Raw genomic sequence first — 42,089 nt, 5'->3', positions numbered from 1 at the left:
GTCTCGATCGATGCGCCCATCATCCATGACCTCCGAATCATGGTCGCCCATGGATTCAGAACTCGTCGAAAGACGCAACTGTAATGCTAGGAGCCGTCGGCGAGAGACTGCGCCTTGTCGATCATGTCCTGGCCGCCTTCGACCTCGGACGCGAACTTCTCATAGAGCGGCTTGGAGGCGTCGATGAAGGCCTGGCGGTCGGCCTCGTTGACCTCCATGCCGCCGTCCTTCAGCTTCTGGAGAAGTTCACCGTCGGCACTGGCGCCCTGTTCACGCGCCCATGTGGCGACCTCCTGGGCGGTCTCGGCGAGGACGGTTTGAATTTCGGGATCGAGCTTTTCGAACGTCGCGATCCCGACCGTCGGGTAGGCCGGCGAATAGACGTGCCCGGACATCGACAGAAATTTCTGCACCTCGTCGAGCTTGCCCGCGGCGATGTTGGTCAGCGGGTTCTCCTGACCGTCGATGACGCCGGTCTGCAGCGCGACGAAGACTTCGGAGAACGACATCGGCGTCGGGTTGGCGCCATAGGCCTGGAACATCGCCACCCGCCAGGACGAGTTCGGCGTGCGGATCTTCAATCCTTCCAGATCGGCCGGCGTGTTGATCGGTCGCTCGTTGTTGGTGATCTGGCGGAAGCCGTTTTCCCAGATCGCCAGCGGGCGATAGCCTTGTGCCTCGGCGGCTGGCACCAGCACGTCCTTGAACAAGGTCTCGTCGATCCGCGCCAGGTGGTCGCGATCCTTGACCATGAAGGGCAGGTCGAAAATCGCGTACTCCGGCGCGATCTCCGGCATCGTCGAGGATGGCAGCGTCAGGTGCATGGTGCCGAGCTTGATCTTCTGCAGCATGTCCTTGTCCTTGCCGAGCTGCGAGGAGTCGAACACCTTGACCACGGCCTTGTCGCCGAGCTTTTCGTTGGCGCGCTTGGCGAATTCGCTGGCGGTCCGCTCCTGCAGCGAGCCGTTCGCGGCGCTGATGCCGAAAATGATCTCTTCCTGGGCCTCAGCGGCGGCACCGGCGGTCAAAAGGACTGCGCCCGCGAGAAGCGCCTTCAAAGTTGTGTGCATCATTTTCTTCCTCCCATCTGCGTTGAAAAATCTGTCGTTGGTCTGGTCGTCTGGTGTGCGGCCTTTTTCGGCCGTTCTTCGGCGTGGATTTGGGCCGTGCGCTTCAGGCGGCGGCCGAGGATTCGAGGCCTTGGCGAAAAAGCGTGGCCAAGCTCTGGTCCGGAGGCGGTGTATTCCCGTCCGCCTCATTCTTGCGGGCCGCGAGCATCAACCCGAGTTCGATGGCTTTTCGGCCGGCGCCGGCATTGGCGATGCCCTGGCCGGCGATGTCGTAGGCGGTTCCATGCGCCGGCGTGACGATCGAGAACGGGTAGCCGGCGATCAGCGTCACGCCCCGATCGAAGCCGATGAGCTTCATCGCGATCTGCCCCTGGTCGTGATACATCGTCAGTACCGCGTCGAACTCACCCTTCAGGGCCCGCACGAAGACGGTGTCGGAGGGGATTGGTCCCGTCACGGCCATCTGGTGGGACAGAGCCCGTTCGACGGCCGGCAGGATGATCGCGTCGTCCTCGGTGCCGAAATTGCCGCCGTCGCCGGCATGGGGATTGAGCGCCGCGACGCCGATCCGTGGTCGCGCGAATCCCGCCCCTTGCATGGTCTCGACGGTCAGGCGCAGGCTCTCGAAGACGCGCTCTTCGCTGAGCGCGCCGGCAACCTCGGATAGCGGGATATGCGAGGTGCAGCGGGCGTTCCAGACTTCGTCGAGAACGTTGAACTCGCTGCCATTGCGGGTTGCGTGAATGGTGCGGTTCACGAAGCCGATCTCGTCGACGTAATCGGATTCGGCCTGCCGCATGGCGTGCTTGTTGAACGGCGTGAAGAACACTGCGTCGGCATGGCCGCCATTGGCCGCTAGCAGGGCACAGCGGAAATTGGCCAGCGCTGAGCGACCGCCATCAGCGCTGGCGGTGCCGAGTTCGATGGTGGCGGGATCGCAGTTGCCAAGATCGACGAAACATGAGTGCTCGGGCCGCCGCGGACCCAACGCATCGAGCGAAACGGTCGGCAGATCAATGGCGACGTCGGCGTGTTTCGCTCCCATGTCCAGAACGCGGCGATCGCCGATGACCAGCATGACCGCCTGGGAAGCGATGTCGGCGGCGAGCAGCCGGGCAGCGAGTTCCGGGCTGATGCCCGCGGGGTCACCGATCGCAAAGGCGATCACCAGATCGTTCCGCATTCGGCCTCCCGCCGGTTCTGGATATTGCATTTTGCATACAATATTTCTTTTGACGTGCGCAAGCGGTTTTTTTGCTATGAAGGCGCGTTGCCTCTTGCTGGAGCCCGCCGTGACTGAACTGCCGGTCGAAGACGATATCGCCTATCCGGACGCACCCGTGATCCAGAGGCAGACGCTGCACGAGCAGGTCGCGGGCCGAATCCGTGACCTCATCATCGAGGGGCATCTGAAACCGGGCGCTCGGATCAACGAGGCCGCGCTTGTCGATTCGCTCGGCGTTTCCCGCACGCCGCTCCGCGAGGCGCTCCGCACGCTCGCCGGCGAAGGTCTGATCGACATTCGGCCGGCGCGGGGCAGCATCGTGCGGCGGCTGACGCCCGAGGACGTGTTCTCGATGCTGGAGGTGTTGGCGGAACTGGAAAAGCTTGCCGGCCAGCTGGCATGCAAGCGCGCCAGCGACGAGGACCTTGCCGAACTCCTCGCGATTCACGACGCGATGATGGGCTATTACGCCAAACGCGACCGGCTGACTTACTATAAGGCCAATCAGGAGATACACGCGCGGATCGCGCGGCTGTCGCGCAACAACATGCTGATCGACGTACAGGCAAACATCCAGGCGCGACTGAAGCGCATCCGCTTCCTCGGCAATCAGGGACCCGAGGCCTGGGCGAACGCCGTGGCCGAGCACGAGGAGATGGCCGAGGCGCTCCGTGTTCGGGATGGCGCGCGCCTCGGCGAAGTCCTCGCCAAGCATCTGATGAACACTTGGGACCGGGTCAAGGACGTCGTCTGAACGGCGCGCCCGCCGCAATTGAAGCGGGCGCGCAACGGTGGACGGCAGCCGGCTACTCGGCGGCTTCCTGATAGTCCTCGACCGGTGGGCAGGAACAGACGAGGTGGCGGTCGCCATAGACGTTGTCGACGCGGTTGACCGGCGCCCAGTATTTGTCGACCCGGAACGCCCCCGGCGGATAACACGCCTGTTCACGGGTGTAGGGCCGGTCCCATTCGCCGACGAGATCCTCCACCGTATGCGGCGCGTTCTTCAGTGGATTGTTCTGCGGATCGATGCGGCCTTCCTCGATGTCGCGCGCCTCCTCGCGGATCGCCAGCATGGCGTCGCAGAAGCGGTCGAGCTCGGCCTTGGTTTCTGATTCCGTCGGCTCGATCATCAAGGTTCCGGCCACCGGCCAGCTCATCGTCGGGGCGTGGAAGCCGCAGTCGATCAGCCGCTTGGCCACATCGTCGACGCTGACGCCGGCGGACTCCTGCAGGATGCGTGTGTCGACGATACATTCATGCGCCACCCGGCCGTTCTTGGCCTTGTAGAGCACCGGATAGGCGTCCTCGAGCCGCTTGGCGACGTAGTTGGCGCTGAGGATCGCAACCTTGGTCGCCTGGGTGAGGCCCGCGCCGCCCATCATCAGGCAGTAGCTCCACGAGATCGGCAGGATCGAGGGCGAGCCGAACGGTGCGGCGGAGACCGGCCCCTCGCTTCCGCCCGTCGTTGGATGGCCCGGCAGATACGGCGCCAGATGCGCCTTGACCCCGATTGGCCCCATACCCGGACCGCCGCCGCCATGGGGGATGCAGAAGGTCTTGTGAAGGTTCAGATGGCTGACATCGGCGCCGAAGTCGCCCGGCCGCGCGAGGCCGACGAGGGCGTTCATGTTGGCCCCGTCGAGATAGACTTGGCCGCCATGCTCGTGGACGATGGCGCAGAGTTCGGCGACGCTTTCCTCGAACACCCCGTGCGTCGAGGGATAGGTGATCATGCAGGCGGCGAGATTGGCCGCATGGGCCTCGGCCTTGGCGCGGAAATCGTCGACATCGATGTCGCCGTTCTCGTCCGACTTCACCACCACCACCTTCATTCCCGCCATCTGCGCCGAAGCCGGGTTGGTGCCGTGCGCCGAGGTCGGAATCAGGCAGATGTCGCGGTGATCATCGCCATTCGCCTGGTGGTAGGCGCGGATGGTAAGGAGACCCGCATATTCGCCCTGCGCGCCGGAGTTCGGCTGCATGGAAACGGCGTCGTAGCCGGTGATCTGGCACAGCTTGTCAGACAGATCTTCGATCAATGCCTTGTAGCCGAGCGCCTGATCCTGCGGCACGAAGGGATGCAGTTCGGCATATTCCGGCCAGGTGATCGGCAGCATCTCGGCCGTGGCGTTCAGCTTCATGGTGCAGGAGCCGAGCGGGATCATCGACCGATCTAGGGCGAGATCGCGGTCCGACAGCCGGCGGATGTAACGGGTCATCTCGCTTTCGGCGCGGTTCATGTGGAAGACCGGATGGGTCAGGTAATCCGTGCTGCGCCGCAGCGGTTCCGGCAGCCGGTTATCGCGGTCGAAATCGTCGACCGTGAATTCCCCGCCGAAGGCCCGCCAGACGGCTTCGATCACGGTCGGGCGCGTCCGCTCGTCGATGCTGATGCCGATCCGGTCGGTGCCGACCTTGCGCAGATTGACCCCCTCGGCGAGCGCGGATTTCAGGATCGCGCCCTGCAGCCGCCCGACCTCGATCGTCATGGTGTCGAAAAACGCCTCCGGCTCGACCGTATAGCCGAGTTTTTCCAGCCCCTTGGCCAGCAGCACCGCGCGCTGGTGCACCCGCTGGGCGATGGCCTTGAGGCCCTCCGGCCCGTGGAACACCGCGTACATCGCCGCCATCACGGCGAGCAGCACCTGCGCGGTGCAGATGTTCGACGTCGCCTTTTCGCGGCGAATGTGCTGCTCGCGGGTCTGCAGTGCCAGACGGTAGGCGCGGTTGCCGCGCGTATCCACCGAAACGCCGACGAGCCGGCCGGGCATCGCGCGCTTGTGCGCGTCCTTCACCGCCATATAGGCGGCGTGCGGGCCGCCATAGCCCATCGGCACGCCAAAGCGTTGGGTCGAGCCGACGGCGATGTCGGCGTTCATCTCGCCGGGCGTCTTCAAGAGCGCCAACGATAACAGGTCGGCGGCCATCACCGCGATGGCATTCTCGCCATGCAGCGCCGCGATCACTTCGGTGAAGTCGCGCACATGGCCGTAGGTGCCGGGATATTGGAAGATCGCGCCGAACACCGTATCCGGCTTCAGATCCTGGAAGGGATCGCCGATTTCGACCGTCCAGCCGAGCGGCTCGGCCCGGGTGCGGATCACCGCGATCGTCTGGGCGTGGCAGTTCTCGTCGACGAAGAAGACGGTGCGTTTCGATTTCGACAGCCGGTGCGCCATCGCCATCGCCTCGGCCGCCGCGGTCGCTTCATCGAGGAGCGAGGCGTTGGCGACGTCGAGCCCGGTGAGGTCCGACACCATGGTCTGGAAGTTCAGCAGTGCTTCCAGCCGGCCCTGGCTGATCTCCGGCTGATAAGGCGTATAGGCCGTGTACCAGGCGGGATTTTCCAGGATGTTGCGCTGGATGACCGGCGGCGTGATGGTGCCGTAATAACCTTGGCCCAGCAGTGAAACGAGGTTCTGATTGCGATTGGCGGTCTCGCGCAGCGCGTCCAGCGCCTGGCGCTCGGTCATGGCCGGACCCCATTCGAGCGGCTTTTCCTGCCGGATCGCGGCGGGGACCGTCGCGTCGATAAACGCGTCGAGACTGTCGGCGCCGAGCAGCGCCAGCATCGCCTCCATCTCGGTCGGGGAGGGGCCGATGTGACGCCGGTTGGCGAAATCGTAGGGCTCGTAGTCGGTGAAGTCGAAGCTCATGCGTGACGCCTTATCCGACCAACGCCTTGTAGGCGTCCTCATCCATCAGGGCATCGGCCGCCGACGCATCCTTGAGCTTCATCTTGAAGAACCAGCCGGCATCCATCGGGTCGTTGTTGACGACGGACGGATCGTCGGCGATCGCCGGGTTCACCTCGGTGATCTCGCCGTCGAGCGGAGCATAGATTTCCGACGCGGCCTTGACCGATTCCACCACGGCGACGTCGTCGCCCTTGGCAAAGCTCGCGCCGACATCCGGCAATTCGACGAAGACGAGGTCGCCGAGCTGGATCGAGGCGTGGGTGGTGATTCCGACCGTGGCGATATCGCCATCGAGCCGCAGCCACTCATGGTCTTCGGTGAATTTGAGCATTCGGCTGTCCTTTAACGTTTGAAGTTGGCGGCGACGAACGGAAGCGGCGTGACGATGACGGGAATGCGCTTGCCTCGCACGTCCGCGAAGAGCCGGGTGCCGGCCGTCGCCAGTTTGGAGGGGACATAACCCATGGCGACGGGACCATCCACGCTGGGACCGAAACCGCCGGAGGTCACCGCGCCGACCGGAGAACCGGCCTGTTCGTCGGAAAACAGCGCCGCGCCGCCACGAACCGGGGTTCGCGTCTCGGGGCGCAGACCGACGCGGCGACGCGAGGTGCCCTCGGCCAACTCCGCCAGGATTGTTGCCGCGCCCGGAAAGCCGCCGGCGCGCTCGCCGCCGGTGCGACGCGTCTTCTGGATCGCCCATTGGAGCGCGGCTTCCACCGGCGTCGTGGTCGTGTCGATATCGTTGCCATAGAGGCAGAGGCCGGCCTCCAGCCGCAGGGAATCGCGGGCGCCGAGGCCGATCGGCTCCACCGCCTCATGGGCGAGCAGCGCGGTCGCGACGGCCGCGGCCTTCTCCGCCGGGATGGAGATTTCGAAGCCGTCCTCACCGGTGTAGCCGGAACGCGAAACGATGCATTGCGCACCGCAGAGCTCAACGGACCTGATATCCATGAAGCGCATTGCGGTGACATCGCCGGACAGCGTGCTCAACGCGGCTTCGGCCTTCGGCCCTTGCAGCGCGATAAGGGCGCGATCGGTTAGCGGCGTGATCTCGCAGCGGTCCGACAGGGCGGCGCTGAGATGGGCGATGTCCTCGGCCTTGCAGGCCGCGTTGACGACCAGGAACAAATGGTCGCCGCGATGGGCAACCATCAGATCGTCGAGAATGCCGCCGGCCGGGTTGGTGAACAGCGCATAGCGCTGCCGCCCTTCCTTCAGGCCGGCGATGTTCACCGGCACCAGCGTTTCCAGCGCCAGCGCGGCATCGCGCATGTCGCCCGATCGCGGCCTGATCGTCACCTGCCCCATATGCGAGACGTCGAACAGCCCGGCGGCGGCGCGCGTATGCAGGTGCTCCTTCATCACGCCGGCCGGATATTGCACCGGCATCTCGTAGCCCGCGAACGGCACCATCCGGGCGCCGAGCGACATGTGGAGGTCGAACAGCGGCGTTTTCAACAATTGTGCCGTTTCACTCAAACGCCTTGCCTCCGGCCCTGGAATCCGATGCCACTATAGCCAGGTTCGCCGCCGCGTCGCTACCCGTTTCCTGGCCTCTTGGCGGAGCCGCCCAACCGACAATGCTTCGGCCCACCGCACCTTGTCGGACGTCGTCGATGCGAGGTGGGCGAGGGAGATTCATCGCGTGCGAACCGGACCGGGAGGGTGTATCGCGGGCATTATCGGTCTTCAACACGGCGTGAGATGCCGCGTGATCGCGTCTTTTCCCTTTGCGTATGGGCTGTGGCGCGCAATGTTGGCGCCAAAGGACATGGCGTCGCTCGCAAATCGGTGGCCGGCGAAGGGTCTATCGTGTGCGTTTGGCAGACGGCCGCGAAAGAGGAGACGGAATGGACACGGACGGCGGCGCAGGTTGGACCTCCACACTCAAGCGCTACCTTCCTCTCGCGATCATCGCGGCCGGACTGCTGCTTGCCTATAGCCTCGATCTGCACGGCTACCTGTCGCTCGAGTCCTTCCTCGCCAGCCGTGATCTGCTCGGCCGCTTCGTCTCGGAAAATACGGCCGTTGCCTCGGTCGGATATGTCGTCGGCTACGCCGTTCTTGTTGCTTTCGCCTTTCCCGCGGCGGCGATCTTCACCGTCGCAAGCGGCTTCCTGTTCGGGTGGTTTCTTGGCGGGATCCTCACCATCATCGGCGCCACGATCGGCGCGACGCTCATCTTCGTGGCCGCGCGTTACGCCTTCGGGGATCTGCTGCGCAAGCGCGCCGGCGGTGCCATTGCGCGCTTCGCCGACGGTTTTCGCGACGACGCCTTCGCCTATCTCCTCGTTCTGCGGCTGACGCCGGTCATGCCTTTCGTCGCTGTCAACGTGGCGCCGGCCTTCTTCGACGTCCCACTCAGAACCTATGTCATGGCGACGTTGATCGGCATCATTCCAGGCTCGATGGTCTATGCCTTCCTCGGCAGCGGCATCAATCAGGCGCTCGTCAATGTCGGCGAGGGGGATGTCGAGCTCGCCGATCTCTTGACGACGGAGATGACCATCGCCTTGCTCGGGCTCGCCGCCTTCGCGATCCTCGGTCTGGTCCTGAAGAAGATCTATTTTCGTGGACGGCGCCCCGTCGCCGCCGAAACGAAGCCACGCGGAGGCTGAGATGGCCGAGATCCTGACACCCGACATCTGCGTCATTGGAGGCGGGTCGGGCGGCCTGACCACGGCAGCGGCCGCTGCCGCATTCGGGGTGCCGGTCGTTCTCGTCGAACGCGGCCTGATGGGCGGCGACTGCCTCAACTTCGGCTGCGTTCCCTCAAAGGCGCTACTCGCCGCCGGCAAACACGCCGCCGCGATCCGCGCCGCGCCGCTGTTCGGCGTATCGGCCGGCGAGCCGACGGTCGATTTCTCTGCCGTCAAGGCGCATGTCGACGGGGTGATCGGGGCGATCGCACCCAATGATACAGTCGAGCGCTTCGAGGGTCTCGGCGTCCGGGTAATCAAGGCCGACGCGCAATTCATCGATCCGAATACCGTCAATGCCGGCGGACAGTTGATCCGCGCCCGGCGCTTCGTCGTTGCCGCCGGCTCCTCGCCGCTGGTTCCGCCCATCGACGGGTTGGCCGAGACGCCGCATCTCACCAACGAGACGATTTTCTCTCTCACCGAGCGGCCGAACCATCTCCTGGTGATCGGGGGGGGGCCGATCGGCATGGAAATGGCGCAGGCCCATCGCCGGCTCGGCGCCAAGGTTACCGTAGTGGAAGGCGAGACGGCGCTTGGAAACGACGATCCGGAACTTGCGGCCGTCGTCCTTCGCCGTCTCCGCGCGGAGGGCGTCGTCATCGAGGAACACACCAAAGTAGTCGGCGTTGATGGAGGCGGAAGCGCGGTGCGGCTGGCCATCGAGCGCAAGAACGGCGAGAAAGCGATGATCGAGGGGAGCCATCTCCTGGTCGCAGTCGGCCGGGCGGTGAATGTCGAGGGTCTTGGCCTCGACGCGGCGGGCATCGACTACGATCGTCGCGGCATCAAGGTCGGCGCCGATCTGCGCAGTTCGAACCGACGGGTCTATGCCGTCGGCGATATCGCCGGCGGCCCGCAATTCACCCATGTCGCCAACTACCACGCCGGGCTCGTCATCCGGGCGATCCTGTTTCGCCTGCCGATCAAGGCCGACCACGACAAGCTCCCGCATGTGACCTTCACCGATCCGGAACTCGGTCAGGTCGGCCTGACCGAGGCGCAAGCCAGGTTGCGCGGGCTCAATGTGGATGTGCTGCGCTGGCCCTTCGAGGAAAACGATCGCGCCCAGACCGAGCGACGCACTCAGGGGCTGGTCAAGCTCGTGGCCGGCCGCGGTGGACGGCTGCTTGGGGCCGGGGTCGTCGGTGCCGAGGCGGGCGAACTCACCAATCTGTTTTCGCTGGCGATCGGCAGGGGCCTGAAGATTTCCGATCTGCGCGATTTTATCTCGCCCTATCCGACCTTCTCCGAAATTGGCAAACGGGCAGCCACCTCCTACTATCATCCCTATACGCGGCGTCCGCTGGTGCGCCGTGCTATCGGCTTTTTGAGCCGGTTCGGCTGACCAGGCGCATGGACAGTGTTGAGCGGGTCGAATCTCAAGGCTGCAAGCGAAGGGACGAGCGTCGCATTGCCGAAGGACACGAAGCGACCTGCCGATCGCCGATCGAAGGATGTCGCGCGCGTGCCGCTCGTCAGGCGGCGTATTTCAACGCGGCTTCTGCTCGTCACCATGCTGGCGGTGATGCTCGCCGAAGTGCTGATCTTTGTTCCTTCGATCGCCAATTTTCGCGAGGACTGGCTGTCGGCGAAGATCGAGACCGCGGCCGTCGCGGGGCTCGCCTCGAGCCAGAACAATCCACAGGGCGACGTGGTGCTCGGCCCCGCCCAGGAGGCAAGCCTGCTCAAGGCTCTCGATGCCAAGCTCGTCGCGATCGTCGAGGGCGACGTCTCGCGATTGCTGGCCCGTGACGAAACGCTTGGCGTTGTCGATCTGCAAATCGACCTGAGCAATCAGAACCCGTTTCGGATGGTGACTGGCGCGTTCAACACGCTTCTGTCCGGGGGCAACCGCACCATGCGGGTGTTCGGTGCGGTCGGCGACGGATCGCTGGTCGGCGAGGTGGTGATGTCGGAATACCCGCTGCGCCGCGTCATGCTGATCTATTCGCGCAATATCCTGCTGTTGTCGCTGGCGATCGCCTCCTTCGCCGCGCTCCTGGTCTACGGGTCGATCAGCGCCTATCTGATCCGGCCCATCCAGGCGATGACAGGCTCGATGATCCGGTTCGGCGAGAAACCCGCGGACTCCTCCCGGATCATCCGGCCGACCGAGCGCGACGACGAGATCGGCGTTGCCGAGGCGGAACTGGCCGCCATGCAGACTCGGCTCGCCGACACGCTGCGCGAACAACGCCATCTGGCGGATCTCGGCCTCGCCGTTTCCAAGATCAACCACGATTTGCGCAACATCCTGGCTTCGGCGCAGATGATCTCCGACCGCCTGGCGACTCTCAATGATCCGCGCGTCCAGCGGGTGGCGCCCATGCTGCTGCGTAGCCTCGACCGAGCCTTGAACTACACCCAGTCGGTGCTGGCTTACGGGCGAGCGGTCGAAAACGCGCCGGTGAAGCGCAAAGTGCGGCTGAAACAGCTGGTCACCGACGTGTTCGAGATGGTCGCGGTGTCGCCCGAGTCCGGGATCGGCTGCGTCAACGCGGTGGGCGAGGGGCTCGAAGTGGAGGTGGATCCGGACCAGTTCCACCGGGTTCTGGTCAACCTTTGCCGCAACGCCATTCAGGCGTTGGAGGGCAACGAGGCGGACCAGCCCTCGGTCGTGCGGCGGATCACCATCGCGGCGCGGCAAGAGGTCGATGGCGAGACCCTGGTCATCGTGGAGGACACCGGACCGGGACTGCCCGAGCGGGCCCGCGAAAACCTGTTCAAGGCGTTCACCGGGTCGGTGCGTTCCGGCGGGACCGGGCTCGGGCTCGCCATCGCGGCGGAGATCGTCGAGGCGCATGGAGGCCGCATCACCCTCGCCGACGGCACGACGCCGGGAGCCCGCTTCGAAATCCGGCTGCCGTCGCGTTCGTCGCTTGGCGCGGCGGCCGCCACCGTCCCGATCACCTGAGACAGGTGACCTTCCAGCTGAAAATTTGCGGCCGATGCCGGCTTGCATTCCAAGACCCGAGCGGCTACCTAGCCCTCACGAACGCAGCAGCCTCGTCAGGGCCTGCTCGTCAGTGCGCCCGTAGCTCAGCTGGATAGAGCACCAGACTACGAATCTGGGGGTCAGAGGTTCGAATCCTTTCGGGCGCACCATTAAATTCAAAGACTTAACGGTTCGATCCGTTGGCGTTAGTCACATTCTAGTCTCACCTATCTGATGTGCTTGGGTGGTTCTGTATATGCTGCGGTGACTGTGTGGCGCGGCGCGAAACCTCGGACAGATCGGCAACAGACTTCGGACAGATTTTTCGCCTGGCAGACCAGTCCGGCGTTAGACACCTGCCGATGGGCGGATCTCTAACGCTGCATCGCCAGCGACGATCGGCTTACTTTACCGCTCTGCCAGCCGTGTCGCCGTGCCGGGCTGGTGGCCGGTAACCGGTCTGGCGCTCGATCTCGCGCATGACGGCGCTCCAGTTGTAGCGCGCAAAATCATATGCACACGCGCGCAACTTCAAATGCACTCCGTTTCAGCTGCCCGTGAGCCGTCATCGAAGGCGGTTTGAAGAGCCTTTGCCGGAGCGCCTCAGCACCAGGTCGCGCGCAGCTACGGGTCAGGCGCTGAGCCGGACCCGCGAAGGGTTGAGGTGCCTGACGACCGTCGTGCGGAAGGGTCTCGATCCGGGCGATGAGCCTGGCGGCGAGATTGCGCTTGCCGCCGATATAGCCGGCAGCCGGCTGCACCGGATCGACGGCGCGAAAATTCGAGTGCATTAAGTAAACCTTCACAGATCGCTGTCACCGTCGCGCGGCTGCCTTCGGGCAGTGGCGGCGGTGGCGTGATCCTAATCGACGTCATGCGGGGGTCTTCCGCCAAGTCGATTCCCCGTAGCCGGCTTCGGCCGGCCCCCGTCGCCAAAGGAGCGACGGACATCTTTACTGGCCGCGCCGCTATCGCCGCCTGCCGCGCGGTCCGCATTTCAGGCCGCACCAGACGGCGGTGCCGAACGCCATGATGGCGCCGAGCGCGATGCCGGCGACCGGATGCGAGGCCGCCATGGTACCGGCGACGCATGCACCGAGGTCGAGCGACGACGCGGTGTCGAGCGGCGATAGATCATGCGCCGCGCAGCAATCGGTGAGCCGGACTCCGAACCAGACGTCCGGCCACCATGTGCATTCGAGATCGGGCATCAGGTCGGCCAGCCGGCCTCGATGTCGATCGCGTCGAGCGCCGCCTCGTCGGCAGCGGCGGCGATCGCGTCCTTCAATGCCCAGGACCGCGACATCACCGCGCCGCGCCACTGCGCCATCGCCACCAGCGCCGACGACACGACCGTCGCCGATGCCGAGAATGTCTCATCGGCCGCGTCGCGGATTTCCATCGGATCGGCGCCGGCCCCCGCTGCGATCGCCGCATCCGCCAGGTTCTTGAGCCCAAGCCAATTGATCGCGTCGCCTTCGCTGCGCTGGTCGAGCGTCCGGATCCCCGCCGTCGCCCCGAAATTGTGCTGGTAGCCGACGCCGATGATAGCGTCGCGCTGGGCGTTGACGGCGACCGCTTTTGCCGCACGCGCCCGGTCGAGACGATCGGCGTCGCTCTCGGGGCGCACCGTCCCGGCGTCGACGACCAGCAGATCGTCAAAGGCGCAGGCGACCGCTTGGCGACCCTCCGCGGCGACGACATGCTTGGTGAGCACCGGGTCCGCCGGATCGACATGATAGTCGCCACCATGGTCGGCCGCCGCGACCAGAGCGCCGTCCACGACCCGCCAGAGCGCGAACTGCTCCGGCACGATATAGGCCGGATGCGAGATCGCCGCCGGCCCAATGGGGGCCGAGGCCACCGAAATGATGATGTCGCCATCGGCACCATAGTACCACATGGATCAAGCCCTCAAATTGTACTGGAGATAGACATAGGTGCCGGTGGCCTCGGCCGAAAAATCCGTTTTGGTGCTGGTGCTGATGCCATGCCGCGTCGAGGACGTGATCTTGGCCAAGTTAGCCACACCCTGGATGCCGGACGCCGGCGGCGCGGTGGCGCCGATGACCCCGGAAAATTGGCGCAGGCTGGGGCGTCGCGCCCAGTTGTAGGCCACCTGGTGCACATACACATAGAGGTAATCATTCGTCGTGAAGGTGATCCCCGTCGAAGTCGAGACTTCTGCCATCAACTCCAGCGTCTCGGCGTTTTCGAGGGCATACACCAGCGGCACGCTGACGCCCCGCGTGTCGATGGATGCGACGAAGATCTCGTCGTATCCCGCGTCGAAGCTCGGATCGCTGGCCGCCAGCGCGCCGGGATTGTAGGCCGCGCTGGCGGTGTCGTGCAGTGTGGCCGTCGTCGTGTCGGCGACGCGGTCATACACGACCTTCAGGTGGTAGACCTTTTCGGTGACGACCGCGAAATTCTGTGCCGGAACGCTGATCGTCTTGAAATTGCGCCAGGAAAACTTGAACGCCGGCATCGACACGGTGCCGGCGACGGCGGTGACGGGCACCTTATGGTCGGCGGTGAGCACGGTCGGATAGACGTTGAGATAGGTGACCGTGTCCCTGTCGATGTAAGCTGTCTGCGCCAGCGGCGCCCATTTGCTCCATGCGCCCTGATAGCGCCCGCGCAGGAACGAGCCGACCGCGGTGTCGGCGGCGTAGGGGATGGCGATCTGCGTCAATTGATCGCCGGCATAGGCGAAGTTCAAGGCATGAAACAGAGCCGCGCTGCCTGGGATAGGCCCGCTGGGATCACTACCCCGCAACAGCACCGGATACATGCCCCAATCGACGGCATCATTCCAGCCGGCCGCAGGCACCGGTGCCGTCGCCTTGGCGCCCTTGATCCGCTTGGCGATGGCGGCGAGAACGCCGCCTGCCTGCGACGCCCGCCCGGTATTCGCGCCTGCCTCGGTTTCTGCCGTCGTCTCCAGCTCGATGCGGCCCGCCGCCGTCTCGGTCGCCAGGTCCTCGGCCCAGGCGACCCCATCATAGCGCAGCACGATCTGCCGGCCCGACCAGTATTGCACCTGCAACCCGGCAAGCGGCGCTGCGAACGTCCAGGCGCCCCCGATATAGATCGCGATCCGGCCGTCCTGTCCCGCCCAGGCGCCGGTTCCCGCTGGCTTGACGATGTAGCGGTCGCCCTCGGCCGGGGCGCCCGGCGGCGCCGACTGCCAGCCATTGACCGGGATGTCGGCGTTGGCGTTGCGAGCCTCGAAAGGCGAGTAATCCGACACCCGCACGAACCGCTCTGTCTCGGGCTTGGCGGGGTCTGTGAAAAAGCCGCGCTGCCAGGCGCCGAGCTGGCCGAGCGAAAAGCTCCACTGCGAGCCGGCCTTGCGCAGGTTTAGCGTGTCGCTGTCGCCGAAGACGCCCGCCGCCGCGCCGAGGTTCGACCAGTCGGTCGTCAGCGTGCGGTCCTGCGACAGGTCGCCGCCACCGGCAAGCCCCGTCGCGGTATCGATACGGCGTTCGGCCGTCAGACCATGGACGGGATCGATCGCGACGACGAGGGCTTGAAGATCGGTGAAGAACACGTCGATGCGATAGGTGAAATCGTCGGCCGCGCCCGTCGCCGGGTCGGCCTTCGGAATTCCCGGATCGCGGCGGCCGATGGCGATCAGGCCGCCGGCGGCATCGAGAAGCCCGTGCTCGCGAATGACGAAGCCGCCGATCTCGGCCGAAAGATACGCGTCGAAGAAGGCCGCCGTCTCGTCGGCGAGGATGCCCCAGTTGGACAGACCTTCGCGGTGCACCTCGTTGAGCAGCGCCGCCTCGCCGCCGGCCGGGATGCGGTCGCCGTCGCCGAAGACCATGCGGTCGATCGCCGGCACGACCTGGCCGGCGGCTTTCTTGGCCTGCCACTCCCGGCCGTAGCGGGTGATGATCGTAAAATTGCTCTGGGTCATGGCGTGAGCCCTGTGGTGTGGTGAACGCCGCCGGTCCGCGACGTCGCGGCGACGATCGTCTCGGCGCGCTCGTCCTGGTCGGTCGGCAGAAGAATGCGGGTGTGAACGATGCCGCCGATCCGAGCGACGGCGCCGATGTGGAGAGGCGCGCGGGCAACGATGCCGAAGCGCGTCGCGCCCTCCTGGCTCCAGCGCTTCATGGCGTCGATCATCTGGAGCGCGGCGGCGCGCGTTCGCGGCGTCAGGCTCGAACCGTCCTCGTAGAGAACGTCGTCGATATAGGCGGTCGCCTCATAGGTGTTCGGCGCTCCGGGCGGCACGCGTTTGAACCAGTGCGTGAAGGTGAGCTTCATGCCGATCAGCGACAGGCCGAAGGCGATGCCGGCGACGGTGCCCTTCTTTTCATGCAGCGGGACGGCGTTGGCGCAGAAGTTGCGCACGATCGCCTCGGTGATGCCCTCGAACATGAACTCCTGCAGCGACAGGCCGCGCACGAAGAAGGGCAGCAGCCGCGCGTCGACCTTGCTGAAGTCGGTCAGGATCAGGGCGTTCGGATCGCCCGCGTCGATCGCTCGCCCGATGACGCGGATGAAGGCGCGGCCCCGCGCATCGGCGACGCCCGGCGGCACCAGCCGGCGATCGAGGCCATCGACGCGAACGAGGCGATCACGCTCGGCAAGTGTCAATTCGTCAGGCATCGGCCGCGCTCACGATATCGACGGTCAGCACGCCGAGGCGGGGGAAGCGGTCGAAGGCCAGATCCTGCCAGACGAGGCCGATCGTCTCGGCGTCGACGACGCCGGCGACGCCGCGCGCGGCGGTCGTGACGGCCGAGGGGGCAATCTGCGCGCCGAGCGAACCGGTGTCGGGCGCGAAACTGGTTGTCCGGTCGCCTGCGCCGGAGGGCCGACGCATGGTCGCAAAGCTCGTCGCCACCACCTCCCGCGCCTCGGCCTCGAGCCGGGTCCAGTCGGCGTTCGGATCGGCGCGCAGCTTGAGCGTGAAGTCGAAGACGGACGGTGCCGGCGCCAGGACAAAGACGAAGTCGCCCTGCGGCGCGACGGTGTCCGGGTCGAGATGGTCGAGCACCTGATCGAGCAGCGCCTGGCCCGGCAGCTCGCCGCCCGTCAGGAGCGGATAGATATGAATGTAGCCCGGTTGCGGCCGATGCACCGCGACGTCGGCGATGGCCGGATTGACGCGGCGGACCTCGAAGCCGTAGCCGCCCCAGCCGCCGCGGCGATCGAAGCGCTCCGGCGCGTCGATCGTCACCTCGCGCAGATGCTCGTCGTCTTCCTGGTCGGCGCCGCCGCTGGAGACGTCGATCGAGGCGGCCGACAAGCCCGGCGCGATCGAGGCGAGCGCCGCGGTGAGCTGGCCGGCGACGAGGCCGTTGTGGCGGGTGCCGGGCTCGGTTGCCGTTGCCACCGTGTCGACGGTGAGCTGGCCTGCCGGGATCGCGGCGTCCGCGTCGGTTGCGAAGATCAGATCGCCGGCGGCAAGGCGGGTTCCCTTCGGCACCAGCACCTGGCCGGGACGGGCCTCGGCCAGCGTCAACCGGACGGTGACGGTGGCGGCCTGGGCGAGCAACCGGCGGACGGTGATGTTGGCCGCGACGTTGTCGAGGTGGCGATCCTCGGCGAAGACGGCGAGATTGGCGATGATCGCCGCCTGGTTCTCCTCGCCCTTCGTCGCCAGCACATAGGCGAGCATCTCGATCAGGAACATTTCGGTCTGGTCGGGATAGAGCGTGCGTCCGCTCTCTACTTCGAACCAGGCGACGAGGCGCGCCTTCCAGACGGACGGATCGCGCTCGAAGAGGATCGGCTCGCCGCGGGCGCGCAGCGCGGCCAGGGTCAGCCGGGATGGTGAGAAGGCGTTCACGCGGAAAGGCTCCCGGCCGGGACGATGGCGGAGCCGGCAACGGCCAGAAGCGCGTCGCGGGTCAGCGTGATCTCGGTGCGGCGAATGTCCTCGATGACGCTGGCGATCGGCGACCAGAAGACCGGGACGGAATAGTGCGCGAAGCCGAGGATCGCGACGCTGACCTCGCGCACCGTGATCCGCGGATGCCAGCGGGCGAGGCCCTCCCAGATTTCGACGGTGAGGCGCGGGACCGCGACCGCCGGCGGCCGGTCGATCCAGGGCAGGAGATCGCAGCCCTTCTCCGGTTCGGTCGGCACCGAGCCCTTCGGCGTGAAGATCAGATTGGCGATGCCCTGGTCGAGGTCGTCGATCTGGTCGACGATCTCACCCCACGCCGGAGCCCGCCGGCCGACCTTCATCGACCAGTGGGCGTAGGGGATCGCCGAGCGAGAAACGAAGGGCCGGGACGTCGCGAGCATCCTCGGACGTTAGGCGGAAGGGCTGCATTCCGGGACGTGCAGTCTGCAGGGGCGAGGGCTTATGCGGTGGTTAGTGGCCGCGGTGCGCGCTGATGATCCGAAATGCTCGGCAATGCGGACAATTCCCTCGCAAGATCCTCACTACGGCGTGTTTCGCGCGCTTTGGCCTCTTCGGCGACCGTGTTGATGTGAACGTCTAATAAACTCATGAGGGCCTGCAAAAATGCTGGCAGGCGTAGGAACACGAGAGTGCCAAGACCAACGATTGCGAGATTGAAAATCCATCCTGCATCAAACGCGATCTTGGTCCACGGCACTTCCACGTACAATGTCCAATCCATCACCTGGGCAAAAATGACCACAGCGATTGTCCAGAGAGACAGAACGAAAACACCGAAGAAAAAGGCAATCTGACGCTTGAGCGCTTTTCTGTAGATCGCAACGTTTGCGCTCGAAACTGTCGCCGGCCTCAAGACCGTGGCACTCAGGACGACAGTCGGGAAAATCGCCGCGTTCACTATGCTCAAGGTTGCGACAATTTCGGACGCCGCCGATTTCAAGGCGTCATTATCCAGCCAATGCGCAGCTACTCCGCCTACAAAGGCAGCGGCAGTGACTTGTAGGATGAGGCGAATATCCATAGCACTTCATGTGGGCTTCAGATGTTCTCAATATGGCCCTGTTGTCGCCATTCATCAAACTGTTCGAGAAGTTTTCGGCGCGCGTCATCGGCGTCATAAAGAGAGCCATTTGTCTCGATCGATTTTGTCCCCCGCAGTCGGGTACCGATGGCGCTTACCGGTCCATCGGGACCGTCAAACGTGATATCGTCAGCGTCTTCAACGTTTCGAAACGCGCGATTGAGGTCACCAACGTTCATGGGGCGTTTTCGCCCTCCGGTCTTAAATTTTAGTAGTACGTCGACCTCGACTTGGCCGTCAGCAATCATCTGCCCGAGGTCGGCGTTTGTAACCATCAGTGTGGATAAAATGCTCTGGCTTGCCGGTTGGCGCTCTATGTGCGGCACTGGCGCCTGATCGACCGGACGTTCGACCGGTTGTACTTCCGAAAGGCTCGTCAGGCTGATCCGCGCTGAAGTCGCTCGCATGCGCTCGGTCCTCGGAATTCTGGTTTCAAGTATTAGCCGGTGTTCGGCAGAAAGGACCCGTGGCTGTTTCTGAAGAAGCCATGTCAGATAGGTTTCGAGACACTTCGACGAGATTTGACCGCGCGAGCTGTATAAGACGTGATCTCCATAAATTAGGACGTACATCGAACCTCGTAGCGGGCTATCGCCCTCCGGGACGAGATATTGCTCGACGCTTAGATACTCTTGACTGTCACCCTCGCGGACTGACGCGAACTGCGCATCCGGTTCAGAGCGGAGCACATCGGCGAAAAGCCAATCTTCGGTACGGCTCGTGCGATTCAGAACGACGTGATGGCCATCGTCGGCAAGTTGCCGCCTCTCGAATACGCTCTGGCGAAGGGTTTGATCGTTTCCGATATCGAGCGTCAGGGTCTGATCCAAGGCGGAATGGAGCTTATTGGTCGAAACGGTCGGAGTGTCGCGGTTCAAGAACCGATAGTGGATCGCTGCCATATTCTCCCACCGCCGTCGCGCCGAATCATAACTTTTACGCTCATGCAGGAGAATATTCACCGCCTGATAGAGTCAAGTTTACTGTGGCAGCGTCCACCATCCGCGCCCGGTGGTCGCGTGGCCGCAACTCGCCAGATGCCCCTGGCGGCAGACCGGCACGCCATCGATCGTGAACCAGCTCGACCCTTCCACCATCCGCGGCGTGGCTGTGTGCGGCGGGGCTGGCGGATGCGGCTCGACGGGATCGCCGAGGAGGACGATGGTCTGGCCCTCCACCGTCCAGGGCGCGGCCGGGCCGGCGAGCTGCGCGCCTCCCGCGACGTCGAGCGCCTTCACCGCGATCCCGAAGCTCATCGTCTCTGTCCCATCCTTAAGCTCCTCGCTTCGCTACGTCGCTGACGGGTCCCTATGTCTTCACGCCGGTCAGCTTCGGGGTGGCGATCGTGATCTCGCCGCTGGTGATTGTGATGGTCGAGGCCCCGACCTTCAGGATCAGCGTCCCCGAGATTTCGATCGTCCGCGTGCCGCTGCCGGGATCGTGCTCGTCGAACGACCCGTCGCGGAAATCCTTGCGGGTGACGTTCGCGTCGGACGTCTTCGGCCGATCCGCCCTGTTGTAGCGGGTGCCGGCGACATAGCCGCCCTCGCCAGCGGGATCGAGGGCGCACCAGACCTCGTCGTCCTCGTCCGGCATGTCATAGGAGGCGTTCTTCGACGAGCCCGAACCGACGACGTCGATCCAGTAGGACGACGTTTCATCCTCGTCGGGAAACTGGACGCGGACGCGGCGGTTCGCGCCGTCGCGCTCGACGACGCGGCCGCGCTTGTTGGTGTGGTTGTTGTGCAGCTCGCGAGCGCGATCGGACCCACTCATGTCTTCGTTCCCTGTTCGCGCCGGCGGCGCTCACCGCCTCTTGTCACTCTTTTGCCTCCCGCGCTTCCTTGAGCGTGAGAACCGTCGGATACGGCCCGCGCGTCAGGGAATGATCGGAGCTGTCGGCGACGTAACGCCCGGCCCATTTACCGAAGTCGGCGCCCAGCGCGATGACGGACCCGGCAACGAGGTCCGGGCGGCCGACGAGGGTCAGAGATCCGGACCGCCGGTTGCGGTTCGTCTGGTGAAGCCGGCCCTTGGCCAGAAGCGCCGCCTGGGCCTCGTCCTCGGTGCGCTCGACGATCTTCAGGATGTCGCCGGTCTTCACCCTGTCGTCGGAGATCTCCGCCTTGATCAGCCGCTTGTCCTCGTCGTGGAAATAGCGGCTTTCCGCCTTGGAATTCGTCCCCTGCGTCTCGAACCGGCCGGTGAAGGAGACGACGTCCGGATGGTTCACGGTGAAGGTTGCCGCCACCGGGGCGCCGTCGACCTGGTCGACCGGCCAGAACTGGATTTCCGTGCCGCGCACCGAGACGTAGTGATCGGTGTCCTCGCCGAGCTGCACGAGGAATTCCAGATCCCGCATCCGGCGCTGGGTCTTGCGCCGCCACTTCGTCTTGTTGAACGCGCCCTTTACCGTCAGGCCGGCGCGGTTCGCCACCTTTTTCGCGATCGCCTCGACCGTCATGTCCTCGTAATCCGCGGTCCGTTCGGTGCGAAGGCTCGCCGTGATCGGCGCGGCGATCCCGCGCATCGTCATCGTGTCGCCGCCGCGGCCGATCTGGACCTCCGGCTCGTCCAGTTCGAAGCGCCCGGCATAGGTGCCCGGCGCCCCCTTCCAGCCGTACCACAGCTCCATCGTGTCGGACGGCTCCGGACACCACGGCCCCCGCCAGCGCCCGTCCTTGTCCTGAACCGTGACCTCGATCTCGTCGGCCTCGCCATGCAGCTTGTCGGTATAGCGCACCGACGTCGTCATCGGGTCGAGATCGCCGGTGATGTCGACGCCACGGTAAAGCAGTATCCAGGCAGCCTCCTTCGCCATTACCGGTTTCCCCGTTCGCGCCGACGGCGCTCACCGCCTCTTGTGGCCCTCATGCCGCGACCCCCGGCACCGGCGCGCCGCGCTTCCAGGGCGGCAACAGCGTCTCGTCGAGGCGCTGCTCGACGACGGGAATGCGCAGGATCAGCCCCGCCGGCAGGATCGCCGGCACGCGGCCGATTGCACCGGACGCTGGGTCGACGAAGACGGCGCGGTTGGCGGTGATGATCAGCGATTGCCTGGTGACGTCGCGATAGTAGGACCACGCGATGAGGTCCCAGCGCTCGCCCTCGCTCGTGACGTGCTCGAAATGGCCCGTGCTCATGGCCGGCCCCGATCTTTGATGAAGTGATCCGCGACATCTTCGGGGCGGAAGGCACGGGCGGCGCTGCCACCAAACGTCTTCGGGCAGGCCTCGATTTTGTGATTACGGCCGCCGCAGTATGTGCAGCGCATGTTCGCTCGTCGCGACGAGCCGCCGAAGGTCTCCGGGCAATTGGCATAGGTATGTCCGTTAGAGCCGCAGTAGCTGCAACGCATCGCCGCCTCCTATTTCAGGGTCCGGACGGCGTAATTGACCGCCGCGCCGGCGGCATCGGCCACCGATCCGGAAAAGACGCCGGCGAGGACACCGAACACGCCGGCGACGCGAGGATCCTCGGACAGCTCGATCCGGGCATCGATCCGGACCAGGCGGCCCGACCGTGTCGTCGCTTCCGTCGTCTTCGACAGCTTGTCGACGACGTAGCGGGCGCCGCCATAGCCGACGCCGGGAATGACCAGTGTCGCCGCCGACTTCAGGCGGTAGGCGAGCATCAGCTTCGCCCACTCGGCCGACACGTCGCAGAAGCCCTCGTCGAAGAAGAAGGCGAAGGAGCGTGTGTCGCGTTTCTCGCCGATCGTCTGGATCGGCGGCTTGCCGCGCGCCGTCGCGTGCTCGGCGAATTCGTTCTCGAACGTCTCCTGGTCGGCCGTCGGCCCGGTCAGATGGTCGCTGCCGAGCGGGATATCGCCGAAGTAGATCAGCATGGGCTTCCTTCTTCCCTGTTTGGACCTTCGGTCCTCACCGCCTCTTGCCGATCAGAACTTCAGCCGCGAACGGCGCCGGTTCTCGCTATCGACGGCCTCGCCGATCTCGCGGCGATGCTGGCGCAGCTGTTCGGCAAAATCCGCCTTGTCGGCCGCCGTTCGATAGTTGACCGTTCCGACCGTGAACGGCGCATGGATGGTCACGCCGCCTCCGCCCGCGTTAGAGCCGCCCGACGAGGCGGCGGCTGCCTGGCGGTAGAGATCAGGCCGATCGCGCGGCGTCGGCACGCCCGTCGCCCGCCGCGATGGCCCGGAGACAACGCCGAAGCGGCGTGGGGAAGGAACCCCGGCGGCCATCGCGTCGGCGGACAGCGACCGCATGGCCTTCACTGCGGCATCGCTGCGGATCGAACCGGCGATCGTCTCGCCGAACTTCAGGCGGTGGATGTCGGAGAGCGGACCGATCTTGGCGGGCGACGACGGCAGATGATCCCGCAATGTCTGCGCCAGCTTCTGCATCTCGGCGATGGCGGCCTGGGCGCGCGAGCGCATGCCGGCGGCGAGCGTGTCCATCATCGATGCGCCCTTGCCGAAGAGATTGAGGGTGGCGGCCCCGGCGATCGCCGCCATGGTACCGGTCACGGCGGCAACGGCCGCCGCGCCGCCGGTCGACAGCCCGGTCGACAACGAAGCCGCGATCCGCGCGCCCTCTGGCGCAAGGTCAAAACCCGAAACGGCCGCACGCACGCTCGCCAGCGATCCGCTGATCGCCGAGGGCAGGGCGTTGCCGGCTGCCGTCGCGGCGTCGATCTTTTGTGTCAGGGCGTTGACCTCGGCGCTCGCGGCGCGGACGGTGTCGACCGATGGCGTGGCAACCGACGGCGCAACCTTCGGCACCGTTGGCGCGGGCGGCTCGACGGGCGGCGCGTTGCGCAATTCGTCCAGTAGTTCCAGCGTGCGCCGCACCTGGTTCTGATAGGGCGTCCAATTGCCCGCGTCGCCTTCGAACGGCCGCAGCGCCGCGTTCAATTGGTCGAGGTCGATGAGCTTCTGGCGATACTGCTCGATCTTCTCAATCGCGAAATCCCACTGGCCAGCCCCGGCGCTTGCCTCGCCGACGAGCCGTCCGGCATCGGTGTTGTCGCCGAACATCGCCTTGAGGTCCGGCAGGTCGGGGATGATTGCGTTCCAGTCCCATTCCGGCAGCACGGCTTCCCATGAGAAGTCGAACATCCCCTGGAAATAGCCGGCGATGTCGACGTCGGGCAGGACGAGGTTCTTCAGCCAGGTGAAAAAGTCGGCGAACTCGGCCTTCGCGGCGGCGAAGTCGCCCTGATAGAGCGCCGCCATCGCGCCGGTGACGGTCTCGATCCAGCGCGCCAGACCCTCGATGCCTGTGAGCGAGACGGTGCCGACGATGCCGGCGAGGTTGCCCATCACCTGGCCGAAGGTCTCGACGCCGTCCATGGCGCCTTCGTTCGCGGCGAAGCTGTCGAACAGCGCGCCGATCGCCGTGCCGATCTTGCCGAAATTGTCGAGGATCGGGCCGATTTGATCCCAGATCCCCGACAGCCGCTCGGCCATCGACCCGAGATAAGGTTCGAGCCCGGAAAAATACCCTTTGAAATAGCTGACCAGCGTGTTGCCGGCGAAGGAGGCGAAGCCGCCCAGCGCGTCAAGGACGCCGCCGATCGCCTGCTGAAAGCGGGTGTAGGTCTCGATCGCTATCTCGATCGCGGCGCCACCAAGATCGCCGATCGCCGCGCCGTCAAAACCAGAGAAGAGGTCGCCGAGCCGGGCGACGAGATCCCCGCCGATCGACAGCAAGCGGTCGACATTGCCCGACATGACGTCGACCAGCGTGCCCAGCCGCTCGCCGATCGGGCCGAGATGATCCGAAAAGCCAGACGCGATCGACAGCGCGATGGTCGAAGCGCCATTGCCGAGCGTTTGCAGTGTCTCCCAGACCGTCGACAGCCCTGAACCCACCGCAGTGAGCACCGGCTTGAGCGCCGCGCCGGCGGTCCGCGCCCGCTCGAAGATGTCGCCCATCAGACCGATCTTCAGCTCCGCGTCGGCCGAACCGACCAGGAACTCCGAAATCGGATCGAAGAACCCGCGCATCGCCGCGCCGGCGCCGGCGAGTTTGTCGAGGCCGAGCCCGTCCGCGAAGCCCTTGATGCTCTGGCGGACGCGATCGAAGATGGTGACCCGCTCGCCGAGGGTGCCCATGATGTCGATCATCTTGCCGAGACCGGCGTTGATCGGCGGCAAGGCGCGGCTCATGGTCTCGATGCGGATCGCCGCGAGATTGTTTTTGAACAGCTGCCAATTGTTGGCGGTAGTCGCGGCGCGCGCTTCGTATTCCTTCAGCACCGATCCGGCATAGCCGGCTTTGTTGCCGACGAGGGCGAAGGACTTGGCCAGCAGCTCGGTGTTGCCCGCGAGCTTCAAAAAGTCGTCGGCGAAGTCCTGGCCGACGATATCGACCAGCGCGGCGAGGCCGTTCTCGGATCGGTCGACCGCCGTGAACAGCTTCTCGAAGGCGGCGCCAGGATTGGTCTTGGCAAGGGCGAGGAATTCCGTCCGCACCAGGCCGAGCGACTGAAATGCCCCGTCGACCTTCTCGCCGCCGACTTTGAGCGCGGTGAACAGTTTCGTCGTGGCGCGGGCCGCCGTTTCCGGCACGGTTCCCAGCGCGATCATCGACGCGCCGAGCGCGCCCATCTGTTCAGCGCTCATTTCCAGCAGCGCCGCCGAGCCGCCGGCGCGGGTCAGATAATTGATGATCTGCGGCGCCTTGGCGGCGAGATTGTTCGACAGTTGGTTGACCGCGTCCGAGGCGTCCCGCAGGCCCGACATGTCGAGCTGGAAGACGTTCTTCATCTTCGCGAAACTCTCGCCGGCGGCGTCTGCCGTCATGTCGAAGGCGACGGCCGCCTTGGCGGTGAGTTCGGTGAAGTCGAGCGCGTCACTAATCGCGACACCGGACTGGATCGCTTCGGCCGTGATCGCCGCGAGACCGTCGGCCGCGATCGGAATGCGCTTCGACATCGCCAGAATGTCGCTCGACATCTGCTGGAGGCCGGCTGGGGATTTGAAATCCGCCACCTTGTTCACGTCGGCCATGGCGCTTTCGAAGGCGACCGCTTCCTTGACGCCGATCCCCAGCGTGGTGACGAGCAGGGCGACACCGCCGACCGCAGCGACCTTGGCAGCGGTGCCGATCGCCCGCATGGCGCGGCTGCCGGTATCGCGCAGGCGGCCGATCGCCCGGTCGACGCCGCGGATCGGACCGCTGGCCCGGTCGATCGCTTCGAGGACGAGTTCGAGCTTGGTCACGCTACCTCATCCCCGTTCGCGGCTTTGCCGCTACTTTTCCGCGGCCTTGCGGCGCGCCTCCGCGATGGCGGCGTCGTAGGCGAGTTGCTCGTCGAGCCAGAACCCGAATTCGACCTCACGCATGGCCATCAGACTGTCGTGGTTCCACCCGCGCCGCACCATGTGGACATGGGCGGCGGGAGTGGAGAGGGTCAGTTTCCCGAGCTTTCGCCCTCACCAGCGTCGTCATCTTCCCCCATCAAGAGGTTGATCAGATGCACGACGTCCGCGTTGGGGACGAGCGAGCCGATCTGGCCGACCGTCAGGCGCTCGCCCTCGAACTTGCAGACCTGGGCGACCAGGACCATGCCGGTCTTCGACCGGTTCTTGCCGGCGATCTTCGTGGCGTTCATCACCTGGTCGTGGCCGATGAAAGCCGGATAGGAGACGGTGAGATCGGTCGCCGGCAACGTCGTCGTCACGTCGCCGCCATTGGCCCGCTTGTAGGCTTCGAGCTTGGCGACAACGCCAGCCGCGGCGGTAGTTTCGGTGGCTTCGGTCTTCATCAGGACAAATCCTTCATCGGTCGGGGTTTGACGGCGCACGCATTCACGACGGGATTATTCCTTCCAGACGCGTTCGCCATTGACCTCGAAGACGTCGTTGAAGACGTCGAGGAACCAGATCGGCGTGGCGTCGCCCTCGCGGAAGATGCGCAGATAGGGAAGCGTGATCGCGTACTCGATCCCGGCCTTTTCGCCGAGTTCGGTGTCCATGCCGTCGTCTTCCATGAAGCGGAAGCGGGCATGCCAGACGATCGTGTGGCTCTTGTCGAACGAGTAGCCGGTCTCGTCGCTGACATCGACCTTCTGGTGCATCTGCCAGTCGTGCTGCTTGGCCGGGTTGGAAAGCTGCCGGTCGTAGCCATCGTCGAGATGACCGATCATGATCTTGCCGGTGACGGCCTGGAGCGGCCGGCCCGGCAGCTTCAGGACGCCGACCTGGCCGAGCGTCTTGTGCTCGACCTCGGTGGTTTTGCGGCCGTCGAGGGTCAGCTTGTCGACAAGACCGAAGAGGCGCTGGTCGACGTCGTAGACGTGGGCCTGGCTGATCTGTTTGAGGTCCATTGTTGGCTTCCCTGTTTGAACCTGCGGTTCTCACCGCCTCTTGGGATCTCGGCGCCTATCCCTGCGGCGTTGGCGGAACTTACGCGGCCTCGGCGAGGCCGAGGGCGTTGCCCGCCAGATTGATGTCGATGGCGCTCTCGACGGTCAGCCACTCCATCAGGCCGACTGGCATGAAGCGCAGCTGCCAGAAAATATGGCCGTCGGAATAGCTCTGGACGGTGGTTTTCGTCCGGTCGAACCAGAACTTGAACCCGAGCAGCTCCGGATCGGTCCCGACCGTCTTGGCGAGCCCGTAACTGTTGATCAGGCCCTCGACGTAATTGAGCTTGGCGGCCGAGGCGTTCCGGTCCTTGTGTTCGTCGAGGAAGAACACGATCGCCTCGTGCAGCATGTCGGCGATCATCTGCACGTGGATGAAATTCTTCATGTTGGTGTCGGTCGGGAACGCCGCCGAGCGGTTGCCCGACGTGTGCGGCCCCTTGCCGTAGCGTTCCTCGCAGGTGACGACGCCGGCGCCGCGCAAGAGCTGCGTGTCGTCGTCGGACTGGCCGGGCACGTAGAGGATCTTCTGCGATGGCTTGCGGCCGTAGATCGGCCGGTTCGACGGCGAGTGATGATAGCCATACTGCATGATCGAACGCAGATGGACGCCGAGCAGCGTCGGCGCATAGGGCTCGATCCGCGTAGCGTTCGGCGTTTCGGTGTCGACGGCCTCCATGTGCGGATAGCACGGGATCAGCCGGCGGCTGTCGGTCTGCAGATCGAACGGGCCGTCAGGACCGCGCGCGGCGACGACATCCTGGACGGAAACGCCCGCCGGCGCGTCGACATAGGCGCGCGCCTTGATCTTGTTGCAGATCACCTCGATTTCGTCGCGCACGCCGACGAGCGACGAAAAGCCCGGCGCGAGAACGAATTTGGGGAACCAGCCATAGCGCTGATAGGTGGCGTAGGCATGCTTCAGGCCGGACGGCTCGCCGGCGGCGTCGAACGCGCCGATGATGTCGAGATTGGTGACCATGGCCGGATCGGGTATCGCCGGCAAGCCGCCGTCATTGTGGATGGCGGGGTCGAAGACGTTGATCACCTCGATCGTGCCGACGCCCTTGCCCTCGTCCTGGTCGAAGATCGCGTCGAGCAGCCAGGGGATGGTGTAGCCGGCCCGCTGCGGCCCGAAGATCGCTTCGGCGTCGGCCCGGCGGCGGATCAGGATCGATGTATTGATGTAGGCAGCCTGGTCGGCGCCCACGGGATAGACCTCGTGCACGGGGAAGGTGCCGACGATGATCGCGGTCGCCGCCTTGACGTCGCGCACGACGTCGCCGCCGATCCCGCTCTCGACGATCTCCGGTCCGAAATGACGCTCGGGCATGGGTCAGCTCTCCTTCGAGATGGCGGCGACGGCCGCGCGAATTTCGGCGTTGGTCGCCTTGAAGCCCACGAGAGGCTCGATGCTCGCGACCTTCGGCGTGCCGTTCGGCATGCGGTCGCTGTCGTCGATCAGCGGCAAGACGGCGACGATCGCCGCGATGCGACGGCTGTCGTGCTCGACAAGCGATCCGAGATCCGGCGTCGCGCCCGTTCCGGCGCTCGCTTCCGCCTCGTCGGGCGCTGGCAGCAGATAACCGGCGGCGGTGAGCGCCCGCGTGACCGTGTGGTCCTCGGGCAGAGCGACAGGCTTGCCCGGTTTGCAGACGACGTGCAGGCGGTCGCATTGCGGCCCTGGCGCATCGCCCTGGGACGCGTCGGGTCCGGCCTCCGCGCCGGGCTTGGCCGGCACCATAAGGTCGAAAGCCTGGAGCGGCGCATGGGCGGCGTAGAGAAAGTTCTTCATGGGGCTCTTTTCGGCGCTCACGATGCGCTCTCCTGAAAACCGGTGACGAAAGGCTTGGCAAACGACGGCACCCGGCCGCGCGCCAATTCGGTCTCGACCTCGATGACCCAGCGCCAGGTGCCACCCGACTGACTGTCGAGCCGCGAGCGCTTGACGGCGATTTCCCGCAGCCCGGCGATATCCGCGCCCGCGAGGGTCTGTTCGGCATTCTCGAGGAGCTGATAGCCGCCACCTGGACCGCGCAGCGAGCGCGCGAGCACGATCACGGCGAAGCCGACCGGGCCGGCGAGCTTCACCCGGTTGCCGGCGGACGGTGTCGACTGCGCGAAATGGACCAGCACCGCGCTCGATGCGCCGGCGAAGTCGAAACGATCCGGATCGTCCGGCTGGGCTTCGATCCGCACGTGTGCACCGAGGCGGGCCTTCAGATGATCGACGATCGCAATCTCGGCGCGCTCGATCTCTGAAATCAGGGTCATGTCGCTCACAGGAAACCCTCCAGGATGGAGGGGCCGCGTTCGTTGCGCGGGTTCAGCCGACGCGACACCATGATCGTGCCACCCGCGCCCTCGGAGGTTCCGACGATCGTGCCGTCCTCGGCCGTCAGCTGCTGGCGGCCGGACTGGATGTCACGCAAAAGGCGCATGGCGTCGTCGAAGCGGTCGCAAACCTCTTTCGAGACCGTCGTGGCGTTGGCGGTGGAGCGCAGGCGATAGCGGGCGATATCGGCGGCGGCTTCCGTCAGCAACGCGCTTTCGACGCCGTCCGGATAGCGGCCTCGTGCATAGCCTTCGACCAGCGCGTTGGCGTGATCGAGCGCGGCGGTCAGCTTGGCCTCGTCGATCGTCGGCCCATCGGGCGTGTTCCAGCGGCCGTCGCTGGCGAGCTGGAGCAATTCCTCCTCGCCGACGATGGTCGCGAAACGAATCCGATCGATGTGGGTCCGAGCGGTCATGGCTTACTGGCCGTCCTTCCTGAACGCGGCCAGCTCGTCGGCCGCGATGTCGGTCAGCCCGGTGGCCTTTTCGACGGCGGCGACCTTGGGTCTGCCGGCGGCGGTCCAGTCGGTGTCGGAAAGCTTGGCGACGGCCGCGGCGATCGTCGAGGCGCGGGCCTCCGGGGTCTGTTCCGCGTTAGCGCCGCCGTCTTCGCCAGCTTCCTCTGACGCCGGGTCGGCGTCGCGGGCCGAGCCGAGCGCGATCAGCTCGTCGGCGATCTCGCCGGGCACCTCGAACGGCTTGCCGGGCGCAACGCGCTTGCCGCCGTTCCGGACGCCCGTGATGGCGATCATCGCGCGCATCAGACGACGCTCCGGATCAGGAACCCGCCGTCGGCGCCGGTCACATAGGACCGGTATTCCTCGGTGACGGGATAGACCCAGCTCTTGCGGTTGCGCTCGTAATAGGGCGCCTCCACCAGCGGATAGCCTTTCAGCCGGTAGGTGTAGCCGAAGGCCGGGACGCGGAACGAGGTGGCCTTCGGCTTGTAGGAAAGGATCGCGTCGTCGCCCCACACGTCGAGCGCCGGCGCGGCGTCGTCGGCGTTCTCCGGCAGGTAGACGGCGCGGCCGACCAGCACCTCCTCGACGTCGAAATACTGGGCGAGCATCTCCGTGGTGATGCTTTCGGCCGAGACGTATTTGAACTGCTCCTTAATCTTCGGATGCCGGCGCAGCGCGCGAAACGCGCCCGGACCAAGGGTCAGGCAGTTCGGGTCGCGACCGATCTTCTTGCGGACCGTCTCGCGGCCGTCGTCGATCACCACCATCGGATCGGAGGCCGGGTCGGACCATTTGTCGGCGCCGACCAGCACCTCGACATGATCGGCGGCATAGGTCGCGGGGTCTCGCACGAGATCGGCGGTCTGTGTCTCACGGCCAAGATGGATGATGTCCTGGACCTCGCGCGTCGCCTCGGCGCCGAGATCGATGTGGGGAACCTTGTCGGCCTCTTCCGCCTGTTCGGTCGGCACGAGACCCTCCAGGGCCTCCTGGAAGAGCGAGATCGGATCGGAGGCGTAGCCGTATTCGACGCGCATCGTCTCGGCGCCGGGCGCGCGACGCGTATTGCGCTTGCGGAACGACTCCTTGCCGAACTTGATGACCCGCATGTTGCGGTTCGGCACGTCGACGACGGGCAACAGCAGGTGACCGATCATCTCGGCGTTCTGATAGCCGCGGGCCTGGGTCGTGAGGATCGGCTCGACGACGGCGGCCTGGCGGGTATTCATCGGAGGTGCCATGGAGCGCGGCCCTTTTTAGCGGATGATGAGGGTGACGATGTCACCGGGAGCGGCGGCGGCGCGGATCGCGGTGCCGGCGGGGTTGTTGGAGGTCGCGCCGCCGGTCGCGGCGGGCTGGCCGTTGGCGTCGGAATAGACCTTGGCGCCCTTGGCGATCGCGGTGGCCGCGACCATTTCGACGATGCCGATGCCGATGATCGCCAGCGGCTCGCCGGTCGCGGCGTCGGTCTTCGAAACCCCCTGGACTGCGGCGTCGACGCCGGCCTGGGCATCGTCGAAGCCGACGAAGCGCGTGGCCGCGATGGCGCCGGTGACGGCCGGGATCGTGTAAACGAGAGTGGCGATGTGGGCGGGGATCATTCTTGTCTTCCCTGTTCGAACCTGCGACTTCTGGGGTCCCCGTCAGCGACGTAGCGGAGCGAGGAGCTTAAGGACGGGACCGCTATGACACCGCGCGCACGGCATCGAGCCAGGCGACGTCCGGATGGGCGCGCTGGTACTCGGTGGCCTTGGCGTGGGTGTCGAGGCCGGCGGCATCGACGGTGAGGTTGTCGGGCGAGGCGAAGGACGCGCCGCCGGCGCCAGGTGCGGCACCGAGATCGGTTCGGCCGTAGGTCACGACGACGGGCGCGGCCTGCATCAGGCTTTTAAGCGTTTCGACCGGCTGGACCTTGGTCTCGCGCCCCTCGGCGTCGGAGAAGGACAGCTCGGTGAGGGTTTCGCCGGCGACGGCGTCGAGCAGCGCGACCGCTTCGGCCTTGCTGGCCGGCAAGAGGCGGCCCTCGTCGATCCGGGCTTCCGCGAAGGCTTCATGCTCGCGATGGCGCGCCTGCGCCTCGCGTTCCTGGTGAGCGCGCTCGCGGCGCTCGATCTCGGCCTCGCGGGCGGCGAAGTCGGCGCCGCCCTTGTCGTTCGTAGGGGTGTTCACGGGCGACTCCTGGGAAGGATGGGGTGGGGTCCCCGCCAGCGGCTTGCCGCTTAAGGGCGGGGCGGATTTGCCGAGTGCGGAGAAGCTTTTGGGACCGTCATCCTCGTCGGCGCGGCGCTCCAGCCAGTCGATTTCGTAGGACGGCAGGATCTCGTCGGCCTTCTCCAGGCCGAACTGGTCGATGAAGAAGTCGCGGCAGCGGCGAAACAACGAGGCGCTGTCGCGAAAGCCCGGCTCGCCGAACGAGCCCCGATCCTTGAATTCGATGGTCACCGTGTCTTCGATGGGCGCGGAAAAATGCACGGGCTTCAGGCCCGGAACGGCGGGGGCGGCGCCGCCGAGGAAGCCGATATGCCGAGGATAGTAGACGCCGGGGATCGGGTTCGCCGGCGCGTCCGGCATGAAGAACGAGATCGAGATGCGCCGATAACGCTTGGCGCGGACGGCCTCGGCGAAAGCCGGCTCCAGATCGCCGATGGTCGCGATCAGCCGTTCCCCCTCGCCGTCGTAGCGAAAACTCGCGGCCCAGCCATAGGCCGGCGCGTCCGACTGCGGATGACCGACGACGACGGGCGCGGGATGGTTCTCGGGATCGTAGACGTCGGCGACCGAGGACAATTCCTCGGCCGAGAACGACAGCGCGTTGCCGCTCATCGGCGTGAACGTGCCCGGCCGGAACACTTCGATGTCGAAGCGCTCGCCGTCGTTGGAACCGGGCTTGCCGCCGGAAGACTTTGACCTGTCGTTCATGACGGCAACGATGGCAAAGCCGCGCGACGTCTTAAACGTGCAGTCTGCAGGGGCAGAGGCGAAGGAGACGAATACCGATGATCGCGCCGTCAAACGCGGATGCGATCGCGGCAAGGACGGCGGCTTCGTCACAGTGCCGCGTTAGAGGGTGTTAGAAACGGCGCGACCGGTCCGGCCGGTGGTTCGGGACCTCCACAGGGGCTCGCGCGCGTCTGTGGGCCGTTCTGACGCGATCGGCCGGAAGACCCTATCGGCCGTCGAAAATCATCTCCTCGGCCAGTTCGGCCAGCTCGTCGATATCCCCCTCGCCGAAACCGAAATAGGGCCGCGCCGGGATGGTGACGCTTCTGCCGCGTCCGGCCTTGCCGCCTTCGTTCTGGATCGCGGCATAGGCAAGGTCGAGCGTGCGGACCACCGCCCGGAACGCATCAGGCGCGGCGTGGATACCGGTCCGCAGCGTGCGCGAGACTTCGAGGATCGGTGAGGCGCTGCCGCGCCTCGCGACCGTCGCCGGCGCCAGTGGTTTCCAAGCATCGCCGTCTGGACCGCGCTGCTCGCGAAACCGCGTCTGGGTCTGGTCGAGCATCAGCTCGGAGGCGGCCGCGTAGAATGTCGCCTTGTCCTCGATCCGGTCGAGAAGGTCGCCGATCCGGGCCGGGGCGTTGCCGCCGATCCGGATGGTGAGGCCGATCCCGGTCACGGTTCTTGTCCATCGCGCCCAAGGCCCGGCGCGTGTTGCCATTCATGGTCGATCGCCGCGCCGATCTCGCTCTCGGTCGGCGCCTCGCGAAGGTTCGGATCGACACGCCCGGCGGCCGTGCGGGTGATCGCCCGGATGGCGCAGGAGCACAGCCAGCCGTTCGGCGTATAAATGCGGTCCCAGACGGGGTCGTCTGCGGGCAGGGTGAGCCCGTCGAGCCGCAGATGCCGGACGCGCGGCCGCCGCGGCGTCCGGGTCGCGCCGTGCCGATACTGCCAGAACGGCAGGACGTCGGTCAGCTCGCGCTGTTGCTGGCGGCGCCCTGCCGCGTGGCTCGTCGACAAATTCGTCCAGTAGATGATCTTCGAGCGCCAGCCGAACCGCTTCGGCTCGCTCGCCAGGCGCTCGTCACCCGACCATTTGCCGCTGGCGATCAGCTTGGCGAACTCGGCCCGGAAACCTTTCAGGCCGGTTCCGGTCTCGATCGCGTCAAGCAAGGCGGTCCGGATATCCTCCAGGACGTCGCGCTTGGTTTCGCCGGCGATCGCGAAGCCGGTGTCGTGGGCCGATCGGTCGAGTTCGCCCCAGATTTTCGAGGGCATCGCCACCTTGGCCCGCAGAAAGTCCATCGCCCGCTTGAACGGCGCCCCCTTGAAGACGAGCTCCGGTTTGGCCGCGAAGGCGGTCCCGAACAACGCGTTGCGGCCGACACCATCCTCCTCGGCCTCGGCGACGACGGAGGCCCGGCCGACCAGGCTGGAAAACAGAATCGCGTCTCCCATGACGGCGGCGAACCGTGCCATCCCCGGCAGCGTCCCATCGATGTCGACCAGCGCCTCCAACGCAGCCATGTCGTCGACGGATGCCAGCTTGTCCCTCACGGCGATCAGCCACTCCGCCACCGCGAAATCCAGCGCCGGCACGAACGCGTCGAACACCGCGTCGGGCATGTGCGCCTGGCCAAGCAGCACCTCGTCGGGCGCGGCGAAGGCCGGGGACGCGGGCGGTGGAGATGTCAAAGGGGTATTGTACCCACTTCGAACGAGCAGCCCGAAGGCGACGCCCGTTTTGGCGGGCAGCAGCCCTTCGCCGTCAAACAGTCCCGGAGCCATCGCCGCCATCGCCTTGATCGGAAGGATTGCCGGTGCCGCCGGCGTTCAAGGCCGCAACGACGGCTTTGGTGGGATCGTTGGTCGCGACGACCTTGCGCCGCGACACCTTCACCAGCGCCGTCACCACCTCCTCCGGCAGTCCCTCGACGCTGTCGAAGGCGGTCAGGAACGCGCGGGCGTCGCCTTCGTCCTCGATATGCGAGGCCGCGACGACGATGAAGTTCAGCGCCTTCACCCGCTCGGTGTCGGCCGCCGCCTGTTTCTGGCGCGCATCGGCGATCGCACCCTCGTTCTTCGGCCGCTGGCGCCAGCAGCGCGGCACCGCCCGGCCGGGAAAGTTCTTGGCGACCAGCCAGGTGATAATCGACGAGCGCAGCGTGTCGGAAAGAAGGTCGCTGTCGGCGTCGATGATCTGGCTCTTGGCCTCCGAATGCACCTCGGCCGCGCCCAGCGAGCCGATCTTGCCGATATTGGTCGAGAGCGTCTCGCCGAGCACCGCCTCGGAGATCTGTTCGTCCCAGTATCGCGCCCAGGCCTCATGGTTCGCCGGCGCCGAGCGCTTCGCCTCCAGGTAATCGAGTTCGGCGCCGATCGGCAGCGTGATCGCGCCGGAATGGACGAGGCCTTCCAGCGCCACCATCAGCTCGCGCTGTTCGGACGGCAGCATGCCGATCGGCACCTTGGCGACCGGGGTCGGCGAGGCGTATTTTTCCAGGAAGGTCAGCCAGAAGGCGAAGCCCTCCCGTTTGAACAGCACCGGCCAGAACAGCCGCGTGCCGAGCCCGAGCCCGTAGGGATCGTTTCCTTTCGCGCCGAAGCGATGGACGATGAACTTCATGGCCGGCAGTTCGATCCCGCGCAGCATCGCCTCGCGCGTCAGGAGCCTCGGCCGCCAATGCTCGTCGAACACGATCCGCCGCTGGTCGATCGACACGATCTGTTCGGGCACGATCCGGTTGCCATCGCGCCGCCAGACGATCTCCGACACCGCATAGCCCTTCAGCGTCGCATCGAGCAGTTCCAGGCAGTACCGGTCGAACGGCAACGCGGTGAAGACGTCGGTGATGAAATCGGCGACCTCGGCATCGGCCGCGTCGTCCGACGCCGGCTCGATCGACCACTCGCGGGCCACCAGCTCGTGCTTGCGTTTGATGATAACGGCGTAGGCATGCGGATCACGTTCGATCTCGTCATAGATCGCAAGGCCCTTGCCCTGGCCGCGCGCGATCAGCGTCTCGTCCGTCGGGCGCAACACGTCCGTATAGTACGGGATGGTGATGTCGTTGCGCACATGCGCGATCAGCCGCTTGGCGTCGGCCGGAAGGTTCTGCCGCGCCGGCGGGGTGTCCGCGCTCGTCGTCACGTCCCGTGTGTTGCTCAAAGCCTGTATCCTTGCATGGTGCTACGCGACGATAGGACGCCAGAGACTTTCAGGCCGCTCGACAGCATCGACGCCGAATGGTGAACCGCCCCGCCCCAGAGCATTTCCAGGCAGTCCGGCCCGTCGTCATGGGCCGCGTTCGGAAACTGCCGGAGCTGGTCGATCAGGACCGCTTGGCTCTTGTGCAGCCGGATGAGGCCGCCGGCGATCGGCGGCTGAATGCGCTCGATGCGCAGCTGCTTGTCGGCGATCGGCACCACCGGCACGGTCGGCAGCGCGACGCCCTGCTTGACCGCCTCGGTCATGATCGAGGTGCGCAGGAACTCCTGGAACTGGACGGCCTCGACGAACCAGAGCTGACATCGGTGCAGCCGCTGCATGGCGATGACGTCGGTAATGATCGCGTCCGGCAAGCGCCGGCGGATCGAGGCCTCGATCACGTCGAGAACGCCGCTCTTGCGATCGAAGCCGCCGACGAGGATCGCCGACGGATCGCGGCCGTGGCCTTTCTTGCCGAGCGAGGGGTCGATCGCGCCGAAGGTGATGAGGTCGGGGATCTTCATCACCCAGAAGACGAAGTCCTTGAACATGGCGTTCTTGGCGATCGGCTCGTTCTGCCGCTCGCTCATGAAGCTGTCGCGGTCCTCCGCCCATTCGATCATCAACTGGACGAGCGGCTGCATGTCGGGCCAAACGACACGGGCGCCGGCGTCCATCGCTCCCTTGTTGGCGGCATAGAACGCCCGCGCTTCGGCAAAGGCATCGTCGGCCGCGTTCTGGACGTGCTCGGCGAAGATTTCCCAGAGATCCATCCTGTCCGGCCATGACAGGATCGCGTCGAAGCGGGTGACGCCCCAGCCGCTCTTGCGGGCCTTTCTCGCCAGCACCGCGTCGAAGTGCAGGATCGTCCCGACCAGGATGCAGTCGAGCGAGCCGTCCGGCGCGCCGGACTTCAGGACGGCATTGTCGAGCCAGCGCTCCAGCTTGTCGCGCTGATCCGGCGAACGGACCATCTCGTCGTCCTCGACGTCGTCGAGCACAATGAGGTCCGGACGATGCGGGCCGTGCCGGCGACCGCGCACCTTCTTGCCGCGGCCGAGCGCCTCGATCCGGGCGCGGGCGATCGTGATCGCATCGACGCGCCAGACCCGGCCGGGCTTCAGTTCGGGAAAGTCGTAGGCGAGGCGCGGATTGACCTCGACCTCGGCCTTGATCGCGTCGAGCAGCAATTCGGCCTGTGTCGAGCTGTCGGAAATCAGGATCGGAAAGCGTTTCAGCCCGACGAGCAAGGACCACAGAACGAATTCCAGCGAACAGATCGTCGACTTCGCCGAACCGCGCGCTGCGACGACGCATTCCTTGCGACCCTGCCGATCCCGCACGATCGCGGGCAGCTTGATTTCGAGCGCGGCATGCAACGCGCTGTCCGGCTTCTCGTGGTAGTGCGGGAAATACGTCTTGCGAAAGAACGCGAAGCCATCGGCGATGTCGAGCGAGCGCTCGCGGCGGACGGCACTTTTCGCCCGGTCAGCCGGAAACGCCTCGCATTCGAGTTCGATCGTCTGGCGGATGGCCGCGCCGATCGCCTCGATCGAGGCCATGAAATCCTTGGTCGAGAGCTTCTTCACGATGCTCGCCCCTAATGCCCGTAGGCGTCGGCGATCGAAGCCCCGAACGGTTCGAGGATCTCCAGAAACGCGATGCCATGTTCGGGATGGTGCTCGGCGATGAAACTCGACAGGCGCCGGATGACGTCCTGGGCGACGCCGAGTTCGGAGATCTTCGGCGCCAGCCGCCCGGCCGAGGCGACCATCTTGCCCATCGCGTCGGCGAGCGAGGCCAGCAGCTGCGCCTTCTTCTCCGCGGCCATGTCGTCGTCGCTCTTCAGCCCGACGATCGTCGCCTGCGCCAGCATGACGAAATCCTCGACCGTCGCCGCGACGACGCTTTCGAGCCCCTCGCCGGCGACGAGATGGGCCTGGCGACGGGCGTGCCAGTCGTCACCGCCCGCCTTGGCCTCGCGCTTCCAGCGCGAGACGCTGCCCTCGGAGGTGCCGAGCGCGGCGGCGATCGTTGGCAGCGATTGCCGCTCGATGACGTAGCGCCGGCGTGCCTCGCGCTTTTTGTCGACCCCGTGCGCCATCACCCGTCCTCTTCGATCGGCGCCGGCGTCGCGCCGACGATCCGCCCGTCCTCGACAACGATCGCGTTGTCGCTGCGCACCGTGATCGACTTGTCGTACGCGCCGATCGCCGGATAGCTGGCGGTGATCTCCATGAAGAACCGGCCATCGGGCAGCCGCGCGAAGTCGCAGCCGGGCAAGGTCCGCGAGATCGGAAGGACGGCGAAGGTCGTATCCGCCTCGATCAATCGCCGGCCCGAGGCGGCGCAGGGCTGCGAACCCTCGTCACCGATCAGCTCGGCAATGATATTGACCGGAAGGTCGCCGGAGAAACTCTGGCGATAGGCGATGGCGACGTCGCCCGACGGCAGGATGACGACGCGCGTGAAGGCGAACCAGAGGCCGGGAGGCGCGACCTGGACGAATAGCCGCGCGCCGGCGTCCCAGATGACCGCGAGCGCCGCGAAGATCAGCACGATCCGGGTTACCGTAGCGATGAGATTGGCGAGAAGACGGCGCATCATTTGTCGCTCCCCCCGGTGTCGCGATCGACGCCCAGCGAGCGGGTCAGCACGGCCTTGAGCGTGTCGCGAAACCAGGTGGCGTCGATGCCGAGCGCGACGGCGACGAGAAACAGGTAGATCGAGACGTCGACCGGCTTGGCCCACAGGTCGAAGCCGTAATCGGTGACGAACAGGCCGAGGACCAGGGCGAGGGCGACGGCCCGAATGATGGCGGCCCAGGTCATGCATGCGTCCAGGTCATCAGGGCGGTCGATCCGAGCCAGGCGGCGGCGGCGAGCGGATGAACGGCGTAGAGAACGGCCGCGCCGCAGATGAGCGTGGCCGTCGTCGCCACCGTCGCCGCCGATCCGGGCTGAAGGGTCAGGGTGCGCCGGCGCATGGGTGCGGTCAGATCGCCCGGTCGTTCGCCGAGTTCTTCGGGAACCAGTAGACGGTCACGAAACCGAGCCCGGCGTTGGCGACGCCGACGATCACATAGCCGAACCACGGCATGACCACCTCCGGCGGGATGGCGATCGCCGCCGTGCCGATGCCGCCGACCGCGGCGGCAACGCCGCCTCCGACCGCCTTGGAAATCTTGTGCCAGTCCATTCTGTTCACCTTTGGTTTGAGGTCAGGGCCGGATCGCCGCGCGAATGGCGGCCGTCGCGGTCTCGATCGTGTCGAGGAGAGTGGGGATCGTGGCGGCCGGTCTCGGGGCGGCGGGCGCCGCGGGCTCGCTGGAGACCCCGAACGCTGCGCCAAGCTCCCGCTCGACATTGATCCGTTTGGCGCTTGCCCAGACCGGCGTGCGCCGCGACGTCAACCGCGTGTATTCGGTCATCGTCCCGTCGTTCGACCATTCCCCGTCGAAGAACAGCGCGGCCTCCTTCTTGCGGCGGGAGAGGACCGCCGCTGGCTTGCGCCAGGACAGGAAGGAGGCGCGCGCCCCCGCGATCCTGCCGGCCTTCCAAAGGTCCGGCCAGGATGCGGATCGGATGGCCCCGGTGTTCCAGTGAAACGACAGCGCGCCGGCGAACTGCGCCTTTGTGAGATCGTGGCCGGCGAACTCCGCGCGGACCGCCTCGGCGTAGTTGTTCAGCGCCCAGGCGTAGATCGCGAAGCAGTGCTCCAGCGTCTGCGGCTTGTCGATATAGCGTTTGACGTCGTGGCCGGTTGCGGCAGTCAAGCCGACGCTCCACGTCAAGACGCTTACGCTGTCCAGGTAGGCCTGCCGGATGACCGCCTCATGGGAGGCGATCTCCAGGGCGACCGCATAGTCGACTTCGGTGCTCGTGCTCATGCCGCGACAGTGCGGCCGGACGGGCCTGCCTTGGAACGTGCAGAGTGCAGGATGCAGATTGCAGGGCGCAGGGTCCCGCCAGCGGCTTGCCGCTCAAGGGCGGGGCAACAAGCGCCCCCGCCAGCGCCGAACGTGCGCCGCTACCGCGCGAAAAGGTCGGACTGTTTGGCCGACGTCGGCAGTCGGCGGGGGCGCTGCGACAGGATATGGTAGACCTGCCGCACGCTGATGTCGACGCGACGGGCGATCTCGTGACGGGTCAGACCTTCGTCGTCGAGCCGCCAGACCAGCTGCCAGCGCGCTTTCGCCGACAGCGACTGGCGCGGGATGTGGATGCGACCCGGCCCGAGATAGGCGCGCAGCGCTTCCGCCGCTTCGCGGCCGATCGCATCGACGAAAAGCTGATTGGGCGGCCCGATGTCGCGGGTCATGCCACCGATCCTGGCGCACAGCATACGTGTCGCCGGCGCCCCGATCACATGGATGAGGTCTCGGATCGACGGGGATGCCGTCGCTTCGGTCAGGTACTCTTCGGTCGGATCGGCCTCGATCGCAGTCGCATCGACAACGCGCGCCGCGCCGTCCGGATGGGATCGCCGCTCCATGCCGCCATAATGCGAAAACCCGAAGAAATCAGCCACGTGCAGAATGCAGGCCCCGTCGCGTGTGGGATGTGAGACGTTCGGGATAGCGCGGATCGATAGGAATGCAAACCTGTCTTCGCCGATCATTCTGCTGCAAAGGTTCCGAGGCGACCTTCGCGGATTAATTGCGGTCGATGACAGAGGCCGCTTTTCGACGAGCGCCGACCACGGCATCGACCCGATCGGGTTGGACCTCCATCAGCGTTGATGGAAGCCGAAAGGACAGCAGAAATGCGAACACCGCCAGTCCGAGATAGATGTGCTCCAGCCAGATCGTGGCGCAGGGATACTCGTCACTCAGAAGGGATGCGGCAAAGATCAAAAGAAGGGTCGTGAGGTACACGTAAAAGAGCCACTTCTGACGGATGAGCTTGTTCCGTATCACCTGCCGCTGGGTGGCGGCCATTTTCCAGCTCCCCGGCAGGACTGACTGGTCGCCCAGCAGTGACATTATGGCGATCAGAAAGCCCGCCAGGATCGAGAATACGGTGACGATAACGTTGGCGGCATTCTCATTTGCGTGAATGAGAGGCTGGAAAAAAACTGATGCCCCGACACCGCACACCATAGCAAACAGGACAAATGCCCAGAATGCCGGGGATGTCGATCGTTGGGGCATTGTTTTCGTGGCTCCGGTCACCCCTGTGGCTCTTGCAGCTCTCGGATATATTCTATCATTTCCGCCCGCACATGAAGATACGAAACTGATTTTCCAAACGGCTCAAGTCTGATCGGCTTATTCAGAAGCACATCATTTGCCCGGATTTTGCGGCCCGAGAGGGTCGTAATCTCAAAGCCCTCGTCGTCGTCCGATATGACGTCTTCGGCGACTTCGACCAACTGGCTCTGCCCGATCTCAGTCCCGGACCGTCTGTCGAACTTGAGGAAAACCTCGACTTTGAGGTCTTCCGCTTCAGCCGCCACCGCCGGGTCCCGCGCGAGCAGTGCATTCACCGTCTCGATTACCTTGCCTACTAACTGCTCACGAAGCGATCGTTCGCGATGCGCTTCTATCTCGTTAATTGCAACTTGGCTCGCGACCCCTCGAAACCGCACCTCCTGGACGCCCTCTCGCCGAACGAGGTCCAAGGCGTCGACATCGACGCGGTTGCTGAGGATAAATTGCACGTCATCGGCTTCCATCTGTGCATTGTCCGCCAGTCCATCCACGAAAGTCGAGATTGCGTTCTCATGGAGACCACAGCGACAGACAACGACATCATTGCCAGCAACCAAAAACATCAACTCCCCGTCTAGGAAGTCATTTCCGGCCGGTGGTGATAGCAAAGACAAATCCGGATTTGCGTGTGGAACGAGTGCTACCTGGTCGTCGGGAATGAAGGCAACAAAATGGGCCGCAACGAAATTGGGATCCCCCTGGAACTGGCGGCATTCCAGGACCTTATCACCTGCGGCAACGCGCCGTTGCGCACGATCTGGAATTGCGTTCCCGAGCCTGCGCAGGACTTCTTCGAGCGTTTGCGCCTCGCCAAACTCTCGGAGGCTCGTGGCCCGCTTCAGGCTTAATGTCTTCTTGATGGATCGTTTTGCCACTCACATCCTCCACTCAATGAGGGGGGGCGGATTCAACCGGTCGTCGCAACACTTCGACAATGGAGGTTGCGGTGAAGAAAATGGAACAAGATGTCGAACACGGTGTCCAATCCGA

General features: G+C 65.5%; 47 protein-coding genes and 1 tRNA gene. 5 read left to right on the top strand and 43 right to left on the bottom strand.

All coding sequences use genetic code 11. The features are described 5' to 3' along the window. Nucleotides 1–86 precede the first annotated feature (86 nt). Nucleotides 87–1,073, bottom strand: a complete 987-nt coding sequence (locus tag VQ044_RS14895; protein WP_327647929.1) for a TRAP transporter substrate-binding protein — start codon at nt 1,071–1,073, stop codon at nt 87–89. A 100-nt stretch (nt 1,074–1,173) separates the two neighbouring features. Continuing rightward, nucleotides 1,174–2,253: a 4-hydroxythreonine-4-phosphate dehydrogenase PdxA gene (locus VQ044_RS14890; protein WP_327647930.1), complete on the bottom strand. Its 1,080-nt coding sequence runs from the start codon at nt 2,251–2,253 to the stop codon at nt 1,174–1,176. A gap of 109 nt (nt 2,254–2,362) precedes the next feature. Here VQ044_RS14890 and VQ044_RS14885 point away from each other — a divergent pair, with 109 nt between their 5' ends. Beyond that, the gene (locus VQ044_RS14885; RefSeq protein WP_327647931.1) at nt 2,363–3,049 is read left to right on the top strand and encodes a GntR family transcriptional regulator; all 687 of its coding nucleotides are present in this window, start codon (nt 2,363–2,365) and stop codon (nt 3,047–3,049) included. 52 nt (nt 3,050–3,101) lie between these two features. On the opposite strand, the gene gcvP is transcribed toward VQ044_RS14885, so the two are convergent. Genes gcvP through gcvT form a run of 3 tightly spaced genes read right to left on the bottom strand, consistent with a single transcriptional unit; the run spans nt 3,102 to nt 7,478 of the window. After that, nucleotides 3,102–5,954 (bottom strand): aminomethyl-transferring glycine dehydrogenase, encoded by a 2,853-nt coding sequence (gcvP, locus tag VQ044_RS14880; protein ID WP_327647932.1) that lies wholly within the window; start codon nt 5,952–5,954, stop codon nt 3,102–3,104. 10 nt (nt 5,955–5,964) lie between these two features. Next, complete coding sequence (gene gcvH, locus VQ044_RS14875) at nt 5,965–6,327, bottom strand: glycine cleavage system protein GcvH (RefSeq protein WP_327647933.1); 363 nt, start codon at nt 6,325–6,327, stop codon at nt 5,965–5,967. A gap of 11 nt (nt 6,328–6,338) precedes the next feature. Then, nucleotides 6,339–7,478: a glycine cleavage system aminomethyltransferase GcvT gene (gcvT, locus tag VQ044_RS14870; RefSeq protein ID WP_327647934.1), complete on the bottom strand. Its 1,140-nt coding sequence runs from the start codon at nt 7,476–7,478 to the stop codon at nt 6,339–6,341. Between the two features lie 371 nt (nt 7,479–7,849). Here gcvT and VQ044_RS14865 point away from each other — a divergent pair, with 371 nt between their 5' ends. The 4 genes from VQ044_RS14865 to VQ044_RS14850 all read left to right on the top strand — a co-directional run bounded on the left by VQ044_RS14865 (nt 7,850) and on the right by VQ044_RS14850 (nt 11,806). Continuing rightward, complete coding sequence (locus VQ044_RS14865; RefSeq protein ID WP_327647935.1) at nt 7,850–8,617, top strand: TVP38/TMEM64 family protein; 768 nt, start codon at nt 7,850–7,852, stop codon at nt 8,615–8,617. A gap of 1 nt (nt 8,618) precedes the next feature. Beyond that, nucleotides 8,619–10,046 (top strand): dihydrolipoyl dehydrogenase family protein, encoded by a 1,428-nt coding sequence (locus tag VQ044_RS14860; protein WP_327647936.1) that lies wholly within the window; start codon nt 8,619–8,621, stop codon nt 10,044–10,046. A gap of 66 nt (nt 10,047–10,112) precedes the next feature. Beyond that, nucleotides 10,113–11,615 (top strand): sensor histidine kinase, encoded by a 1,503-nt coding sequence (locus VQ044_RS14855; RefSeq protein ID WP_327647937.1) that lies wholly within the window; start codon nt 10,113–10,115, stop codon nt 11,613–11,615. Nucleotides 11,616–11,729: 114 nt separating this feature from the next. Then, a tRNA-Arg gene (locus VQ044_RS14850) sits at nt 11,730–11,806 on the top strand. A gap of 798 nt (nt 11,807–12,604) precedes the next feature. Here VQ044_RS14850 and VQ044_RS14845 read toward each other — a convergent pair. The 38 genes from VQ044_RS14845 to VQ044_RS14660 all read right to left on the bottom strand — a co-directional run bounded on the left by VQ044_RS14845 (nt 12,605) and on the right by VQ044_RS14660 (nt 41,974). Further along, entirely contained in the window at nt 12,605–12,847 is a 243-nt protein-coding gene (locus VQ044_RS14845) for a hypothetical protein (RefSeq protein ID WP_327647938.1), read from the bottom strand. After that, the gene (locus tag VQ044_RS14840) at nt 12,847–13,539 is read right to left on the bottom strand and encodes a DUF4376 domain-containing protein (RefSeq protein ID WP_327647939.1); all 693 of its coding nucleotides are present in this window, start codon (nt 13,537–13,539) and stop codon (nt 12,847–12,849) included. The genes VQ044_RS14845 and VQ044_RS14840 overlap by 1 nt, the downstream gene beginning before the upstream one ends. A gap of 3 nt (nt 13,540–13,542) precedes the next feature. Beyond that, nucleotides 13,543–15,561, bottom strand: a complete 2,019-nt coding sequence (locus VQ044_RS14835) for a phage tail-collar fiber domain-containing protein (RefSeq protein ID WP_327647940.1) — start codon at nt 15,559–15,561, stop codon at nt 13,543–13,545. Further along, complete coding sequence (locus tag VQ044_RS14830) at nt 15,558–16,259, bottom strand: phage tail protein (RefSeq protein WP_327647941.1); 702 nt, start codon at nt 16,257–16,259, stop codon at nt 15,558–15,560. The genes VQ044_RS14835 and VQ044_RS14830 overlap by 4 nt, the downstream gene beginning before the upstream one ends. Continuing rightward, nucleotides 16,252–17,445 carry a baseplate J/gp47 family protein gene (locus VQ044_RS14825; RefSeq protein ID WP_327647942.1) on the bottom strand — a complete coding sequence of 398 codons (1,194 nt, stop codon included), beginning with the start codon at nt 17,443–17,445 and terminating at the stop codon, nt 16,252–16,254. Before VQ044_RS14825 ends, VQ044_RS14830 begins: the two co-directional genes overlap by 8 nt. Continuing rightward, complete coding sequence (locus VQ044_RS14820) at nt 17,442–17,906, bottom strand: baseplate (RefSeq protein WP_327647943.1); 465 nt, start codon at nt 17,904–17,906, stop codon at nt 17,442–17,444. The genes VQ044_RS14825 and VQ044_RS14820 overlap by 4 nt, the downstream gene beginning before the upstream one ends. Before the next feature lie 59 nt (nt 17,907–17,965). Continuing rightward, nucleotides 17,966–18,547, bottom strand: a complete 582-nt coding sequence (locus VQ044_RS14815) for a hypothetical protein (protein WP_327647944.1) — start codon at nt 18,545–18,547, stop codon at nt 17,966–17,968. A 17-nt stretch (nt 18,548–18,564) separates the two neighbouring features. Beyond that, complete coding sequence (locus VQ044_RS14810; protein ID WP_327647945.1) at nt 18,565–19,509, bottom strand: hypothetical protein; 945 nt, start codon at nt 19,507–19,509, stop codon at nt 18,565–18,567. A 78-nt stretch (nt 19,510–19,587) separates the two neighbouring features. Beyond that, complete coding sequence (locus VQ044_RS14805) at nt 19,588–19,863, bottom strand: PAAR domain-containing protein (protein WP_327647946.1); 276 nt, start codon at nt 19,861–19,863, stop codon at nt 19,588–19,590. 52 nt (nt 19,864–19,915) lie between these two features. Beyond that, complete coding sequence (locus VQ044_RS14800; protein ID WP_327647947.1) at nt 19,916–20,383, bottom strand: hypothetical protein; 468 nt, start codon at nt 20,381–20,383, stop codon at nt 19,916–19,918. A 43-nt stretch (nt 20,384–20,426) separates the two neighbouring features. After that, on the bottom strand, nt 20,427–21,428 hold the full coding sequence (locus VQ044_RS14795) for a phage late control D family protein (protein WP_327647948.1): 1,002 nt from the start codon (nt 21,426–21,428) through the stop codon (nt 20,427–20,429). Nucleotides 21,429–21,477: 49 nt separating this feature from the next. Continuing rightward, the gene (locus VQ044_RS14790) at nt 21,478–21,750 is read right to left on the bottom strand and encodes a hypothetical protein (protein ID WP_327647949.1); all 273 of its coding nucleotides are present in this window, start codon (nt 21,748–21,750) and stop codon (nt 21,478–21,480) included. Continuing rightward, the gene (locus tag VQ044_RS14785; protein ID WP_327647950.1) at nt 21,747–21,965 is read right to left on the bottom strand and encodes a hypothetical protein; all 219 of its coding nucleotides are present in this window, start codon (nt 21,963–21,965) and stop codon (nt 21,747–21,749) included. Before VQ044_RS14785 ends, VQ044_RS14790 begins: the two co-directional genes overlap by 4 nt. A 9-nt stretch (nt 21,966–21,974) precedes the next feature. Further along, the gene (locus tag VQ044_RS14780; RefSeq protein ID WP_327647951.1) at nt 21,975–22,454 is read right to left on the bottom strand and encodes a phage tail protein; all 480 of its coding nucleotides are present in this window, start codon (nt 22,452–22,454) and stop codon (nt 21,975–21,977) included. Nucleotides 22,455–22,505: 51 nt separating this feature from the next. Further along, nucleotides 22,506–25,796 (bottom strand): phage tail tape measure protein, encoded by a 3,291-nt coding sequence (locus VQ044_RS14775; RefSeq protein ID WP_331827699.1) that lies wholly within the window; start codon nt 25,794–25,796, stop codon nt 22,506–22,508. Nucleotides 25,797–25,987: 191 nt separating this feature from the next. Beyond that, nucleotides 25,988–26,341 carry a hypothetical protein gene (locus tag VQ044_RS14770; RefSeq protein ID WP_327647954.1) on the bottom strand — a complete coding sequence of 118 codons (354 nt, stop codon included), beginning with the start codon at nt 26,339–26,341 and terminating at the stop codon, nt 25,988–25,990. Nucleotides 26,342–26,395: 54 nt separating this feature from the next. Next, nucleotides 26,396–26,902 carry a phage major tail tube protein gene (locus tag VQ044_RS14765; RefSeq protein WP_327647955.1) on the bottom strand — a complete coding sequence of 169 codons (507 nt, stop codon included), beginning with the start codon at nt 26,900–26,902 and terminating at the stop codon, nt 26,396–26,398. A 79-nt stretch (nt 26,903–26,981) separates the two neighbouring features. Next, a complete protein-coding gene (locus VQ044_RS14760) occupies nt 26,982–28,274 on the bottom strand; it encodes a phage tail protein (protein ID WP_327647956.1) in 1,293 nt (430 codons plus the stop codon). A gap of 3 nt (nt 28,275–28,277) precedes the next feature. After that, the gene (locus VQ044_RS14755) at nt 28,278–28,757 is read right to left on the bottom strand and encodes a hypothetical protein (protein WP_327647957.1); all 480 of its coding nucleotides are present in this window, start codon (nt 28,755–28,757) and stop codon (nt 28,278–28,280) included. Then, nucleotides 28,754–29,215 (bottom strand): Gp37 family protein, encoded by a 462-nt coding sequence (locus VQ044_RS14750; protein ID WP_327647976.1) that lies wholly within the window; start codon nt 29,213–29,215, stop codon nt 28,754–28,756. Before VQ044_RS14750 ends, VQ044_RS14755 begins: the two co-directional genes overlap by 4 nt. 5 nt (nt 29,216–29,220) lie before the next feature. Further along, nucleotides 29,221–29,691: a phage protein Gp36 family protein gene (locus tag VQ044_RS14745; RefSeq protein WP_327647958.1), complete on the bottom strand. Its 471-nt coding sequence runs from the start codon at nt 29,689–29,691 to the stop codon at nt 29,221–29,223. Nucleotides 29,692–29,694: 3 nt separating this feature from the next. Further along, nucleotides 29,695–30,036 carry a hypothetical protein gene (locus VQ044_RS14740; RefSeq protein WP_327647959.1) on the bottom strand — a complete coding sequence of 114 codons (342 nt, stop codon included), beginning with the start codon at nt 30,034–30,036 and terminating at the stop codon, nt 29,695–29,697. Further along, complete coding sequence (locus VQ044_RS14735; protein WP_327647960.1) at nt 30,036–30,965, bottom strand: major capsid protein; 930 nt, start codon at nt 30,963–30,965, stop codon at nt 30,036–30,038. Before VQ044_RS14735 ends, VQ044_RS14740 begins: the two co-directional genes overlap by 1 nt. A 27-nt stretch (nt 30,966–30,992) precedes the next feature. Continuing rightward, nucleotides 30,993–31,337 carry a capsid cement protein gene (locus tag VQ044_RS14730; protein ID WP_327647961.1) on the bottom strand — a complete coding sequence of 115 codons (345 nt, stop codon included), beginning with the start codon at nt 31,335–31,337 and terminating at the stop codon, nt 30,993–30,995. Between the two features lie 82 nt (nt 31,338–31,419). Further along, nucleotides 31,420–32,655, bottom strand: coding sequence for a hypothetical protein (locus VQ044_RS14725; RefSeq protein WP_327647962.1), 1,236 nt, complete (start codon nt 32,653–32,655; stop codon nt 31,420–31,422). 247 nt (nt 32,656–32,902) lie between these two features. Continuing rightward, nucleotides 32,903–33,355: a phage virion morphogenesis protein gene (locus VQ044_RS14720; RefSeq protein WP_327647963.1), complete on the bottom strand. Its 453-nt coding sequence runs from the start codon at nt 33,353–33,355 to the stop codon at nt 32,903–32,905. Further along, a complete protein-coding gene (locus VQ044_RS14715) occupies nt 33,352–34,467 on the bottom strand; it encodes a phage head morphogenesis protein (protein WP_327647964.1) in 1,116 nt (371 codons plus the stop codon). Before VQ044_RS14715 ends, VQ044_RS14720 begins: the two co-directional genes overlap by 4 nt. Continuing rightward, nucleotides 34,448–35,848: a phage portal protein family protein gene (locus tag VQ044_RS14710; protein ID WP_327647965.1), complete on the bottom strand. Its 1,401-nt coding sequence runs from the start codon at nt 35,846–35,848 to the stop codon at nt 34,448–34,450. Before VQ044_RS14710 ends, VQ044_RS14715 begins: the two co-directional genes overlap by 20 nt. After that, nucleotides 35,845–37,476 carry a phage terminase large subunit gene (terL, locus tag VQ044_RS14705; RefSeq protein WP_327647966.1) on the bottom strand — a complete coding sequence of 544 codons (1,632 nt, stop codon included), beginning with the start codon at nt 37,474–37,476 and terminating at the stop codon, nt 35,845–35,847. Before terL ends, VQ044_RS14710 begins: the two co-directional genes overlap by 4 nt. 11 nt (nt 37,477–37,487) lie before the next feature. Beyond that, a complete protein-coding gene (locus VQ044_RS14700) occupies nt 37,488–37,991 on the bottom strand; it encodes a DUF1804 family protein (protein WP_327647967.1) in 504 nt (167 codons plus the stop codon). Continuing rightward, complete coding sequence (locus VQ044_RS14695; protein ID WP_327647968.1) at nt 37,991–38,494, bottom strand: hypothetical protein; 504 nt, start codon at nt 38,492–38,494, stop codon at nt 37,991–37,993. Before VQ044_RS14695 ends, VQ044_RS14700 begins: the two co-directional genes overlap by 1 nt. Next, entirely contained in the window at nt 38,491–38,718 is a 228-nt protein-coding gene (locus VQ044_RS14690; protein ID WP_327647969.1) for a hypothetical protein, read from the bottom strand. Before VQ044_RS14690 ends, VQ044_RS14695 begins: the two co-directional genes overlap by 4 nt. Further along, the gene (locus tag VQ044_RS14685) at nt 38,715–38,873 is read right to left on the bottom strand and encodes a hypothetical protein (RefSeq protein WP_327647970.1); all 159 of its coding nucleotides are present in this window, start codon (nt 38,871–38,873) and stop codon (nt 38,715–38,717) included. The genes VQ044_RS14690 and VQ044_RS14685 overlap by 4 nt, the downstream gene beginning before the upstream one ends. 8 nt (nt 38,874–38,881) lie before the next feature. Next, on the bottom strand, nt 38,882–39,085 hold the full coding sequence (locus VQ044_RS14680) for a hypothetical protein (protein WP_327647971.1): 204 nt from the start codon (nt 39,083–39,085) through the stop codon (nt 38,882–38,884). 22 nt (nt 39,086–39,107) lie between these two features. Next, complete coding sequence (locus tag VQ044_RS14675; protein ID WP_327647972.1) at nt 39,108–39,776, bottom strand: lysozyme; 669 nt, start codon at nt 39,774–39,776, stop codon at nt 39,108–39,110. A gap of 140 nt (nt 39,777–39,916) precedes the next feature. Continuing rightward, nucleotides 39,917–40,417 (bottom strand): helix-turn-helix domain-containing protein, encoded by a 501-nt coding sequence (locus VQ044_RS14670; RefSeq protein ID WP_327647973.1) that lies wholly within the window; start codon nt 40,415–40,417, stop codon nt 39,917–39,919. 124 nt (nt 40,418–40,541) lie between these two features. Then, nucleotides 40,542–41,039, bottom strand: a complete 498-nt coding sequence (locus tag VQ044_RS14665; protein WP_327647974.1) for a hypothetical protein — start codon at nt 41,037–41,039, stop codon at nt 40,542–40,544. A gap of 17 nt (nt 41,040–41,056) precedes the next feature. Next, the gene (locus tag VQ044_RS14660) at nt 41,057–41,974 is read right to left on the bottom strand and encodes a hypothetical protein (RefSeq protein ID WP_327647975.1); all 918 of its coding nucleotides are present in this window, start codon (nt 41,972–41,974) and stop codon (nt 41,057–41,059) included. Between the last annotated feature and the right edge of the window lie 115 nt (nt 41,975–42,089).

The sequence above is a fragment of the Aurantimonas sp. C2-5-R2 genome, from assembly GCF_036549495.1.
Lineage (GTDB): Bacteria > Pseudomonadota > Alphaproteobacteria > Rhizobiales > Rhizobiaceae > Aurantimonas > Aurantimonas coralicida_A.
The sequence above is the reverse complement of the archived record's forward strand: the minus strand, read 5'-3'. Positions and strand labels throughout refer to the sequence as shown.

Coding starts and splice junctions, on each gene's coding strand:
- VQ044_RS14895 (WP_327647929.1), bottom strand. CDS start 1,073: ATGATGCACACAACTTTGAAGGCGCTTCTCGCGGGCGCAGTCCTTTTG.
- VQ044_RS14890 (WP_327647930.1), bottom strand. CDS start 2,253: ATGCGGAACGATCTGGTGATCGCCTTTGCGATCGGTGACCCCGCGGGC.
- gcvP (WP_327647932.1), bottom strand. CDS start 5,954: ATGAGCTTCGACTTCACCGACTACGAGCCCTACGATTTCGCCAACCGG.
- gcvH (WP_327647933.1), bottom strand. CDS start 6,327: ATGCTCAAATTCACCGAAGACCATGAGTGGCTGCGGCTCGATGGCGAT.
- VQ044_RS14865 (WP_327647935.1), top strand. CDS start 7,850: ATGGACACGGACGGCGGCGCAGGTTGGACCTCCACACTCAAGCGCTAC.
- VQ044_RS14860 (WP_327647936.1), top strand. CDS start 8,619: ATGGCCGAGATCCTGACACCCGACATCTGCGTCATTGGAGGCGGGTCG.
- VQ044_RS14845 (WP_327647938.1), bottom strand. CDS start 12,847: ATGCCCGATCTCGAATGCACATGGTGGCCGGACGTCTGGTTCGGAGTC.
- VQ044_RS14840 (WP_327647939.1), bottom strand. CDS start 13,539: ATGTGGTACTATGGTGCCGATGGCGACATCATCATTTCGGTGGCCTCG.
- VQ044_RS14835 (WP_327647940.1), bottom strand. CDS start 15,561: ATGACCCAGAGCAATTTTACGATCATCACCCGCTACGGCCGGGAGTGG.
- VQ044_RS14830 (WP_327647941.1), bottom strand. CDS start 16,259: ATGCCTGACGAATTGACACTTGCCGAGCGTGATCGCCTCGTTCGCGTC.
- VQ044_RS14820 (WP_327647943.1), bottom strand. CDS start 17,906: ATGCTCGCGACGTCCCGGCCCTTCGTTTCTCGCTCGGCGATCCCCTAC.
- VQ044_RS14815 (WP_327647944.1), bottom strand. CDS start 18,547: ATGGATATTCGCCTCATCCTACAAGTCACTGCCGCTGCCTTTGTAGGC.
- VQ044_RS14810 (WP_327647945.1), bottom strand. CDS start 19,509: ATGGCAGCGATCCACTATCGGTTCTTGAACCGCGACACTCCGACCGTT.
- VQ044_RS14805 (WP_327647946.1), bottom strand. CDS start 19,863: ATGAGCTTCGGGATCGCGGTGAAGGCGCTCGACGTCGCGGGAGGCGCG.
- VQ044_RS14800 (WP_327647947.1), bottom strand. CDS start 20,383: ATGAGTGGGTCCGATCGCGCTCGCGAGCTGCACAACAACCACACCAAC.
- VQ044_RS14795 (WP_327647948.1), bottom strand. CDS start 21,428: ATGGCGAAGGAGGCTGCCTGGATACTGCTTTACCGTGGCGTCGACATC.
- VQ044_RS14790 (WP_327647949.1), bottom strand. CDS start 21,750: ATGAGCACGGGCCATTTCGAGCACGTCACGAGCGAGGGCGAGCGCTGG.
- VQ044_RS14785 (WP_327647950.1), bottom strand. CDS start 21,965: ATGCGTTGCAGCTACTGCGGCTCTAACGGACATACCTATGCCAATTGC.
- VQ044_RS14780 (WP_327647951.1), bottom strand. CDS start 22,454: ATGCTGATCTACTTCGGCGATATCCCGCTCGGCAGCGACCATCTGACC.
- VQ044_RS14770 (WP_327647954.1), bottom strand. CDS start 26,341: ATGAAGACCGAAGCCACCGAAACTACCGCCGCGGCTGGCGTTGTCGCC.
- VQ044_RS14765 (WP_327647955.1), bottom strand. CDS start 26,902: ATGGACCTCAAACAGATCAGCCAGGCCCACGTCTACGACGTCGACCAG.
- VQ044_RS14760 (WP_327647956.1), bottom strand. CDS start 28,274: ATGCCCGAGCGTCATTTCGGACCGGAGATCGTCGAGAGCGGGATCGGC.
- VQ044_RS14750 (WP_327647976.1), bottom strand. CDS start 29,215: ATGACCCTGATTTCAGAGATCGAGCGCGCCGAGATTGCGATCGTCGAT.
- VQ044_RS14745 (WP_327647958.1), bottom strand. CDS start 29,691: ATGACCGCTCGGACCCACATCGATCGGATTCGTTTCGCGACCATCGTC.
- VQ044_RS14740 (WP_327647959.1), bottom strand. CDS start 30,036: ATGCGCGCGATGATCGCCATCACGGGCGTCCGGAACGGCGGCAAGCGC.
- VQ044_RS14735 (WP_327647960.1), bottom strand. CDS start 30,965: ATGAATACCCGCCAGGCCGCCGTCGTCGAGCCGATCCTCACGACCCAG.
- VQ044_RS14730 (WP_327647961.1), bottom strand. CDS start 31,337: ATGATCCCCGCCCACATCGCCACTCTCGTTTACACGATCCCGGCCGTC.
- VQ044_RS14725 (WP_327647962.1), bottom strand. CDS start 32,655: ATGAACGACAGGTCAAAGTCTTCCGGCGGCAAGCCCGGTTCCAACGAC.
- VQ044_RS14715 (WP_327647964.1), bottom strand. CDS start 34,467: ATGGCTCCGGGACTGTTTGACGGCGAAGGGCTGCTGCCCGCCAAAACG.
- VQ044_RS14700 (WP_327647967.1), bottom strand. CDS start 37,991: ATGGCGCACGGGGTCGACAAAAAGCGCGAGGCACGCCGGCGCTACGTC.
- VQ044_RS14695 (WP_327647968.1), bottom strand. CDS start 38,494: ATGATGCGCCGTCTTCTCGCCAATCTCATCGCTACGGTAACCCGGATC.
- VQ044_RS14690 (WP_327647969.1), bottom strand. CDS start 38,718: ATGACCTGGGCCGCCATCATTCGGGCCGTCGCCCTCGCCCTGGTCCTC.
- VQ044_RS14685 (WP_327647970.1), bottom strand. CDS start 38,873: ATGCGCCGGCGCACCCTGACCCTTCAGCCCGGATCGGCGGCGACGGTG.
- VQ044_RS14680 (WP_327647971.1), bottom strand. CDS start 39,085: ATGGACTGGCACAAGATTTCCAAGGCGGTCGGAGGCGGCGTTGCCGCC.
- VQ044_RS14675 (WP_327647972.1), bottom strand. CDS start 39,776: ATGAGCACGAGCACCGAAGTCGACTATGCGGTCGCCCTGGAGATCGCC.
- VQ044_RS14665 (WP_327647974.1), bottom strand. CDS start 41,039: ATGCCCCAACGATCGACATCCCCGGCATTCTGGGCATTTGTCCTGTTT.